We start from the raw sequence: 43951 nt of genomic DNA on the forward strand, positions 1-43951 counted from the left end.
CCCGCCGCGGCCGGCGGCGGCTGGCTCTGGCCCGCGGATGCGCCCCTGGCCGGCCAGCTGCGCGCCCAGCTGCCGCGCATAGGCGTGTGGTCGGTGCTGGCGCCCCCGGGCTGGCGGCTGCGCGGCTCGCTGGGTGCCGACGTCGCCATCAGCGGCACACGCGCCGCGCCGCAACTGGCCGGCGACCTGCTGGCCGACGACCTGGCGCTGCGCTCGGTGGTCGACGGCATTGAGTTCGGCAACGGCCGGCTGCGCGCCAAACTCGACGGCACCCGCATGCGCATCAACGAGTTCACGCTGCAAGGCGCGGGCGACAAGGGCACGGGCGGCATCCTCACGGCGCAAGGCGAAGCCGGCTGGGTCGACGGCAAACCGCAGGTGCAGCTCAGCGCGAAGATCGAACGCCTGCGCGCCAGCATACGCACAGACCGGCAGATCACCGTCTCCGGCGACATACAGGCCGGCCTCAAGGGCACGCAAAGCGAGCTCACCGGCAAGCTGCTGGTCGACCAGGCCCGCATCATCCTGCCCGACGAAGGCACGCCCCAGCTCGGCGACGACGTGGTGGTGCGCAGCACACGCGGCACGGCGGCCGGCCAGAAGGCGCCCGCGCAGACCAGCGCCGACACCACCGACCGCGACGCAAGACCCGTCAAGCTGGCCGTGGAACTCGATCTGGGACGCGACTTCCGCATCCAGGGCAAGGGCATAGACACCCGCGTGCGTGGCACCCTGGCCCTGAGCGGCGACACCCTGCGCGAGCCCCGGCTTAACGGCACCATCAACACCGCGGGCGGCCAGTACCGCGCCTACGGCCAGCGCCTGGACGTGGAACAAGGCATGCTGCGCTTCACCGGCGCCATCGACAACCCCACGCTCGACATCCTGGCGATACGCCCCAACCTCACGCAGCGCGTGGGCGTTCAGATCACCGGCACCGCCCTGCTGCCGCGCGTGCGCCTGTATGCCCAGCCCGAGCTGCCCGACGCCGAAAAACTCTCCTGGCTGGTGGTGGGGCGCTCCTCCGCCTCGGGCGGCGCCGAAGCCGCCATGCTGCAGCAGGCCGCGCTGGCCCTGCTGGGCAGCAAAGGCGGAGGCGGCATGTCGGGCGGCCTGGCCGCCTCGCTGGGCCTCGATGAGCTGTCTTACCGCGGCGCCTCCAGCAACACCGACGGCAGCACCACCGAAAGCGCCCTCACCCTGGGCAAGCGCTTTTCGCGCAATTTTTACGCGGCTTACGAGCGCACCATCTCGGGCGCACTGGGCACGCTCTATGTGTTCTACGACCTGTCGCAACGCTTCACGGTGCGCGCCCAGGCCGGCCAGCAAAGCGCGGTGGATTTGATCTTCACCGTGCCGTATGACTGATAAGGACTGGGGCCGATTCCGGCCGCGCAAAAAGGGCCCCCGCCACCGAATACAATCACGGCTTCTCCCCGAGAAGTGCCGCCATAGTTCAATGGATAGAACGAGTGCCTCCTAAGCGCTAGATACAGGTTCGATTCCTGTTGGTGGTACCAAGGCCTTGCATCAGGTCGATGCTTTTAAAACGTCCTAGCCCCGTCCGCCAGCAGGTCCCGCGCTACCCGCGTTGCCCGGACAGCCGGGGCTACCCCAGATTGCGATCACGCCGCTCTTTCCTTGCAAAGCTGATGGGCGTTGTGATGCTCCGCAACTGCCGGCCGTACCGTTGGTCACAGGGCTGGTACCAGGATTGGCCTTGAACATCACCACCACTTTGGCGGTTGCGCCACCCGGCCCAGCCGCACCTGCAGCGCCTCCTGCTCCACCATTGGCCGCTCCGCATCTCTTGTTCAGGACGTTTTTTCTGGGGCCACCACCCTGCTGACCCTTACCCCCGTTGCCTCCATCCCCGCCAGGCCCACCATCGGTCCTTATCCACAGTGAGCCTTCATTGTCGATGGAGTCAATGTCGTGGATGTTCAGGCTCACGCCTTGCTTGCCAGGAGTTCCGCCAGCGCCAGCCGCGCCAGCCGCACCCACCGCGCAATAGCTGGCCTGCCTGGGAGGCGGGGCGCCGTCCGCTGCCCGCCCAGGCTTCGCTTGAGGCGCCGAGAGGTCAATGGTGGCGTTTTCTTCGATCCTGATTGTCTTCACGCTCCAATCAATCGCCGTCACGCCTTCACCAGCTTTCAGGGTCACGTTTTTTGGCAAGTAGAGCGTGTCGATAATCAAGCCTGACGCTTGATCCATTGGGATGACGTAGACCAATTGGCCTGCCGCCAAAGGAGGAAACTGTCCAACCGGCACCTGGGCTGTCGCGTCAAACACAAGTCCGACAATGAAAGTGATTTGCACAATCACCTTAATGAGAAATCGCATGGAGTTTCCTTTTTTTTGTGAAGAATGAGGCTGCATAGCAAACAGATGACTTCTGTTGCAACGCAGCTTGTGGACTACCTGATCGAACCTGAAGGCAGCCACCTTTACGATGCCACCGACCGCTCATTTATTTTTCCCCTGCTCTTCACGAACAGAGTTGTCGACGCAGTTAATGCGAGCAATAAATTGCGGTGTCAGCGTGGTGGCAGGATCGTTGATCCGCGATTTGACGATCGCCAATGCTTCAATGATTTTTTGAATCGAGCCTTCCGAAAGATCGGTAGTAAACGGCATGGACAGTGTGGTGTCCTTGGCATCCATCCCAATCACGTCAACCGAGATCGATCCGGATGTTCGTCCCGCTTTCGCGCTCGCGGCCAGGGCAAACAAGCTCCCTCCAATCGAGGCTTCCGTGGTGACCACATCAATCACCAGACGCATCCCGGCACCAATGCGTCCGTAGGCGATGATTTTTTTGCTGCTGTCGACAATATCCTCCGAGCGGTATTTCATGAAGTCGATGGCGATGTGCTCCCTGTGGCTGCTGGCACCAAATATGCCTGCAACACCCCCCGACTGATTGCCTTTCAACAGGCCAATTTGGGTTGAGATGTTTGGCAGGAGCTTGTTGATTTTTTCCGGAGTGTCGGGCCAACCCTTCAGCGTGCTGACGACCTCTCCGTCTTTGATGGAAAACTCGGTGTAATTTGCCGCTGCGAACGTCGGTAGCGGGATGTATTCGAGATTTCCATTGCACAGGAATGGAGACCCGGCGGCGCCCAGTCTTTCGGGCAGGACAACGGACTGGGTTGTTGCGCTGCCCGCTATGGCGTTTGCAATGACACGGGCTTGTTGTGCGACGCCCGTCTGAGCCATTGCAGGCCCCCCCAGCGCTGCAGTGACAAGAAGCATTGGAAATAAAAAAGCCTTCATGTGAGTTCCTCCTTTGTTTTAATCATTTGTGCCGGGAAACACATGACCATGCGTCGTCTTCGTGCTCCCTGGCTTGACGGTACACCTTGTTCGCAGGGCATGCCTCCTTCAATTAAAGGAGATACCGGAGATAAAACCTGTTGGCCCCTGAGCAGCGCTTCCTGGGGTTCTGACGGCGGCCCGAGCTCATCGCCAGGCCGGCCAACGCAGCAAGCACTCGCGTAATATGGAAAGGGCAAACCTCCCTGGCCCCCCAAAAGAACCGCCATGAACCCACTGTCCCAACCCGGCGTACTGGCCACACTGCTCGCGGCAACGCTGTTCGGCGCGGGCACCCCGCTGGCCAAGCTCTTGCTGGCGCAGGCCAGTCCCTGGCTGCTGGCGGCTTTGCTTTACCTGGGTTCGGGCATCGGGCTGTTTCTGCTGCGGCGGCTGCGCCGCTCACCGCCTGTACATATGCCTCGCGGGGAGTGGAAGTGGCTGGCCGGTGCCGTGGTCGCGGGCGGCATGCTGGGCCCGGTCTTGCTGATGCTGGGGCTTTCAGGCATGCCGGCGTCGGGCGCTTCCCTGTTGCTGAACGCGGAAGGAGTGCTGACGTCCTTGATTGCCTGGTTTGTTTTCCGTGAAAACTTTGACCGCCGCATTGCGCTGGGCATGCTGGCCATTGTGGCGGGCGGTGTGATTCTTTCCTGGCCCGGTGAGGCGCGGTTCGGCGAATTCTGGCCCGCGCTGGCCGTGGTCGGCGCCTGCCTGGCCTGGGGTGTGGACAACAACCTGACCCGCAAGGTGTCCTTGTCCGATGCTTCGTTCATCGCCATGGTCAAGGGCCTGGTGGCCGGGGCCACCAACCTGGTGCTGGCGCTGTCGCTGGGCGCCGCGTGGCCCGCGCTACCCGTGGTGCTGGCGGCAGCGCTGCTGGGTTTTGCGAGCTATGGCGCCAGCCTGGCGCTGTTTGTCCTGGGCTTGCGCCACCTCGGGACGGCGCGCACAGGCGCGTATTTTTCGATTGCGCCGTTTGTGGGCGCGGCCCTGGCGATTGCCGTCCTCGGCGAGCCCGTCACGCTGTCCTTGCTGATCGCGGCGACGCTGATGGCCTGGGGCGTCTGGCTGCACCTGACCGAAAGCCACCAGCATTCACACACCCACGAGCCGCTGGAGCACAGCCATGAACATGCGCACGGCCTGGGTGACGAGCACCACGACCATGCGCACGACACGCCGGTGGCGCCCGGCACGCGCCACACGCATGCGCACAGGCACCTGCCCATCTCCCACAGCCATGCGCACTTCCCCGATGCCCATCACCGGCATTCGCATTAAGGGTTTTGAATTGGAAATCCGGTCCGGATGCCAACAACTGTCTTCAGGTTTCAGCGCACAGCCTCCATTGCCTGATCACCGCCACAGCACCGGGGATTCGGCGACGGCTTTGTGAGCCTGTTGCTGCCGGCCTATTTGCTCAAGCCTGGGACGGCGTCATTCCAGGAAATGGACGTGCCCACGCGCAGTTCCTATGCAAACAAAGCCCATAAGCCCCACGCGGCGCAGATCCAGACGGCGACCACAAATGCAGCGCCCCACAAGCTGCGCGGCCTGGCACCTTCATCGGCCAGCCATGCGTCGCCTTGCCGCCGGCAATCGGCGATGACCTCCGCGGGCGTCACGGATATGGCCAGCCAGACCAGGCCCGGCAGCAAGAGCAGGTCGTCGAGGTAGCCCAGCACCGGGATGAAGTCCGGGATGAGGTCGATGGGGCTCAGTGCGTAAGCCACGACAAACATGCCAAGCGCCTTGGCATACCAGGGCGTCCGGGGATGTTTGCAGGCAAACCAGAGCGTGACCCCGTCACGCTTGAGCTTGCGGGCCCAGCCTCGCAAGGATTCCACAAATCTCACACGCACTCTCCCCAAAAAAGCCTGGCCGATGCGGCCATACCGGGGAGAAAACTTGCCTGGCTCCTTGGCGATCCATGGCAAGGCCTGTCCCGAGGCCGAGACCATAGTATGCAGGGTGGGCGATGGCCGGGGCGCCATCATGCCAAGGCACCTTTCCTGCGCAGCACGCGGCCCGCATCCAGGCTGGCGCTGAGGCCATCGCGGCAGGCGAGGCGGCCATTGACAAACACAGCATCGATTCCCGAACTGACTTCGGTGGGGTACTCGTAGCTGGCGTTGGCGGTGACGCGGTGTTCATCAAAGATGACAATGTCCGCGTGATTGCCGGGCGCCAGGATTCCCCGGCCGGCGAGGCCGAAGCGCCTTGCGCTGAGGCCCGTCATTTTGTGGATGGCGGCTTCAAGCGAAAACAGCTTTCTCTCGCGCACGTAGTGCCCCAGCACGCGGGGAAAAGTCCCCCACAAGCGGGGATGCGGGCGCACGTCGTGCGCCAGGCCGTCCGAGCCGACCATGGCCATTGGATGGCTGAGGATGCGGCCGACGTCGTCCTCGCTCATCGCGAAGTAGATGGCCCCGGCCGGTTGCAATGCCCGCGCCACTTCTTCTTCGGTCTGGTTTCTTTCGCGCGCAAGGTCTTTCAGGGAGCGGCCCGCAACACCGGGCTCGGGCTGGGACCAGGTCACCAGCACATCGCTTGACTGTTTCACACGGGACGGCAGCAGCATGGTGGACGACGCGTTGTAGGGATAGCAGTCAAAGCAGACCGCTTGCCCCAGCGCCGCCTGCTCCAGCATCGCCAGGGTCTGCACGGAGCGGCCGTGGTTGGCCGTGCCCACCAGCTTGTGGTGGGAAATAACGGTGTCCACGCCCAGTTCCCGGCCTATGTGCAGGGCCTCGCGCAAGGCCTCGTCGATGGCGTCGCCTTCGTCGCGGATGTGCATGGTTACGATGCCGCCGGCTGCCTTGAGCTGCGCGCCCACGGCGACCACCTCTTCCGCCGTGGCCGCTTTCGCGGGCGGATAGTACAGCCCGGTCGACAGGCCGATGGCGCCCGCGGCCAGCGCCGAGGCCAGTTCCGCCGCCATGCCCGCCGACTCGGCCGGGGTGGCGGGCCTTCCAAGATCGGCCATGTACTTGACCCGCAGCGTGGAATGGCCCACGAGGCAGGCGACGTTGACGGCCAGCGGGGACCGGTCCAGCGCCTCCAGGTAGGCGGCAAAACTCGGGTAGATCCAGCCGTCCGTTCCCAAAATATCCAGCGGTGGCGGTGGGTGGCGGGTCTCCAGGGGGGCCAGGCTGACGCCGCAGTTGCCCGACACCACCGTCGTCACGCCCTGCGACAACTTGGGGTGAGCGCCCGTTGTGGGCGAGAGCAGCAAACGGTCATCGTGGGTGTGCACGTCGATAAACCCCGGTGCGACAATCCGTCCGTGCGCACCGACCCGTTCGCTCGCCTGCGCGGCCGACAGGTCGCCGATGGCGAGAATTTTTCCCTGGGACACGCCGAGGTCGGCACGCACGCGGGCGGCACCCGTCCCGTCAATCAGTTCGCCGCCTTCAATGATGCAATCGAACATACGCGTTCAATCCACCTGGACGCCGGCGCGCTTGACGACCTCCGTCCACATCCGCGTCTCCCGCAGGGCGCGATCAAACAGGCGGTCGGGCGAACCTATGGTGGTCTCGAAGGAAATGGCGGCGTAGCGCTCATTGACCGCGGCGCTGCCCAGCACCTTGTTGATCTCCCCGTTGAGCCGCATCACGACGTCGCGCGGCGTGCCGGCCGGCGCGACAATGCCGCCCCAGGCCGTCGTTTCATAACCCTTGACGAACTCCCCGATGGCCGGCACCTCGGGAAACAGCGGGCTGCGCGCCCGGCCGGAAACGCCCAGCGCCTTGATGCGGCCGTTCTTGATGTGCGGCGCGATGGACGACAGGTTGTCGAACATCAGGTCGACCTGGCCGCCCATCAGGTCCTGGATGGCCTGCGGGCTGCCGCGGTAAGGCACGTGGGTCATGAAGGTGCCGGTCATGCTCTTGAACAGTTCACCGCCGAGGTGGCCGGTGGTGCCGTTGCCGGGAGACGCCATGCTGAGTTTGCCGGGCCTGGACCTGGCCAGCGCGATCAACTCGGCCACGTTCTTCACGCCCAGGTCGTTCCTGACGACGAGCGCGTTTTGAACATACCCGAGCAGCGCCACGGGAACCAGCTGTTTTTCCGGGTCGTAGGGCAGCTTGGAGAAAAGCGATTTGTTGATCGCCAGCGTGCCCACATTGCCGTATCCCAGCGTGTACCCGTCCGGCGCCGCGCGCACGATTTCCTGCATGCCGATGTTGCCGCTTGCACCGGGCTTGTTGTCGATGACAAAAGGCTGTCCCAGGGCCTTCATCAGCTCGCTGGTCAGGATGCGGCAGATGTTGTCGGGGGAGCCGCCAGCGGCGGATGGAACGATGAGGCGGATGGGCCGGTCGGGCCAGGCGGCGCGCGCCAGCAGGGGTGATGAGGCCATCGCCGCCGCCCCCAGTTTGAGGAACGTTCGCCGCGTTGTCTGGTAGTTGGTCATGGAGGTCACCTTGAGGTTCAGCAATGAGGAAACTGAATGATGCGTGGACAAACCTTTAGCTACAAACGACAATTTCTGCGTCTTCCATGCTTTTTTCTCATGCACCATGATGCTGCGCACCCCCTCCACCATGTCTCTGGTATGCCTTGAAGCCAGCGCGCGCCTGCGGTCTTTCACCGCGGCCGCACAAGAGCTGCACCTGACGCAAGGCGCGGTCAGCCGCCAGATCATGGCGCTTGAAAGCCGCCTTGACCTCAAGCTGTTCGTGCGGCGCCGGGATGCGCTTGTCCTCACGGAGGCCGGCCGTTACTACCTGGACGAGGTCGGCCCCCTTCTCCAGCGCCTGGAGCGCGCGACGGCCAATGTGATGGCGCTCAAGGGGCGCGGAGGTTCGCTGGCGGTGTCGGTCGGTGCGTCGCTGGGCAGCTATTGGTTGATTCCGCGCCTGCCGGACTTCACGCGCGCGCACAGCGAGATCACCCTGAATTTCGCCACTCGCGTGGGGTCGGTTGATTTCAAGAGCATGCCGGTGGATGCTTCACTCGAATTCGGCGACGGAAAGCGTGCCGGCCTGCACAACGACTTTGTCCTGCCCCTGGCGATGGCGCCTTACGCCGCACCGGCATGGATTGCCAAAAACGGAAAATCGCTGACGTCCCGCACACCGATGTCCGCGCTGGTGCACCACACCACCGTGCTGGATGCATGGCGCAAATGGTTCGACCATGCCGGCATCCAGATCGGCACCGGCCAGGAGGGGCCGCGCTACGAGTTGATGTCCATGGCCCTGAATGCCGCGATCGCAGGGCTGGGCGCGGTGCTGCTGCCCGATTTCATGGCCAGCGATGCGCTGGCGAGCGGCCGTTTGCGCCGGCTGTCGAAGAAGCAATGGGTCTCCCCCCGGGGCTACTATCTGGTGTACCCCGAGGAGTCAGCCAGGCTGGAGGCCCTCACAGTGTTCCGCGCATGGCTGCTCGCGCAGGCAAGGGCGGGCAGCAGCCATATTGAGCTGTAGCGCAGGAATGATCCTGCCGGCGTACCAGGAGGCTGCCCCCTGGGCTCGCCGCCCCACCCTCAATACGCCGCCAGCACGTTCAAGAACCAGCCACGGCTGCGGTAAGACAGGTCGGTCAGGTCGTCCGAGTACTTGGTGAAGTTGTAGCCCACACCCACTTTGACGCCCTTGCCGAGATGCCGGTAAACACCCAGCAGCGCGCCGGCTTTGGCGTCTTGCGCTTCGGTGGCGCGCAGGTTGCGCAGCTCCAGGAGCGCGTCCCACTCCTTGACCAGGTGCAGGTCGGCGCGCAGGATCAAGAGGTCGGCGCGGCTGGAGAACCATTCGCCGCCGGCCACCGGTGATTTGAGCTCGCCGATGCGGAAGGCGTACTTGGCGCCGACGGAGAGCCAGGGCTTCACATCGTAAATCGTGTCGACCGAGAAGACCTGGCTGCGCTGCGCGTAGTCGGCCGCCTGGCCCGAAGGCGTGAGCTGGCCGGCGGTGGGCACGTTGTTCAAATTGGTGTACTTGAACAAGGTGTTCCAGCGGTCGCTGTCGACGGGGCGGTAGGCGCTGCCGAGCACAAACTCGTGGTAGTTGCCGTCAACGAAAGCGCCCTGGCTGTTGCTGGAGCGCGAGACGTTGAGCTTGCCCAGCAAGCGCCATGCGGGGTCGACCTGCAGGCCGACGGTGTTGCGCATCAGCCAGGTGGTGCGTTCGCCGGAGATATTGCCTTTGTCGTGGCGCCATTCGATGTTGCCGCCGTACTTGAGGCCGTCTTTCTTGTAGCCGACCGAGCCGCCCAGTGCGCGGCGCTTGAGGTCGCCGGCCAGCGGGTCGGACACCGTGCCGAACTCGACCTTGGCGCCGAAGTTCCAGCGGTCGTTGGGCGACCAGTCGGTGCCGAAGGCCTGGGTCAGGCTTTGCGGGCCCGCGCCGTTGACCGAGCGGCCTTCGCCGAAGACGCGCAACTGGTCGGAGACGCGTGTACTGGCACCCGAGACCAGCGTGCCCTGACGGCCGCGCCAGGCGACGTCGGGGCTTTCGGTTTCCACGGTGTAGGCGAGGTAGGCATTGCTGCGGTCCGAAATGCGGTAGTCGGCGCCCAGCTTGCCGCCCACACCCATGCTGCCGCTGGAGGCTTCGCCGCTGAGCTTGACGCGTTCGCTGACTTGCAGCGCACCGCCCAGGCCGACACGGTTGTTGGGATCGCGCGTGTCGTCGCGCTCCAGCGTGCCCTGCACATAGCCATAGGCTTCCCAGTTTTCTTTCTCGCCGGGCTTGCCGCCTTCGCGGTCGGGTCGGTAGTCGGCGCGCAGCTGCGCATCGGTGCGCGAGCCGGTTTGCGAGAGCAAGGCGCTGGCATTCGGCGTGACCTTGGAGCGGTCGTCGGCGCGCACGCCGGCCGCGACTTCCCATTCGCTGCTCAGCGCCTGCCGCACGGCGAGCTCGGCGTTCTGGCTGTCCTGCAAATCGCCCTCGCGCCGGTCGGCCTTGAGCAGGATGCGCGTGCCCGGCATTACCTCCACGTCGGCGGAAGCACCGGCCTGCTTGACGGCCTCGCCGCCTATGCCGATCTGGCCGGGGGCGGAGTAGCCGCGGTCGCGGTTCTGCGCATAGGCGGTGACCTTGCCCTTCATGCTGTCGGTCACTTCGGCCAGGTCGACCGAAGCTTCGAGACGCTCGGCGCCGGCCGACTGGATGGCGCCGCTGCTCAGGGTGTTGAAGCCGAAGCCGCCGTCAATCGAGGTCTGTGCGCCGTTGCCCGGGCCTTTGGAGCGGGCCGCCTCGAACTTGAGCCAGGTGCCGGGCTTGTAGCGCAGTGTGCCGTCCATGCCTTTGAGCGTCTGGCTGGAGCCGGTTTCGCCCTGGTGGTAGGTGCTGGCGCCCAGCTGGAAGTGGTCGTTGATCCACTGGCTGGCGCGCAGGCCGGTCGAGAGGTTGCTGATGGCGGTGACGCCGGGCGCAAATTCGTACGTCGTGACCAGGTAGGTGGGCTGGCCGCCGACCGCCGAGGTCATGATCAGGCCGGCGCCGCCGCCGCTGGCGGACAGCGGCGACTGCAGCAGGATGCGGCCCTGCAGGTAGTTGATCTCGTAGTCCTGCGTGGGCGCGAGCTCGCGGCGCTCTATCACCATGCCGGAATCCTTGTCGCGCACTTCGATCCAGACGCGCTCCGAGCCCTGGGTGATGTCCAGGTGACGCAGGTAATAGATGGAGCCGCCGGTGCCGCGGAACTCCTCGCGCGAGGCCAAGGTGCCGGGGTCGGCCGCGAAGGCGTCGATCTGCGTCTGTTTCTCGCCGTAGGCCGTGGCCTCTTCGGAGCGGTAGCGCAGCTGCGCGCCGTACAGGCCGCGCGAATACTGCATGAGCTCGGTGCCGCTCCAGGAGGTCTGGAAGTTGCCCCACATGACGTGCGAATCGCCTTTTTGCAGCTTGACAAAAAATTTGCCCTGCGTGGGCGCGTCGTCCACCGTGGTGCTGTCGTCGCCGTAGACCGGGTAATACAGGTTGGGGTCTATGCTGCGCAGCAAATACTTGGGGTCCTTGCTCGAGAAGTTCGAGAACAGGTCCTCGATGGGGCCTTCGCGCGTGTCGGCCGAGGCCGTCAGCAGCCACTCGCCCTTGATCTTGCCCTTGAGGTAAAACGCGGCGCGGCCGTCGACGTAGACCTTGTCTTCGTAGTGGCTCAGGTCGCCGGTCACCAGCTTGGCGGGGCCGGAGACATTGTTCTTGCCGACCGTCAAATCGCCGAGCGCCAGGTAAAACCAGTCGTCGGACGCGATGTTGAGGTTGCGGCGGAAGGTGCTGGCGCGGCCGTCGGCCTCCTTGAGCGTCACTTCCACCGACTGCGGGCCCGCCGGCATGATCTGCTTCATCGCGAACTTGCCCTGCGCGTCTATGGGCAGCTCCAGGCCCAGGGCTTCTATGCGCTGGCCGGGTTTGAGCTTGCTGCCGTTGACGGTGATCGTGCCGCCGCTGACCGGGATGTTGCGCAAGGCCAGGCTGTTCTCACCGTAACCCGTGAGGCGCTCGCGTTCGAGCTTGTCCTGGTCTTCGTTGGCCGGCATGGCGCGCGCGAGCAGGTTCAGCTGCTTGAGGCTGGTCTCGTCAAAGCGGCCCTGTGCGTCATAGACACGCAGCAGGTAAAACACCTGGTCGCCCGCGGTGTTGGCGGGTACGTTCCAGCGGCTGGCGCCCGACCATCCGATCGGCAGGATCTCGAACGGTTGCTCCTGGGTTTTCTGGCCGGGGCGGAACAGCCGCAGCTCGGCCTTTTTGATCCAGGGGATGTAGTTGGACCAGGCGCGGAATTCCACGGCTTCGCCCTTGACCGCCGTGCCCGGTGTGGCCCAGGCGTTCATCAGCGGTACGGCGGCCAGGCTGTCGTAGCGCACCTGGATGTCGGCTCGCTCGAGCGCGACGTCGGCGCAGCGCTGGCCGTCGGCCTCGTTGGGGATCTCGGCCGTGTTGATGGGCTCGCCGTCTATGGTGATGCGGAAGGGAACGTTGGACTGGCCGACGGCCTGCGGTGTGCAGGGAGCCAGCGGAGCGGGCATGGCCACAGGCGCCGCTGCCGGCACCGCGGGCTGGAACCACACACGCAGCTCCACGCGGCGGTTGCGGCTCATGCCTTCGGGGGTCGCGTTCGAGGCCAGCGGTTTGTTCTCGCCCTCGCCCTGTATCGAATAGCTGATGGAGGGATTGTTCAGCAGCTGCTTCAAGTAGGCGGCCACGGCCAGCGCGCGCGCTTCGGACAAGCCCTGGTTGTCCTTGAAGATGCGTTTGGTATCCGGGGCCAGGCGCTGGTTGTCGGTGTGGCCAACCACGGCAATGCGCATGCCGGCCGAAGCCGCTCCCTTGCTGCGGATTTCGGTAGCCAGCGATTCAATCGCGGCTTTGGCGGACGGTGTCAGTTCGGCCTTGCCCGAGACAAACAGGCTCAGGCCGCCGGCTTCTTCGAGTGCCTTGTCGACAGAGGCCGGCGCCTTGGGCGTCTGGGCCGCGCGGGCCTTCATGCCGGCCGCTTCCTCGCGTGTCACGCCCGAGGGCATGGGGTAAGCGATGGCGGGCTGCACTTCCGCGGGCGGCGGCACGCTGAACAGGTCTATGCGGCCGTTGTCGATTCGTTTGCCGCTGACTTCGGTCGCGGCCCAGGTCGATGCGCCCGCGCAGAGCAGGCCGGCGGCGACGGCTATCGCATGTGTACGGAACTTCATTTCGCCGTCTCCAGCTCGGTTTCAATCATCAGGGGGTGCAGCGGCGCGCTTTCGGCGTCATCGCTGTCTTTGTTCCCCTTGCTCCTCTTTCGCCTGGCCTCCCACAAGGCCTGTATTCGCTCGCTGATGGCGGCCACGCGTTTTTCGGCGAGGCCGGCCGCCTCGCCGCCGCGGCGGTAGGCGATGCGCAGCACGGAAGGCCGCGCGGCGAGTTGCTCGGGAAGTTTTTCCAGGGTGGCGAGGTAGGCGGGCTGCAGCTCGGTGCCGTCGCCCTTGCCGGTGAAGGCCGCGCCCGACAGTTCAAGGCGGACCACGCGGTGCACGGTGGCGCCGAAGTTGAGCTTGACCATCTTGCCGCGCGTCACGCGCACGTCACGCGGGTTCTCGGTGGTCAGGCGGTAACCGGAAGGCAGGGTGCGCTCATCCACTTTCATCACGAAGTTGGAGCCGCGGTCGGCGTTGGGAATCGCCGCGCAGGCGACGTGGAAACGCCCGTCGTGGTCGCTGGTGACCAGCAGGCCGCGCGCCGTGGCGATGCGCACGTTGGCGATGCCGGGCTCGTCCTGATCCTGGTAACCGTTGGCGTTCTTGTCGTCGAAGACCTTGCCGATGATGTCGGAGCAGTCGAAGGTCGGGTCCGGCACCACGCGCACGGCGGCCGTGGCGGTGTTGGAGACCTGCGCATTGACCAGGGCGTTACGGGCCGCGACCTGGTTGATGTAAGTGCCTTCGGACACGCCGGTACCGACCACCAGCAGCATGCGCCAGGTCTTGCGTTCACCGCCGGCGAACGACAGGTTGGGCCAGGTCAGGTTGCGGCCGCTGATGGTGGGCTCCAGCGCCACGCCGTTGAGCGAGGCCGAGCCGGTGCGGTAACGGAAGCCCGCGGGAATCAGGTCCACCACGCTGATGTTGCCGAGCACGGCATTGAGCGTGTTGGTGGCGGTGATGGTGTAGGGCACCAGGTCGCCGCGCACCACGTTGACCAGCGGCGTGCTCTTGGTCATCACGATGGCGCCGCCCAGAATCGGATCCAGCGGGATGTGGTTGTTCAGCACGTTGGCCGAGCCGGGAATCGCGGCAAAGGTAAACGTGAAGAAATACTGCGTGGTGGCCGCGCCGCCCGCCAGGGCCAGCGTGTTGTTGGGGCAGGCCGCGGGGTTGTGCAGCGGCACGCCGGTGCCGGGCGCGAAGTTGCTGTTCTGCACCAGCGCAGGGTCCGGGCTGGGCGGTGCCAGGCCGACACCCAGGGTGGCCGTGCAGGCCGGGATCATGGCCGAGGGGCCCGGCAGGTAACCGGCCGGCGAGGTCACGGTGAGCGTATACAGCGTGCCGCCCACGGGTGCGCCACCCAGCAGCAGGAACTGGTAGGCGCCGTCCGCGCCCGTGGTCTGCGTGAGGCTGCCGCCAATCACGTCGGCCGCCGTGAGGCCGGGTGCGGACAGGGTCACGACGGCGCCGGGCACGGGTTGCCGCGTGACGGCATCGTAGACCACACCGCTGGGGTCCAGCGGCAGGCTTTGCGCCAGCGTGGTGGTGCCGGCGGCCAGGGTCAGGCCCTGCAGCGTACCGTCGGTGTTGTTGGCGCCGGCGGGATTCGAGTTCACATTGACCGTGCCGTTGGTGTACGGCAGGCCGATTTCATTCGGGACCGGGCGGCCGTAGATGCGCCCGCTGGTCGGTTCGCGGAAACGGATCTGGTAGCCAGAGCCGGGCGCCACGCTCGGGAAGGCGTAGGCGCCGCTGGCGTCGGAGGTGGTGGTGCCGACGACCACGCCGCCCAGCGTCAGTTCCACGATCCAGCCGGGCACCAGCGGCTCGCCGGGGTCCTTGATGCGGTCGTGGTTGAGGTCGCGCCACACCGTGCCGCGCACCGCGGCCACGTCGGAAATCACCGTGGGGTCGGTGGCGGTGTTGTTGCCCGTAAAGCCGGCAGGCTCATTGCCGCCGGAGACCACGGCCGTGTTCACCAGCACCTGGCCGGCCAGGCCCGCGGCCACCGCCACGCGCACCGTGAAGACGGGCGCCGTGCCACCCGCGGCGATCACGCTGTTGGTGGTGCAGGTGACCGTGGTGACGGCGCTGCTGCAGGACCAGGTGGCGCCGCCGGCGACGGCGGCCACCGTCATGCCCGCGGGCAGGGTGTCGACCACCGTGATGGTGCCGGTGGTCGCGACTGTGCCCACGTTGGAGACGGTGATGGTGTAGAAGCCCGTGCTGGAGCCCTGCGCAAAGCTGATCGGCGAATGGGTCTTGGCGATCGCGAGGTCAGGCGCGGCGCCGGGGATCTCGGCGAAATTGTTGTCGGCCGACACGGCGTTCGCCGTTGCCAGCGGAATTGCCGAGATGGACGAGACCGGGTTGGCCGGCAGGGTCGCGACGCCGCCGGTGCTGCCCGCGATGGTCTGGCCGTTGGTCGTGCCGGTCGCTTGCGGCAGCGGCTGCGTGACGGTGTAGTTGCCTTGCGCCAGGCCGGTGAAGCTGTAGCGCCCGTCGGCCGTCGTGGTGGTGGTCCTGGAGACGGCCAGGCCGTTGATGTCGGTGCCGGTCAGGTTGATGGTCTGACCGCCTATGCCGTGGTCGCTGCCGTTGACCGCGCCGTTGTTGTCGTAGTCCAGGAAGACGCGGCCGGAAATCGTTCCGCCGTTGGCCACTTCGGCGAAGTTGTTGCCGCTGGAGGTGGTGTTGGGCGGCAGCACGATGCTGCTGATGCGGCTGGGCGTGACGGCAGGCAGGGTGGCCGTACCGGGCGTGCCGCCGTTGGGCACGGCACCGGCGGTGGTGATGCCGTTGGAGGTGCCTGTGGGCTGTGTGGGTTCCACCACGGTATAGGAGCCGGGCAACAGGTTGCCGAAGCTGTAGCCGCCGGTGGCGTCGGTCACCGTGGTGGCCAGCAAGGCATTTGTGCCGGGGTCGCGCAGCTCAATGGTCACGCCGGCCAGCGGGTCGTCCGCGCCGTCCTGCACACCGTTGTTGTTGAGGTCCTTGAAGACCTTGCCGCTGATGGTCGAAGGCACGACTTCCGCGAAGTTGTTGTCGGCCGAACCCGAGATCTCGCCGCCCGCGCCGTTGCCGTTGAGCGTGATGTTGGTGACCTGGCTGCTGGTCGTGGTCGGGTTGGAGGCGGCGCCGGCCGTGCCGGTGCTGCCGTTGATGCCGCTGATGGCGCCGGCCGTGGTGATGCCGTTGGTGGTGCCCGTGGGCTGGGTGGGCTGGCACACCGAGTAGCTGCCCGCGGCCAGGGAGGAGAACAGGTAGTTGCCGAGCGCGTCGGTGGTGCCGGTGCTCAGCAGCGCGCCGCTGCAGTTGGCACCGCTGCGCAGTTCAATGTTCACACCGGCGATGGGCGTGTCGGTGCCGTTCTGGAAAGTGCCGTTGGGTGTGGGGTTGTTGTCCTTGAAGACCTTGCCCGAGATATAGCCCAGGGTGCTGATGGTCAGCGTCGCGTTGGCGGGCGCCTGGTTGTTGCCCAGGTTGGTCTGCAGCGCGCCGGCCGGGATGTTGTTGGTGTGCACGCCGGCGGTGAGGCCGGTCACGTTCACGTCAATCGTGCAACCGCCCGCGGGAATGGTGCCGCCGCTGTTCAGGCGCACGCTCGTCGCGTTGGCCGCAGCCACCACGGTACCGCCGCAGGTGGTCGCCATGGCGGGTGTGGCGGTCAGCTGGATCTGGCCGGGCGCGGTGGGCAGCACGTCGTCAAAGTTCGCGCTCAGCGTCATCGCGCTGCTGTTGCTATTGCCAAGGACGATGCTCAGGCGCGAGACACCACCCGGCGGGATCACGGCCGGCGTGAACTGCTTGCCGACGGTGGGCGGGGTGGAGACGATCAGTTGCGCGCTGGTGGGCTCCTCGTTGCTCACGCCTTCATTGGTGGTGATGCTGGCGGTGGGAACCGTGTTGGTGTAGACGCCCGAGATGTTGCTCAGCACATTGACCGTAACGGTGCAGGAGCCGGCGGCCGCGAGCGTCGCGCCGGTCAGGCGCACGCTGGTCGCCGAGGCGGCTGCAACGACGGTGCCGCCGGCGCAGGTGGTGGCCGCCGCCGGCGTGGGCGCGACCACCAGGCCCGAAGGCAAGGCATCGTTCAGCACCAGGCCGGTCAGGGCCGTGTTGTTCGGGTTGTCAAAACGCAGGGTCAGCACGGCCGGCGCACCGGGCGCCTTGCTGTCGGCGCCGGTGGTGAAGCCGACCGGGTTGCCCGCGTCCAGGGTGCGGGCGCTGAAGGCCTTGTGCACGACGACCGGCGACTTGGCGCGCAGCGTGTCGCTGGTGGGCTGCGTGTTCGACAGCGGGTTGCCGCCGGCGCTGGCGGTCAGCGCGTTGGCGGGAATGGTGTTGACGTAATCGCCCTGGGCTGCGACCAGCACGTCGATTTCAGCCTGGCAGCTCGCCGGCGTGTTGCCGGCAGCGGCGGGGATGGTGCCGCCGGACACCTGCACGCTGTTGGCGGTCGAGGACACGGTCGCGCCCTGGCAGGTCGTCGTCGGGTTGGCGCCGCTGGGCACGGTCACGCCGGCCGGCAGGGTGTCGGTCACAGCCAGCGCGCTGACGGGCTGCGACAGCGGGTTGTAGAACGTGATGCGCAGGCGCGAACGCTCGCCGGGCTTGACCACGTTGGGCGTGAACTGCTTGACCAGGCCGATGTTGGTGCTAATCGCCAGGCTGGTGGTCGCCGGGTTGTTGTTGCTGAGATTCTGGTCGGTCAGGACGGCGCCGGCCGGAATGGTGTTGGTGTTGCCGCCCGTCACAGTGGAAGTCACGTTGACGCTGAGCTGGCAGCTGGCGTTGGCCGCGAGCGCGGCGCCGGCCAGGCTGACCTGGCGCGTGTTCGCCACCGCGGTCACCACGCCGCCTGGGCAGGTTGTGCTGGGCGCGGGGTTGGGCGTGAGCACCCAGCCGTTGTTGGTGCCGCCTGCCGTGCCGCCCACGGTGAAGTAGTCGGTGAAGCGCAGGTTGGTGACAGCCTGCGTGCCATTGGCGATATTGATGGTCAGGCGGCTGACCTCGCCCGGGAAGGTCAGCGAGCTGATGGAGGTGGCCTTGCTGATCGCGATGCCGGTGGGCGGGGTGAACAGCAAGGTGGCGCTGACCGGGGCGACGTTGCGCACACCGCCGTCAGCCAGGATGGAATCGGGCGGGAGGGTGTTGACCCAGTTGGCCGCGCCGGTGGCGACCACGTCGAACAGCAGGGCGCAATTGCCGCTGCCCGCAATGCTGGCGCCCGTGAGGGTAATGCTGCTGGCACCGGCGGCGCCGGTGATGGAGGTCGCTCCCGCGCAGGTGGTCTGCCCGTTGGGCGGGCTGGCCAGCACCATGCCCGCCGGCAGCGGGTCGGTCACGCTGACATTCGTCAGGGCCAGTGCGCTGGTATTGAGCAGTTGCACCGTGACGGTGGACTTGCCGCCCGAGGACACGCTGGCCGGGTTGAAGCTCTTGGTGGCGCCCAGCGCCGAGGTGTAGGTCAGCGTCGCCGTGTTGGTGGTCACGGGGGTGAGCGTTTGGGTCGTGCCGTTGCCGAAGGTCTGCGTGCCGCCCACGGTGGCCGTGTTCGGGTAGACGCCGGCCGGGCCGACCACGTCGACCTGCAGCACGCAACTGCCGTCGGCGCCCAGGCCGTTGCCGGCGCGCGCGGGCACGGTGCCGCCGTTCAGGCCCACGGATGTAGCGCCGGCGACCGCGGTGATGACCGGGCTGCCGCAGGTGCTGGCCGCGTTCGCCGGGTTGGCGATACGCAGTTGCCCGCCGCCGCTGTTGGCCAGCTGCAGCGTGTCGGAAATCGACACGTTGGTCAGCGGGTTCGCCGACTTGTTCGTCAGCGTGATGGTCATGCGGACGATGGTGCCTTCGGCAAAGGTGCTGACGCCGGGAGACGATTGCGCAAAGGCCTTGCTGGCTGCCATCACGGCGGCGTTGGTCGTCACGCCGGTCGAGTTGGAAGCGCCGCCGTTGCAGGTCGCGCCGGCGTTGTAGCAGACGCCGCCCGCCGCAATGGTGTTGGCCGAGGAAGCGACCGCCGTGCTGGAGGCCATGGCCCACATCGTGATGACGCAGGCGCCGGGCACGCTGGGGCTGGCGCGGGCCGGCAGGGTGTCGACCGTGAACACCGCCGTGCTGCTGCCGACGGCGCTTGCGGAATTGACGTTGCCGCAGGCCGCGGTCACGGTCGGCGTGTAGTTGATGCCGCCGATGGTGCCGGTCAGAAAGGTCTGGCCGTTGGTGAAGTTGTCGGTCACCGTGAAGTTGTTGATCGCGCCGGCGCCGTAGTTCTGCACCGTGACCTGGTACTGGATGGGGTTGCCGGGTGCGACCGGGCTGGCGGGCAGCGCCGACTTGAGCACGCGCAGGTCGTCGGCCACCAGGATGGTGGCCGAGGCGCTCTGGCTTTTGATGGCCGCGTTGCCGACATCGACCGCGCCTTGCGGGATGTTGTTGGTGTAGGTCACCGGCACGCCCGAGGCCTGCACAAAACCGTCGTAGTTGACGGTGACCGTGCAGCTGCCGTTGGCGGGAATGGTGCCGCCGGTGAGCCTCACGCCCTTGTTGCTGTTGATGGCGGCGGCCGCGCCGCCGGCGCAGCTGGTGGATGCCGAGGTGACGTTCAGGCCGGTCGCCGGGTTCACGCCGCCCAGGCCGTCGATGGGGCTGTCGTCGAAGGTCGTGACGGTAAGCGGCGTGTTGCCGCTGTTGGTCAGCGTGATGGTCAGGCTGCCGGAGGAGCCGCTGGACAGCGAGCTGCCGGAGAAGGCCTTGGCCACGCTGAGCGGCGACCTGACGGTGACGTTGGCCTGCGCGTTGGCCTGCGCGGGAATGCCCAGCGAATTGCTGAAGTCGCTGCTGCGGTTGATCAGGTTGCTCTGGGCGTTGGTGGTGTACTGGCCGTTGGTCTGCGACGCTTCCACCGCGACCACAAAGCTGCAGCTGCCGTTGGCGGGAATGTCACCCGTGCCGGTCACGCTGGTGGCGCCGGCCACCGGGGCCGGGTTGAAGGCGGGCGCGGGCCCGCTGGTGCAGCTGGCGCTGGCGCCGGGCACGGCCGCGACGCTGATGATGGCGCTGCCGCCCAGCTGCGGGAAGTTGTCGGTGATGCTGAAGCCTTCGATGGCCACCGGGTTCGGGTTGGTCAGCGTGATGGTGAGCGAGGTGGTCGCGCCGCCCAGCACCAGGGTGGCGCTACCGAAGGCCTTGGAGATTTGCGGCTGCTGCAGCGCCCGGATGTTGAAGGTCTGCGAGACGTCGCCGCTGTTGCTGCCGGCGCTGCTGGTCACCGCGCCGTTGAGGATCTGGTAGGCGTAGGAGGTCGCGTTGCCGGTGGAGCTGCCGGCGGTGACCGGGATGTCGATCACGCACTGGCCGTCGATGCCGCCGGCGGCGGCCGGAATGCTGCCGCCCGTCAGGTCCAGCGCCTGCGACCCAAGCGCTGCCGTGAACGCACCGCCGCAACCGTTGGTGACCGCGCCGGCCACTTTCAGGCCGTTGGGCAACACGCCCGGCAGGCTGTTGCTGAAGGCCACGTTGGTCGCAGCCACCGGGTCGCTGTTCGACAGCGCGATGCGCAAAGTCGCCATTTCACCCGGATAAATACCCTGTGCCGGGATGATGGCCGTCACCGAGGCGGTCAGGGCAAAAGCGGCCGCCGGCATGAGCCCCAGACCGAGCAGAACGGACGCCGCGCGGACCCGGAAAACCGGGTTCGGCAGCTTGCATACAAGTTTCGCGCAGCGTCGGAAATGTTCGAGCATAGTTGTGACAAGAGGTAAAAGGTACTAGCGCGGCGGATGATAGGTTGGCTGTTGGAAACAAAGGGTAAATCCTTGTTTACACTTACTAATTACCAACACTCGGGGTGGGCAGGCAGTCGTCAGACCACTAAACTTGGTTCGCCAAAGACACCAAAATCTGTAACCGTAAGTAACAAAGTCCGTTAGACCCGGTCCCCTGAACCCGTATGCCCCACACTTCCGCCCCCCGAATTGCCTACCTGGAGGACGAGCCCGAAACCGCTGAAGCCGTGTGTGGATGGATCAAGGAAGCCGGCCTGGCGGTGGAGCTGTTCAACCGCGGCGCCGACTGCGCGCGGGCTGTGGAGAGGGGGCAGTACGCGGCCTGCCTGCTGGACTGGCTGGTGCCGGACATGTCGGGGCCCGAAGTGCTGGCGCGGCTGCGGCTGCAGCTCAAGGAGGCCTGTCCGCCGGTGATTTTTCTGACGGCGCGCGACAGCGAGGACGACGTGGTGCAGATGCTGTCGGCCGGTGCGGTCGACTACCTGGTCAAACCGGTGTCCCGGCCCATTCTTTTGGCGCGGCTCAATGTGGTGCTGCACCGCTCAGGCCTCAAGCAGGAAACCCGGCGCAACGCCTGGGGGCAGCTCGAGGTGGATTTCGCCACCCGGCAATTTTTTGTGGAAGGCCGGCGTGTGGAGCTGACCGAGCTGGAAACCGATTTCGCGCTCTACCTGCTGCAAAACGTGGGGCGGTTGCTGACGCGCGCCCACCTGCTGTCGACGGTCTGGGGGCATAACACCGACGTGGAGTCGCGCAAGGTGGACGTGCAGGCCAGCGCCCTGCGCAGAAAACTCAAGCTGTCTCCCGAATCGGGCTGGCGCCTGGTCTCGGTCTATGGCCAGGGCTACCGGCTTGAGTGGCTGCATGACTGAGCACTCACATCTTTCCTGCAAATCCGGCCTGGGCCGGCAGCCCGCCAGGCCGGGCACTTCCGGAAAATTCCCCATGCACAAACACATCGCCGCGGGGTTGCTTTCACTGGGCATGGCCACGCTTGCGCCGGCCCAGACCTCGCCCGCCGCCGGCCTGCCCGACAAGGCGTCCGGCGTGCCGGCCTGGCTTTACAGCGTGCGCCCCGGGGACACGCTGATCAGCCTGGGCCAGCGCCACCTCGTGGACCCGCAGCGCTGGGACGTGGTGCAAAAGCTCAACCGGATTGCCGACCCGCACCGTATCCCGCCGGGCACGGTGCTGCGCATCCCGGCCTCCATGCTGCGCAGCAGCCCCGGCCAGGCCACGCTGAAAACCGTGCACGGCAGCGTGCGCTGGCGCGAGGCCGAAGGGAACTGGAAAACCGCCGCCACAGGCCAGGCGCTGCCCGTGGGCGCCGAGCTGCAGACCGAGGCCCTGGCCAGCGCCACGCTGGAGCTGGCCAACGGCACGCAGCTGCGCGTGCACCCGGGCTCCACGCTGGTGCTGGACACCCTGAGCCTCTATGCCAACGGCCTGATGGCCGACACGCGGGTGCGCCTGCTGCAGGGCCAGACGGAAATCACCGACAACCCGGGGCGGCGCACGCAGCAAAACCTGCGCGTGCTGACGCCCAGCGCCCAGGCCGTGGTGCGCGGCACGGTGTTCCGTGTCGGGGTGGAAGCCGGCCAGACGCGCGAAGAAACCCTGGAAGGCTCGGTCGGCGTGGATGCCACCGGAAAAACCGTGGTCGTGGGGCCGGGCTTCGGCACGCTGGCGCGCGCCGGCGAGGCGCCCATGCCGCCGCGCGCCCTGCCCGCCGCGCCCAATGTGTCGGCCCTGCCGGCCCGCCTGGAGCAATTGCCGCTGCGCTTTTCACTGCCGCCCACGCGCGGCGAACAGGGCGGCGTACTGTGGGGCCAGGTGTCGCAGGACAGCAGCTTTGACGCCATCCTGGCGGAAAGGACCTCGCAGTCCGGCGTGCTGAGTTTTGCCGACCTGCCCAACGGCCGCTACATCCTGCGCGTGCGCGCCCTGGACGCGCTGGGCCTGCAGGGCCTGGATGCGCGCCATACCTTCACCGTGGCGGCGCGCCCCTTCGCGCCCGCGCTGCAGGCGCCGGGCCGATCGGCCACGGTGCGCTCGCCGCGCCCCACCCTGCGCTGGACCCGTGCCGTCGATGCGGCGCGCTACCGCGTGCAGGCCTCCACGTCGGAGAACTTCGCGCAAGTGCTGCTGGACCAGCCGGTGGCGCAGACCGAGTGGCTGCCCGCGGACGACCTGCCCGAGGGCAAGCTGCACTGGCGCGTGGCCAGCATCACAGCCCAGGGCGAGCAGGGGCCGTGGTCCGCCGCGGCGCCCTTCACGTACAAGCCCGCGCCCGGCCAGCCCGACCTGGGCCAGGCCGCGCTGCGCTACGAGGCCGACGCGCTGCTGCTGGAGTTGCCCGCGCCGCCGCAGGACCATCACTACCGGGTCTCGGTGTCGGCCACGGCCGGCATGGCGCCCGAGGACCAGCAACAGGATTCCTCCGACGGCAAGGTCCGCCTGCCCCGTCCCTCGGGCGGTGCGCATTACCTCGGCGTGCGCCTGGTCGACAACCAGGACGGCACCGCGGGCCCGCCCATGCTGCAGAAGATAGACGTGCCCTCGCGCCATCCCTACATGTGGATGCTGGGCCTGCCCCTGCTGCTGCTCTAGGCCGCCATGCAAGACAAGCGCCCGCCCCGCAGCGCGCACAGCCTGCGTGAATTCCTGGGCATGGGCCTGCTGCTGGCCGCGCTGGCCGTGGGCGTGAGCGCCAGCGGCTGGCTCGCGCGCCTGGACTATTTTCTGTTCGACCTGTCGCAGCGCCTGGGCGCGCAGCCCGCGCCGACCGGCGTGGTCATGGTGGCCATCGACCAGGCCAGCCTGCAGGAACTGGGCCGCTGGCCCTGGCCGCGCCGCGTGCACGCCGACTTGCTGCAGCAGATATGCCGGGCCTCGCCCAAAGCCGTGGCGGTGGACATCGCCTTCAACGAAATCGGCGACGACCCCGCCGGCAACCAGGCTCTCGCCAAGGCCCTGCGCGCCTGCGGCAATGTGTCGCTGCCCGTCGTGATGGAAAGCGCCCGCCAGGGCGGCCAGTTGCTGGAGTCGCCGCCCATTCCGCTGCTGGCGCGCTCGGCGGCCGGCCTGGGGCGCGTGAGCGTGCGCCTGGACGAGGACGGCGTGGCGCGCGGCGTCGACCTCTGGGAAGGCGTGGGCACCGCAAGCTGGCCCTTGCTGGCGCAGACCGCGCTGCAGATCGGCGGCTGGCAGCCCCCGGACGGCGCGGCCCAGCCGCAGCCCGGGGACACGGCCCGGCTTGTCAGCGACGAGGCTCCCACGCTGGTGCGGCGCGAACCCCGGCTGCTGCGCTTTGCCGGGCCGCCCGGCACCATCCCCAGCGTCTCGGCGGCCGAACTCATGCGCCCCGGCGCGCCCGCCCAGGCGCTGCGCGGCAAGATTGTTTTTGTGGGCGCCACGGCGGCCGGCATGGGCGACATCCTGTCCACGCCGGTCACCACCCACGGCGCCGCCATGCCGGGCGTGGAAGTGCTGGCCAACGTGCTGCTGAACCTGCGCGACGAGCGCTTTATCGTGCCGCTGGGCAGGGCCTGGACGCTGGCGCTGGGCGCCGTGCTGGCGCTGGTGCCGCTGCTGTGGGGGACGCGCTTCATGCCGCTGCCGGGCCTGCTGGCCAACGCCGCCTGGCTGGCCGTGCTCGCCGGGCTGGCCCTGGCCCTGCCCCTGGTTTCCGGCGTCTGGTTCGCGCCCTCGGGCGCCCTGGTCGCCGCGATCGCGGCCTACCCCTTGTGGAGCTGGCGCCGCCTTGAAGTCGCCAGACGCTACCTGGACTGGCAGCTCCAGCAACTGACGGGCGCGCCTGCGGGCAGCCCGTTTTACCGGCTCAGGTTCGAGCAGCGCATCGACTACGTGAAACAGGCGCAGCAGCGCTTTCACGACCTGCACAAGGAACGCGAGGAGACTTTGGCCTTCCTGTCGCACGACATCCGCGTGCCCCTGGCCGCGGCTGTGCAGCAGCTGGGCGGCGGAACGCTGGACGAGACGAACCAGCACCGGTTGTTCCAGCAGCTGCGCCGCGCGCACAAGCTCGCGCAGTCGTTTTTATCGCTGGCCCGCGTGCAAAGCCTGGAACAGAAAGACCTGCGCGAGATCGACCTCGGCAGCGTCGCGCACCAGGCCACCGATGCGGTCTATGAAGCGGCCCAGGGCAAATCCGTGCGCCTGGCGCGGCACATCCCCGACGAGCCGGTGTGGATACGCGGCGACTTCCACCTGCTGGAGCGCGCGCTGGACAACCTGCTGCACAACGCCCTGCGCTTCTCCCCGGCGGGCGGCACCGTCACCTTGACGCTGACCCTGCAGGGCGGAAAAGCCGAACTGTCGGTGGCCGACCAGGGGCCCGGCGTCAGCGCGGAAATGCTGCCCCATCTGTTCGAACGCTTCAGCACGCAGAAAGCCACGCAGCGGCCCGCCCACGGCACCGGCCTGGGCCTGTACTTTGTGCACAACGTGGCGGAACGCCACGGCGGCCAGGCGGGTTATGAGGCGCTGGTGCCTAACGGCGCGCGCTTGTGGATACGGCTTCCGCTGTTGTAGCGGTTTGCGGGCTTTCCGGGCTCAGGCCCGCCGCCCCAGCCGCACCGTGGTGACGCCCGGCCGCAGTTGCCGCAGCGAGGGCATGACCAGCACGCAGTCGTCATAAGGCGTGACAAGATTGCGGCCCGCATCGGTGGCGATCACCGTGCCGGCCTTGGCGATGACTTCGCCGCCGGTGTAGCTGCCGCTGAAACGAAAATCCATGGACGCGGCGACCACGCGGTCCGTCACGACCACGGGCGCGGGCGGCTCCCGGTCGGGCAGCAGCCAGCCCATGGGCACCTCGCTGCGCGCCAGCGCGCCGGCCTGAACCAGAAAGCGCATCAGCGTGTCGCGCGCGGCGCTCACGGCGCGCGGATCCCAGTGCTGGCCGGCTTCGAGCAGCAGCGCGATGCGCCCGCCCTGCGCATCCGAGAATTCTCCGTAGTCGCGCATGCGTACGCCGTCGGCATGGCCGCCGTCGACAACCACCTGTGACGCGGTGCGCAAGCCCTGGGCAAAGGCGATGTTGCGCGCCAGGGTGCCGGTGACCAGCAGGGGCGTGCAAGGCTCGTGCATGGAATGCAGATCCAGCAAGTGCGTGGCACGGTCCACAAAGGGCCTGAGCTGGCGTGCGCGGTCCAGCTCGGCGCTGCGGCGCGAACCGTCCAGCACGTCGGAGGCCCAGACGCGGTTGAAGTCTTCATCGATGAAACGTGAAGCATCGGGCCGCGCGGCCTCGAAGCGTTCAAACGCGGCGACATTGCAGAACGCCAGCGTGACCCGGCCGCGCGCCGGCCGCCAGCCGGCGGCCAGCAGCTCGGCCAGCGCAATGGCGCCCGAATATTCATTGCCGTGCACCAGGGCCGTCACCAGGATCTCGGGGCCGGGCGCCGCGCCGCTTCGCTCATGCACATGGTCGACACCGGTGTTCGAAGCCGACCAGCGCGCCAGGTTCGGCGCCAGGGTATGGACTGGATGATGACCGGGCATTTCAATACTTCCAGAAAATCTTCTGCAGCTCCCGGGTGTCCCTTGTTTTCGTCAAGGCCAGGGCCATCAGGATCCGGGCCTTCTGGGGATTCTGGTCGTCGACAACGAGCCAGTCGTTGGCGTCATCCTTCACCGAGTTGTTTCGGATGACCACGCCGCTGCCGGTGCGGGTCGCCCGAACCACAAACACCCCTTTGCCGCGAATCTCGTTAAGCGGTCCGACCATGTATTCGGGAACACTTCCCCCACCGACACCCGCATGAATGATTCCCTTGGCTCCGGACGCAACGAGTGCGTCGTATGCCGCACGGTTCATGCTCTGGTAGCCATACGCAATGTCCACCTGCGGCAGGGTCTGAATCTTGTCAATGTCGAATTCACTCTGCACGGTATGCAGGCGAATCGGTGCGCGATAAAACCTGGCCTGGCCTTCGATGACAAGACCGAGCGGTCCGTAGGGAGACTTGAAGGTGTCGACACGGGTGGCATTGGTTTTGGTGACATCGCGAGCGCTGTGGATCTCGTCATTCATGACCACCAAGGTTCCCTTCCCTGCCGCCTCTTTACTTGCGGCAACCGCCACTGCGTTGTAAAGGTTAAGCGGCCCATCGGCACTCAGCGCCGTGCCGGGCCGCATGGATCCGAGCATCACGACCGGCTTGGTGCTTTTGACGGTGAGATTGAGAAAGTAGGAGGTCTCTTCCAGGGTATCGGTGCCGTGGGTAATCACGATGCCGTCGACCTCGTCTGACTTGAGGAGTTCAGTCACCCTGCGGGCAAGCTGGAGAACACGGTCGTTGGTGACGTTGTGCGAGCCGACCTGGAAAATCTGCTCCCCCTTGACGTTGGCAACGGCCTGGATCTCCGGCACTGCGGCCATGATCTTGTCGACTGCGACCACAGCCGCCTGATAGACGCCAATGTTGGCGCTCGATGCGCCGGCGCCGGCAATCGTGCCGCCGGTGGCGATAAGCACCACATTGGGTTTCCTCGCTTCCTGGGCCAGCGCCGAAACCGAAAAGGCAAGCGGCAACAGCAGGCCGCAGGCGAGCCTGCGCAGCAGGGATATAAGAGATATAGACATGGGACTTCCTTCCTCGTAGGACTGAAAAGATGATTAAGCGCGCAACAGATGCGCATCAGGGCGGGGCCGGATTTTCCCGGCACCGGTCCCGCTCATGAACTGGTACCGGTCGCCACCGCCTTGTTGACCACCGCGCGCACGCGCTGGGTTTCGGCACGCACAAAGGCCGTGAGCGCCTGGGGCGTGCCGCCTTCATTGGAGATGCCGGCCTTCTGCAGTTTTTGCCAGACGGCTTCCTCGCGCAGGATCTCGTTGAGTTCGCGGTTGAGCCGCGTGACCATGGGCGCGGGCAGCTTGGCGGGGCCGAAGAGGCCGAACCAGACGTTCATGTCATAGCCCTTGAGTTTGGGGTTCTCGGCCAGCGCGGGAATTTGCGGCGCGGCGCGCGAGCGCGTGGGCGTGGTGACGCCCAGCGGAACCATCTTGCCGGACTCGATATGCGGCAGCGCGGAAGACAGCACCGAGACGCTGAACTCGATGTTGCCGCCCAGCAGGTCCTGCAACTGCTGGCCCGCACCGCGGTAGGGCACATGGCGAAAACTGGTGCCGGCCAGCAGGTTGATGAGTTCGCCCGACACGTGCAGCGGCGTGCCTATGCCCGAGGACGCAAAACTCAGCTGGTTGCGTTCGCGTTTGGACTTGGCGATGGCTTCTTCCATGGTCTTGACGCCGGTCTGGGTATTGGTCACAAACACCATCGGCGTGATGCCTATCAGCCCCACCGGCGCCAGGTCGGTTTCGCCGTTGTACTTGATGGCGGCGTTGTAAAGCCTGGCAATGGACACCTCGCTGCCCGAGCCCAGCAGCAGCGTGTAGCCGTCCGGGTTGGCGCTCACGACTTTCTGCGCGCCTATGGTGCCGCCGGCGCCACCCACGTTCTCGATGACGACGGGCGTGCCCAGGCGCTTGGACAGCGGCTCGGCGATGATGCGCGCGACCAGGTCCACGCTGCCGCCGGCGGGGTAGCCCACCACCAGCGAAATCGGCTTGGCCGTGGGCCAGGCCTGGGCCTGGGCGGTGGAAAGCGCTGAAAAGGCGAGCAGCGCCAGCAAAGCTGTCGCGGCCCCGCGCAGGGCGCGGGCCAGGGGAAATTGAAGGACGGGGGAATGTGTGGGCATGACGGTCTCCTTGTGGGTGGAGGCAGTCTAGGAACCGGCGCCCGGCAAGCGCATGCGCATCACGCATGGGCGCATGCGTATGTGTGTTCAGGCGCTTGAGGCCGTCCAGATTTTTTGCACCCGCTCATTGCGCGGGCTGCGGTTGCGGTAAAGCCGTATCTCGAAGCGCACGGCAATCCCCTGCGGGTCGGCCGCCACCAGCCGGCCGCAGCGCAGGTCCTCGCCCACCAGGCCGCGCGGCAGCCAGGCCAGGCCCACGCCCTGCAGGGCCTGCTCATGCAGGGATTCGGCGAAGTCGGACTCGGTCACCGTGTGCAGGAAAAGCTCGCGCGCGTCGCGGCTCAGGCCGTCCTGCAGGATCTGGCTCAGCGCCAGCGTGGGCGCATAGCCGAGCACGCGCGCCGGCTCGCGCGCGCTGCCGGGCAGGGCATGCAGCGCCCGGCCGTCGGGGCGCGGCGCGCTCACGGCCACGAGTTCGTCGGTGCCCAGGGTCTGCCCCTCGAAGGCCTGGCCGTCCAGCAGCATGGGCAGGCGCGGGTGCGTGAAGGACAGCAGGAAGTCGGCCGCGCCCTGCTCCAGCGCGGTGGCGCCTTCGTGGATGGAGCCCGTGAGTATGCGCAGGCGGAACTCCCCGGCGCCGCGCTTGACGCGCGCCAGCCAGGCGGGCACGGCGGTGCGCGACAAGGTGCGGCCGGTGGCCAGCGTGACCCAGTCCAGGCCGCCCTGCGCGTGCTGTATACGGGCGCGCACATCATTGAGGCCCATCACGGCGCGGCGCGCCACGGGCAGCAGCTCTTCCCCGGCGGCGGTGAGCGCCAGCGGCACGACGGCACGGTTGACCAGGTCGGCGCCGGCCCAGAGCTCCAGCGCGCGCACGCGGCGCGAGAACTGCGGCTGCGTCACATGGCGCAACTCGGCCGCGCGCGAAAAGCTGCGCTCGCGTGCCAGGGCAATGAAGTCTTCCAGCCATTTGTGGTCCACGGCAGCACCTTGTTGGGGAGATGGGGCGATGGTATCGCCTGCCGGGACACCCCTGCGATAGATTGGCCGTAGCCTGGTCGAATTCGCGTTCTATACGGCCAATTGATACGGCTAGGCGGGGGCCGGCTCAGCCCGCCCACAACGCCCGCATGGCGCGCGCAAAGGCTTGCGCGCGCTCGGGCGAAGGCGCGGCGATGCGTTCGCCCGCCACAAACACCTCGCCAAATGCCGCGCCCGGGCTGGAAAACACCAGCGCATCCAACAGGTGGCCGGCCGGCACGCCCAGCAGCGCGGGGGATTCCAGGTCCAGCGTGACAAAGTCGGCGCGCTGGCCGGGCGCCAGGCCGGCTTGCCTCTGGCCGGTGGCCGGAAAGCCACCCGCCAGTGCGGCTTCAAACAGGCCGGCGGCACTGCTTTCGCTGCCCAGGACGCGCGCGGCGATGTTGCGCTGGCGCAGCGTGAAACGCTGGGAATATTCAAGCAGGCGCAGCTCTTCGGGCCAGTTGCGCGTGACGTGGCTGTCGGAGCCTATGGACCACTTGCCGCCCGCAGCCGCATAGGCTGGCAGGTCGAACACACCGTCGCCCAGGTTGGCCTCGGTCGCGGGGCAGATCACGATGGCCGCACCTGCGCCCTGCACGCCTTGCAGTTCGGCCGGCGTGGCATGGGTGGCATGCACCAGGTTCCAGCGGGCGTCGACCTCGGCGTTATTCAGCAACCATTCAATCGGGCGCTGGCCGGTGTGGGCGATGCAGTCCTCGACCTCCTGAGTCTGCTCGGCGATGTGAATGTGGACCGGCAGGCCGGCCTGCTTGGCCGCGGCCGCGAGTTCCTTCAAGGCCGCCGGCCCGGCGGCGCGTAGTGAGTGCACAGCCACGCCAACATTGATGCGTGCATCGCCTTGTGTTTGCCGCCGCACTTGCTCGACCACGCGCACCACGCTCTCGGGCGTGGACGAAAAGCGGCGCTGGTCCTCGCGCAGGCCCGCGGCCTTGAAGCCGGAACGCATGTACAGCGTGGGCAGCAGGGTCAGGCCTATGCCGGCGCGCCGCGCCGCGCGCACCAGGGCCAGCGACATCTCGGCCGGGTCGGCATAGGCCGCGCCGCTCACGTCGTTGTGCAGGTAGTGGAAGTCGCAAACCTCGGTGTAGCCGCCGGCCAGCAGTTCGGCATACAGCTGGCTCGCGATCGCCTCGAGCTGCTCGGGCGTGATGCGGTTGGCCGCGCTGTACATACGGTCGCGCCAGCTCCAGAAATCGTCGGAGGCATGGGCGCCCGCGCTTCGGCGCTCGGTCAGCCCCGCCATGGCGCGCTGGAAGGCATGGCTGTGCGCGTTGACCAGGCCGGGCAGCACCGGGCCGGGCAGCCGCGTCGCGCCTTGCTGTTGCTGAGCGGTGGTGCCGGGCTGCACGCTGTGCCAGCTGCCGTTGGCAGCTACCTCAAGCAGGACGTCTTGAGCCCATGCGCCCTGCACCCAGGCCTGGGGTGCGAAAAATGTCTTCATGCCGCTGCTCATGGCGCGTCAGGCGTAAAGATGGTTCGCGGCCTGCAGCACGCCGGCCACCATGTTTTTGAGCAGGGGCTGCACATGCCAGGCCAGGGCCTCGTCATAGGCGTAGGGCGGCACTTCCTGCATGTAAAGGCTTTGGCACATCTCCAGCTGCACGGCATGCACGTCCTCGGCGGGCCGGCCGTAGTGGCGCGTGATGTAGCCGCCCTTGAAACGTCCGTTAACGGCAAGGCTGATATGGGGTGCGGCATCGCAGGCCTGCACCACCGCGGCGGCGATGGCCTCATGCGCACTCGCGCCGCCGGCCGTGCCGATGTTGAGGTCGGGCAGCTTGCCCTCGAACAGCCAGGGAATGTGCGAACGTATGCTGTGCGCGTCCCACAGCAGGGCGAAGCCGTGCTTCGCCTTCAGCCGCGCGAGTTCGGCGGCCAGGGCTGAATGGTAGGGCTGCCAGCAGGCCTCGCGCCGCCGCGCGCGCTCTTCGGGTCCGGGCTCACGGCCGGCCTTGTACAAAGGTTCGCCGCTGAAAAAGCGCGTGGGGCACAGTTCGGTGTTGGACGCCCCGGGGTACATGGGCGCATCGTCGGGCGGGCGGTTCAAATCGATCACATAACGCGAGTAGCGCGGCCGCAGGACGCTGGCGCCCAGCAGAGGCAAGAAGTTGTAGAGCCGGTGCAGGTGCCAGTCGGTGTCTTCGACCTGCAGCGCTTGGGCGGTATAGCCGTCCTGCAGGTCAGCGGGGATTTCCGTGCCTATGTGCGGCATGCTGACCAGCAGCGGCACAGTGCCGCGCTGAAGGCTGAAAACTTCGCTGTCGTCGCTGAAGTCACTCATGGGATTCCCTGAAAAAGTGGGGCGCGAAAGCCCGGAAGATGTCGGCGCGATCAGTTGCGGGACAACACGGCCTGGAGGAAGTCACGCGTGCGGGCCTGCGTGGGCTTGGTAAAAATGATATCGGGCGGCCCGGCTTCGATCAAGGCGCCGCCGTCCATCACCACCACCACGTCGGCGACCTCGCGCGCGAAATCCATTTCATGGGTCACGACCATCATGGTCATGCCCTCGCTGGCCAGCAGCTTCATGACCTGCAGCACCTCGCCGACCAGCTCGGGGTCCAGCGCGGAGGTGGGCTCGTCAAACAGCATCAGCTGGGGCTGCATGGCCAGCGCGCGGGCAATGGCCACCCGCTGCTTCTGGCCGCCCGAAAGGCTGGCCGGCATGGCGTGGGCCTTTTGCACCAACCCCACCTTATCGAGCAGGGCCAGGGCCTCGGCTTCGGTTTGCTGCCTGGACAAGCCGCGCACCTTGCGCGGGCCGACGGTGATGTTGTCGATGACCGACAGGTGCGGAAACAGGTTGAAGGACTGGAACACCATGCCGACGTCTTCGCGCAAATGGTTCAGCGCCTGGTCGTCCAGCATGCGGCCGGCGTCGGCCAATACGCGCCCGCAGATCTCGACGTGGCCGCTGTCGGGTGTCTCCAGCCCGTTGCAGCAGCGCAAAAACGTGCTCTTGCCGGAGCCGCTGGGGCCTATGACCACCACCACCTGCGAGGGCTGGACATCAAAATCAATGCCGTGCAGCACCACATGTTCGCCGAAGGACTTGCGCAGTCCCCGGATGTTGACGATGGGCTTGTTGATGCCTGGGGTTGGCGTATTCATTGCACCATGCCCCCCGCACGAAGCCGCTGCTCGATGCGGCGCAGTGCCAGCGTCGTCAAGCCGGTCAACACAAAATACATGACGGCAATCACGAGATAGACCTCCAGTGAACGGTAGGAAACGCTGATGATTTTCTGCCCCTCATGCATCAGCTCATGAATGGTCAGCAGCGACACCAGCGCGGAGTTCTTGATCAGCGCAATGAACTCATTGCCCAGCGGCGGGATCATGCGCACCAGCGCCTGCGGCAGGATGATGTTGCGCATGGCCGTGCCGTAGGACATGCCGATGGACCGCGCGGCCTCCATCTGGCCCTTGTCGATGGACTGGATGGCGCCGCGCACGATCTCCGACACATAGGCGCCGGAATAAATGCCCAGGCCGATCACGCCGCACACAAACGCCGGCAGCATGATGCCGAACTGCGGCAAACCGAAAAACAGGATGAAGAGCTGCACCAGCAGCGGCGTGCCGCGTATGGCCGCCACATAGCTGGTGCACAGCGCGTAGACCACGCGCCGGGCCGGATTGAGGCGCCCTATCCCCACCAGTAAACCCATGATGCAGCCGAGCACCAGGGCCACCGCGGTGATTTCCACGGTCACCAGCGCACCCGAAAGAAGGTTGCTCCAACCCGCGAAAGCCGGGGAGAAATCGAGTTCCATCCGATGCGCTCCCGGTCTTATTTAGCGGCTGCAGTGGTCGTATTGCTGAACCACTTCTTCACGATCTGGGCATAGGTGCCGTCGGCCTTGAGCTTGGCCAGGGCGCCGTTGACGGCCTTGGTCAGCTCGGGCGTGTCCTTGCGCAGCGCCATACCGTACTCTTCGGTGGTGAGCTGCTGCTCCAGCACGCGCTGGCCGCCGCGGGTGCGCACGTACTGGAAGGCGGCCGGCTTGCCGGTCACGGCCGCGTCGGCGCGGCCTATGTCAACCAGGTTGAACATTTCCTGGTTCTTCTCGACTTCCACCAGTTGCACCTGCGGGTAGTTGGACGCCAGGTAGCTGACCGACTTGGTGCCCACCTGCACGGTCACCTTCTTGCCGTTCAGGTCGGCCAGCGTCTTGATGGCGGTATTGCCCTCTTTCACCATGGCCACCAGGCCGCCCGCATAGTAGGCGTCGGTGAAGTCCACGACCTTTTTGCGCTCGTCGGTGATGTAGATGGCCGACACCGCCATGTCGAAGCGCTTGGACACCAACCCGGGAATCAGGCCCTTGAAATCGATATCGACCCATTCGACGCGTTTGTTCAAGGTCTTGGCGACGGCTTCCACCAGCTCGATGTCAAAGCCCGTGCGTTTGCCGCCTTCGACGAACTCCATGGGCGGGAAGGTGGCGTCGGTCCCGACGCGAAGCACGTCTTGCGCGTGCACGCTGAAAGTAGCCAGGCCAAGGACGGCAAGGCAGGAAGCAAGGAATTGGCGGCGGAAGTTCATGGGGTTTTCTCCAGGGGTTAAATCAATTCGACGGTTCAAGGACTCGGCGGCCGGACTGTCAGCTGCTCAAGCTTCGGGAAATGCGGGCGGCGGTCACCACCGCCATCTGGATCAGGGGCGGGTGTTTGCCCTCGATGCGCACGCTGGGCGCCATCAGGGTCAGGGCGCCGACGGCTTGTTGCCCCATGGCGAGAAGCGGCGCGCTCACGCCCCAGACACCGGCGTCCACCTCGCCGTCACTGACGGCAAAACCGGCCTTGCGGATCCCGGCCAGTTCGGCCAGCAATTCAGGGCTTTGGCGATCAGGGCCGAGCGCGGCGCTCAATGCCGCGGCCGGCATGTGGGCCATCAGGCATTTCGCCGAAGCGCCTTTTTCCAGGGGCACACTGCGGCCTTTTTCAAAAGAGCAGCGCAGGGATTGGCGGCTCTCGACCATGTCGATGCAAATGGCCTGGCCGTTGACCGCGACGACCAGGCCGACACTTTCCTGTGACTGCTGTGCCAGCATCAGCATCTCCTGGCGCGCCTGCTGCGCCAGGTGCGAGGCCAGGTCGTAACCCAGGGCCAGTTGCAGGCTCAGGGGGCCGGGCGCATAACGGCCGTCTGTTTCAAGCACAAAGCCCCAGCGCTTGAGCGAATTGAGCTGGCGGTAAAGCGTGCTTTGGCTCAAGCCCGTCCTGCCCAGCAGTTCCACCGCCGTCAGGGGGCGTCCCTGCTGTGCCAATGTGGCCAGCACCACCAGCGCACGGTCGACGGCGGAAACAGCGGGGGCATCGGGCAACATCGCGTCAGTATCCGGTTCTTGCCTGCACGCGCAAAGCACTATTTCTCATTGGCTGGGAATGGTTGTTTCTTTTTTGGCGTCCGGCGGGCACGCGCCGTGCCGCGGTCGCCAGCTCAGACGCGGCAGCTCAGGAGCCCGCGCAGGCCTGCCCACACGCCGGCGCGGTGCACCGGCGAGCTGCAACATTCATACCAAACGGCCTTTAAAGACGGTCTGCAGGCGCGGGTTCGCGCCCAGGGCATAACTGAGCTCGGCCGGCCGCTGCACACCCCACAGCACAAAGTCGGCCCGCATGCCGGCCGCCAGCTGGCCCCGGTCGCGCAGGCCCAAGGCCGCCGCCGCATGGCGCGTGACACCGGCCAGCGCCTCTTCGGGCGTGAGGCGAAACAACGTGCAAGCCATGTTGAGCATCAGCAGCAAGGAGGTGCAGGGCGAGCTGCCCGGGTTGCAGTCGGTGGAGATCGCGATCGGCACGCGCTGCTCGCGCAGCAGGGCCACGGGCGGCAATTTGGTCTCACGCAAAAAGTAAAACGCGCCGGGCAGCAACACTGCCACCGTCCCGGCCGCCGCCATGGCCCGCGCGCCTTCGGGCGAGAGCCATTCAAGGTGGTCGCAGCTGAGCGCGCCGTAACGCGCGGCCAGTTGCGCGCCGCCGCTGTCGCTGAGCTGTTCGGCATGCAGCTTGACCGGAATGTTCAGGGCCTTGGCCGCGGTGAAAACGCGCTCGGTCTGCGCGGTGCTGAAGGCGATGCGTTCGCAAAAGGCATCGACCGCATCGACCAGGCCTTCGGCGTGCAGCAGCGGCAGCATCTCCAGCACGGCAGCGACATAGGCATCGGTGCGGCCGGCGAATTCGGCGGGCACGGCATGCGCGCCCAGGAAGGTGGTGCGTATGTCGACCGCATGGGCCTGCCCCAGCGCGTGCGCGACCGTGAGCGTCTTGCGCTCATGCTCGAGCGCCAGGCCGTAGCCGGACTTGATCTCCAGCGTGGTCACGCCTTCGGCCAGCAGTTGTTGGAGCCTGGGCGCGCTTTGCGCCTGCAACTGCTGCGCGCTGGCGGCGCGCGTGGCCTTGACGGTGGAGGCGATGCCGCCGCCGGCGCGGGCGATCTCTTCATAACTCACCCCGTTGAGGCGCAATTCAAATTCATAGGCGCGGTCGCCGCCGTAGACCAGGTGAGTGTGGCAATCGATCAAACCCGGCGTGATGAGCGCCCCGCCCGCGTCATGTTGCGTGGTGCAGCGCGCCAGCAAATCGGCCGGCAGGTCGGCGCGCGGGCCTGTCCAGGCGATGGACTCGCCCTCTACCACCAGCGCGGCGTCTTCGATCAATCCATAGGGCTGGGATGCCCCGGCCTGCAGCGTAGCGGCATTGCAGTGTGTCCAGAGTTGCAGGCTCATGCGGGAATCTCCATCCAGAGGGCTTGCTGCGCGGCGACGCGCACCGCGGCACTGCCCGCCACCGTGCGCCAGGCCAGGCTGGCGGGAGCCAGTTGCAGCGTTTCTTCATCGAACAGCACGGTGGCGGCGGACTGGTGCGCATAGACGGCGACGGTGGTGCCGGCATGCAGGGTTTCCGAAAACTTTCCCTGGACGCGCAGCATGCGTGAAGGCTTGGGACCCCTGCGCACCATAAGGTTGAAATCGCGTGTCTTGCCGTCTATCAATTCACAGCCCGTGGCGGCACCGCCGTCAAAGAACAGCGGGGCGTCAGCGGCGGTCATGCGATGCGGTATACCCGCCACGTCGAGCTGCACGCCGGCGCCTTCGAGCACCGCGAACCAGCGCTCTATGCCTTCGAATTTCGAGAAAGGGCCGCTTGTGTCCACGTCGGCCACCGACATGCGCCAGGCCCAGTCGCCGGCGTCGGGCCACATGGCGAGTTCGCGCGTGACGCCGCCGCCGTTGCGCCAGGGCGTGGCGGGGATGTCGGCCAGCTGCACGATGTTCCAGCCGTGACGGCTCAGGGACGTCATGCCTGAAACTTCCCGGCAAAGCTGTAGCGCGAACCCGGGTAGACCAGGCGCGCCACACTGGCGATGTTGGCGCCGCTCACGGTGCGCCGCATCATGGCCAGGCAGGCCTCCGCGGGCTTGATGTCCAGGTGCTTGGCTTCCAGCGCAGACGGCAGGCAGGCCTCGATGGAATAGCTGGCTTCGGTAAGCGGTGCCTGCTCCAGCAGATGGTGCGTGGGCGTGGTCTGGGTGAAGTCGGTCTTTAAATAGTCAGGCGCCGCCGCCGGATTGACATAGCGGTCTTCATACTGGATGGGCACGCCGTTCTCGAGATGAATCAGTATGGTGTGGAACACCCGACCGCCCGGCCGCAGGCCCAGGGTACGCGCCAGGTCGGCACTGGCTTTTTCGGATTCGGCCAGCAGCACGCGCGAGGTGTGCACATGGCCGCGCTCCACCACTTCCTCGTGGATGTCACGAATGGTAAGCGTGGAGGAAATGCGGTGCAGCTCCGCGACAAAAGTGCCGGAGCCCTGGATGCGCGTGACCAGGCCCTCGCCCATAAGCTCGCGCAGCGCGCGGTTTACCGTCATGCGGCTCACGCCGAACTGTTCCATCAGCACGGCTTCACTGGGCACCGGGTCACCGGGCTTCCAGGTGCCGGCGCTGATGCGTTTTTTGATAAATGCCTTGACTTGGCCGTAGGCGGGCAGGGGTGTGGTGGCCATGGTTCAGTGCAATGTTCGCGGATGTAAGAAAAAAACATTGTCACGCAAAAAGCCGCCGGACAGGCCTTGCGCGCACAAACCGTAGCTTACGCCAGTTGACACAAGTTGTATAGACAACTACGATTTATGCCAATCGCCTATCCCGCCATTTTTTGAACACGTCCGAAGTTTTCTGTTTTTATTTCCGGAGCAGCCCCATGTCCGACCTTTCCCAAACCCCGTTTCTCGACAGCAAGGCCCGCCCCGTGCGGGCGCCCCGCGGCAGCACGCTGAGCTGCGCCAACTGGCAGATCGAGGCGGCCTACCGCATGATCCAGAACAACCTGGACCCGGAAGTCGCCGAAAACCCCGATGAGCTGGTGGTTTACGGCGGCATCGGCAAGGCGGCGCGCAACTGGCCGGCCTTTGACGCCATCCTCGACTCCCTGCGCAAGCTCAAGGCCGACGAAACCCTGCTGGTGCAGTCGGGCAAGCCGGTGGGCGTGTTCCGCACCCACCCGGGCGCGCCGCGCGTGCTCATCGCCAACTCCAACCTGGTGCCCAAGTGGGCGACCTGGGAACATTTCAACGAGCTGGACCGCGCCGGCCTGATGATGTACGGCCAGATGACGGCCGGCAGCTGGATCTACATAGGCACCCAGGGCATCGTGCAGGGCACCTATGAAACCTTTGTGGAAGCCGGCCGCCAGCATTACAACGGCGAGCTCGCGGGCCGCTGGGTGCTGACCGCCGGCCTGGGCGGCATGGGCGGCGCGCAGCCGCTGGCCGCCACCTTTGCCGGCGCCTGCTCGCTCAACATCGAATGCCAGCAGTCCAGCATAGACTTCCGCCTGCGCACCCGCTACGTCGACAAGCAGGCCAAGGATCTTGACGAGGCGCTGGAGATGATCAAGCACCACACCGCGCGCAAGGAGGCGGTGTCCATCGCCCTGTGCGGCAATGCGGCCGAGATCGTGCCCGAACTGGCCAAACGCGCCAAGGCCGGCGGCATGCGCCCGGACATCGTGACCGACCAGACCTCGGCCCACGACCTCATCAACGGCTACCTGCCGGCCGGCTGGACGGTCGCGCAATGGAAGGCCGCGCAAAAAGACCCGGCGCAGCACGCCGCGCTGACAAAAGCGGCCGGCGAATCCTGCGTGGTCCACGTCAAGGCCATGCTGGCCTTCCACGAGATGGGCATCCCCACGGTCGACTACGGCAACAACCTGCGCCAGGTCGCCAAGGACTTCGGCGTGGACAAGGCCTTCGACTACCCCGGCTTTGTGCCGGCCTACATACGCCCGCTGTTCTGCCGCGGCGTGGGCCCCTTCCGCTGGGTGGCGCTTTCAGGCGACCCGGAAGACATCAAAAAGACCGACGCGAAGATGAAAGAGCTCTTCCCGGGCAACAAACACCTGCACCGCTGGCTGGACATGGCCGAGGAGCGCATCGCCTTCCAGGGCCTGCCGGCGCGCATCTGCTGGATAGGCCTGGGCGAGCGCCACATCGCGGGCCTGGCCTTTAACGAGATGGTCAAAAGCGGTGAGCTCAAGGGCCCCATCGTGATCGGCCGCGACCACCTGGACAGCGGCTCCGTCGCCTCGCCCAACCGCGAGACCGAAGCCATGAAGGACGGCAGCGATGCGGTGAGCGACTGGCCGCTGCTCAACGCCCTGCTCAACACCGCCAGCGGCGCGACCTGGGTCAGCCTGCACCATGGCGGCGGCGTCGGCATGGGCTACTCGCAGCATTCGGGTGTGGTCATCGTCTGCGACGGCACGGCCGAGGCCTCTGAAAAACTGGGTCGCGTGCTGTTCAACGACCCGGCCACCGGCGTGATGCGCCATGCCGATGCGGGCTACGACATTGCCAAACAGAGCGCCAAAGACAACGGGCTGAACCTGCCCATGATAGGAAGCTGAACAGATATGTCCGACAGCAGCGCCGAGATCCATCTCACCTACCTGAACCATCCCGACGTCCAGGCCCTGGCCCTGACCGATGCCGAGATCATTGCCGCCGTCGAGCAGGCCCTGCACGCGCAGGGCAACAAGCAGACGACCATAGAGCCGCGCATGCACCTGGTGCCGGAAAAAGACTACCCCGGCCACTTCAATGTGCTGCGCGGCTACATACGCCCGCTGGGCCTGGCCGGCGTGAAGGTGGTGGGCGATTTTTACAAGAACTACGAACAGGGCCTGCCTTCGGAACTGGCCGTGCTCAACCTGTTCGACCCCAAGAACGGCTCGCCGATCGCCATCATCGACGCCTCCGACATCACCGACATGCGCACCGGCGCCATCACCGCGCTGGGCGCCAAGCACCTGGCGCGCAAGAACTCGAAAATCCTGGGCCACATAGGCGCGCGCGGCACCTCCTACTGGAACGTGCGCCTGCTCGATTCGATTTACAACTTCGACGAGATTCGCGTGCATTCGCGCCGGCCGGAAAGCCGCAATGCCTTTGCCGCCAGACTCGAAAAAGACCTGGGCAAAAAAATCACGGTGACCGAGGACTGGGAGTCCTGCGTGCGCGGCGCCGACATCGTGGTCGAGGCCTCGCGCCTGGAAAAACCCACGCCCATGCTCAAGACCGAGTGGATCAAAAAAGGCGCGTGCGTGATTCCCTACGGCACCATGAGCGCGGTCGAACTCTCGCTGACCGACATCATGGACAAGATGGTGATGGACGACTGGGGCCAGGCCAAGGCCGGGCCGCTGGGCGCGCTGCGCGCCCATGTGGACGCCGGCAAGCTGTCGGAGGCCACGCTGCACGCCGAACTCGGCCAGATCGTCGCGGGCCTCAAGCCCGGGCGTGAAAGCGATGAGGAAACCAACCTGTTCTGGCACCGGGGCCTCTCGCTGTCGGACATCGCGCTGGGCGCCTTCATGCTGGAAAAAGCCAAGCGCATGGGCCTGGGGCAAAAGCTGCGCTTTCGCTGAAGGCCGGCATGGTGCACGCCGTGAATCCCCCGCAAGCCCCACAGGCCACGCAAACACAGATCGCCAACGCCCGCATGTACTCGGCCACGCCGGCGGTCAAGGCCGACTGGAAGGCCTTGCTGGCCTGGGTGCTGGCGCGTGCCGGGCTGCCGTGGGAGCTGGTCGACTACGACGCGCCAGCGCCGCTCTCGGTGTTGTGGGCGCGCAATGACCTGGGCCTGGCCATGATGTGCGGCCTGCCGTTTGCGCAGCGCGGCGAGCGGCCCACGCTGGTGGCCGCGCCGGTTCCCTCGCCGGCGCGCTATGGCGGCAAGCCGGTGTACTTCACCGACATCGTGGTGCGCGCCGATGCGCCCTACCGCACGCTCGAAGACACTTTCGGCGGCGTGATCGGCTACACCCTGGCCGATTCCATGTCGGGCGGCGTGGCACTGCGCCATCACCTGGCGCCTTATCACCAGGCAAACGGTTCGCGCCTGTACCGCAAGGCCGTGGGCGAACTCATCAATGCGCGCGGCGTGATCACGGCGCTGGCCGAAGGCCGCATAGACGCCGGCCCGCTGGACAGCTATTACCACGACCTGCTAAAGGCGCACGACCCGGATTTTGCGGCGCAGGTGCGCACCATTGCCAGCACGGCGGCGCTGCCGATTCCACCGCTGGTGGCCACCGCAGCCCTGCCCGAAGAGACGCTGGCCAAAGTGCGCGCGGCGCTGCGGGCCACGGCCAAGGCGACGGAACTGGCACCGCTGATGCAGCGCCTGCTGCTCGCGGGTTTTGCTTTCCCCGATCCCGCGGACTACCTGCCGCTGGCGGCCATGGACGGCGGGCCCGCGCCCGCACTGGACGACATCTGATGAAACCGCTGTTCACGCGATCTGCATTTCTGGCCTTGCTGCTTGCCGCCGTCTCCTTCGGCGCCACCGCGCAGACCTATCCCTCCAAACCACTGCACGTCATCGCGCCCTTCCCGCCCGGCGGTCCCGTCGACGTGCTGGGCCGTGTGCTGGCGCAAGGCCTGTCGGAAGCCATGGGCCAGCCGGCAGTCGTTGACAACAAAGTCGGCGCGGCCGGCAACATCGGCATCGACCAGGCGGCCAAGGCCGCGCCCGATGGCTACACCCTGGCCATAGTCCCTCTGGGCAATATCGCGGTCAACCCGGCGCTCTACCCCAACCTGCCCTACAAGGCTTCCGACCTCGCGCCCGTCACCATGCTGGCCACGGTGGAGAACGTGCTGGTGGTGAACGCGGCCGTGCCGGCGCGCTCCGTCAAGGAACTGCTCGCGCTGGCCGCACAAAAGCCCGACAGCGTGAGTTTTGCCTCGCCGGGCGCCGGCAGCCAGGCGCACCTGGCCGGAGAGTTGCTGGCCTTGAACAGCAGCGTGCAGTTGCTGCACGTTCCCTACAAAGGCATAGGCCCGGCGCTCAATGATTTGCTGGGTGGACAGGTCACGATAATGTTCGCGCAGATGTCGTCGGTGCTGCCCCACATCAAGAGCGGCAAGCTGCGCGCGCTGGGCGTGGCGAGCTTGAAGCGTTCGCCCGTGATGCCCGAGACAGCGACGATTGCCGAACAGGGCCTGCCGCGCTTTGAGGCCGTGTCCTGGTACGCGCTCATGGTGCCGGCCGGCACGCCGCGCGCCGTCATCGACAAGCTCAACCTGGAGACCGGCAAGCTTTTCGCGCGCCCCGAGCTCAGGGAAAAGCTGACCGCGCTGGGCATGGATGCCGCGACCGGCAAGCCCGCCGACCTGGCCGCCGCCATCCAGGCCGACACCCTGCGCTGGACCGAGGTGATACGGCAGAAAAACATAAAGCCCGAGTAAACGCCGCCCCCTCTTTTTTTCTTTTTACGTTGGCAACACCATGACCCTCACCATCCAACCCGGCCGGCTGACCCTGGCGCAGCTGCGCGACATTCACACCACTGCGCAAACGCTGGCGATAGACCCCTCCGCCACGGCCGGCATTCGCGCCAGCGCCGCGCTGGTGCAAAAGGCCGCGCAGGGCGGGGATGCCGTCTACGGCGTCAACACCGGCTTCGGCAAGCTGGCCAACCAGCGCATCGCGCAGGTCGACCTTGAAACCCTGCAGTTGAACCTGCTGCGCTCGCATGCCGTGGGCGTGGGCGAGCCCATGCCCGAGCGTGTGGTGCGCCTGGTGCTGCTGCTCAAGGCCGCGAGCCTGGCGCGCGGCTACTCGGGCGTGCGCGAAATCGTCATCGACATGCTGATGGCGCTTTACAACAAGGGCCTGACACCCGTGATTCCCTGCCAGGGCTCGGTGGGCGCCTCAGGCGACCTCGCGCCGCTGGCCCATCTGTGCCTGCCGCTGATCGGCGAAGGCGAGGTGTTTTACCAGGGCAAGCGCATGGCCGCGGCAGACGCGCTGAAACAGGCGTCGCTCACGCCGGTCAAGCTGTCGGCCAAGGAAGGCCTGGCGCTGATCAACGGCACGCAGGTGTCGACCGCGCTGGCGCTGGACGCGCTGCTGGCCACCGACCGGCTGTTTGAAGCCGCCGTGATCTCGGGCGCCGTCACGCTGGACGCCGCGCGCGGCAGCGACGGCCCGTTTGACCCGCGCATCCACGCGGTGCGCGGCCAGCCGGGGCAGATCGCCTGCGCCGCCGCCTACCGCGCCATCATGGTGGGCAGCGAGATACGCCGCTCGCACCTCGAAGGCGACGACCGCGTGCAGGACCCCTATTGCCTGCGCTGCCAGCCGCAGGTCATGGGTGCCTGCCTGGACCAGATGCGCTACGCCACCGAGGTGCTGATGCGCGAAGCCAATGCCGTGACCGACAACCCGCTGGTGTTTGCCGAGGACGAGACCCTTTTGTCCGGTGGCAACTTCCATGCGGAACCGGTTGCCTTGGCCTGCGATGCACTGGCCGTGGCGATTGCCGAGATCGGCGCCATCACCGAGCGCCGCATCGCCATGCTGGTCGACACCGCGGCATCGCGCCTGCCGGCCTTTCTCACGCCCGAGCCCGGCCTGAATTCCGGCTTCATGATCGTGCACGTCACCGCTGCCGCGCTGGCCTCGGAAAACAAGTCGCTGGCGCACCCGGCCAGCGTGGACAGCCTGCCCACCTCGGCCAACCAGGAAGACCATGTGAGCATGGCCACTTTCGCGGCGCGCCGGCTGCAGCCCATGCTGCGCAATACCGAATACATCGTCGCCATAGAACTGCTGACCGCAGCGCAGGGCATTGAGTTTTTGCGCCCGCTCAAAAGCTCGGCAGTGCTCGAGGGCGTGCTGCAACTGGTGCGCCAGGTCTCGCCGGCCATGATGCATGACCGCAGCCTGGCGCCTGACATCGAAAGCGTGCACCAATTGGTGGCGGGCGGGCGCATAGGCTTGGCCGGAGAAGCGCAAATCACCGAGTTAACCGCCTTGCGGCTGGCATGAAGCCTGCATACATTAGAACCTGTTTACGGCCTAAACGGGGCCGCGCAAGCCCCTTCTCGGGATGGGATGCAAGGCGCGGTGCGACGCCCATAG

Annotated in this window: 31 protein-coding genes and 1 tRNA gene; 12 read left to right on the forward strand and 20 right to left on the reverse strand. The window is 66.6% G+C overall.

Going from position 1 to position 43951, the window contains the following annotated elements; genetic code table 11:
* Together PMI15_RS21250 and PMI15_RS21255 are read left to right on the forward strand one after the other, a co-directional pair.
* The coding region (locus PMI15_RS21250) for a translocation/assembly module TamB domain-containing protein (protein ID WP_007874016.1) at positions 1–1368 on the forward strand (1368 nt) is incomplete at its 5' end.
* Between the two features lie 77 nt (positions 1369–1445).
* A tRNA-Arg gene (locus PMI15_RS21255) sits at positions 1446–1520 on the forward strand.
* A gap of 34 nt (positions 1521–1554) precedes the next feature.
* Here the strand turns inward: PMI15_RS21255 and PMI15_RS24965 are convergent.
* Both PMI15_RS24965 and PMI15_RS21260 read right to left on the reverse strand, forming a co-directional pair.
* Positions 1555–2343, reverse strand: a complete 789-nt coding sequence (locus PMI15_RS24965) for a hypothetical protein (RefSeq protein WP_007874026.1) — start codon at positions 2341–2343, stop codon at positions 1555–1557.
* Positions 2344–2466: 123 nt separating this feature from the next.
* The gene (locus tag PMI15_RS21260; RefSeq protein ID WP_007874028.1) at positions 2467–3276 is read right to left on the reverse strand and encodes a hypothetical protein; all 810 of its coding nucleotides are present in this window, start codon (positions 3274–3276) and stop codon (positions 2467–2469) included.
* Between the two features lie 267 nt (positions 3277–3543).
* On the opposite strand from PMI15_RS21260, the gene PMI15_RS21265 reads away from it, so the two are divergent.
* Positions 3544–4596: a DMT family transporter gene (locus tag PMI15_RS21265; protein WP_007874030.1), complete on the forward strand. Its 1053-nt coding sequence runs from the start codon at positions 3544–3546 to the stop codon at positions 4594–4596.
* Between the two features lie 191 nt (positions 4597–4787).
* Here PMI15_RS21265 and PMI15_RS21270 read toward each other — a convergent pair whose 3' ends face one another.
* The 3 genes from PMI15_RS21270 to PMI15_RS21280 form a co-directional block, all read right to left on the reverse strand.
* Positions 4788–5171: a YkvA family protein gene (locus tag PMI15_RS21270; protein WP_036840538.1), complete on the reverse strand. Its 384-nt coding sequence runs from the start codon at positions 5169–5171 to the stop codon at positions 4788–4790.
* A gap of 137 nt (positions 5172–5308) precedes the next feature.
* A complete protein-coding gene (locus PMI15_RS21275; RefSeq protein WP_007874037.1) occupies positions 5309–6748 on the reverse strand; it encodes an amidohydrolase family protein in 1440 nt (479 codons plus the stop codon).
* A 6-nt stretch (positions 6749–6754) separates the two neighbouring features.
* Positions 6755–7735, reverse strand: a complete 981-nt coding sequence (locus PMI15_RS21280) for a tripartite tricarboxylate transporter substrate binding protein (RefSeq protein ID WP_007874039.1) — start codon at positions 7733–7735, stop codon at positions 6755–6757.
* Positions 7736–7865: 130 nt separating this feature from the next.
* On the opposite strand from PMI15_RS21280, the gene PMI15_RS21285 reads away from it, so the two are divergent.
* Entirely contained in the window at positions 7866–8750 is an 885-nt protein-coding gene (locus PMI15_RS21285) for a LysR substrate-binding domain-containing protein (protein WP_157214708.1), read from the forward strand.
* Between the two features lie 59 nt (positions 8751–8809).
* Here the strand turns inward: PMI15_RS21285 and PMI15_RS21290 are convergent, their stop codons facing one another.
* Together PMI15_RS21290 and PMI15_RS21295 are read right to left on the reverse strand one after the other, a co-directional pair.
* Positions 8810–12952 (reverse strand): OmpA family protein, encoded by a 4143-nt coding sequence (locus PMI15_RS21290; protein ID WP_007874045.1) that lies wholly within the window; start codon positions 12950–12952, stop codon positions 8810–8812.
* Positions 12949–20592 (reverse strand): SdrD B-like domain-containing protein, encoded by a 7644-nt coding sequence (locus tag PMI15_RS21295; RefSeq protein WP_007874046.1) that lies wholly within the window; start codon positions 20590–20592, stop codon positions 12949–12951. Before PMI15_RS21295 ends, PMI15_RS21290 begins: the two co-directional genes overlap by 4 nt.
* Before the next feature lie 305 nt (positions 20593–20897).
* On the opposite strand from PMI15_RS21295, the gene PMI15_RS21300 reads away from it, so the two are divergent.
* From PMI15_RS21300 to PMI15_RS21310, 3 genes are read left to right on the forward strand one after another with little or no spacing between them, the layout of a single operon-like run.
* Positions 20898–21605, forward strand: coding sequence for a response regulator transcription factor (locus PMI15_RS21300; RefSeq protein ID WP_007874047.1), 708 nt, complete (start codon positions 20898–20900; stop codon positions 21603–21605).
* Positions 21598–23343 (forward strand): FecR domain-containing protein, encoded by a 1746-nt coding sequence (locus tag PMI15_RS21305; protein WP_007874048.1) that lies wholly within the window; start codon positions 21598–21600, stop codon positions 23341–23343. The genes PMI15_RS21300 and PMI15_RS21305 overlap by 8 nt, the downstream gene beginning before the upstream one ends.
* Before the next feature lie 6 nt (positions 23344–23349).
* On the forward strand, positions 23350–25287 hold the full coding sequence (locus PMI15_RS21310; protein WP_007874051.1) for a CHASE2 domain-containing protein: 1938 nt from the start codon (positions 23350–23352) through the stop codon (positions 25285–25287).
* Between the two features lie 21 nt (positions 25288–25308).
* Here the strand turns inward: PMI15_RS21310 and PMI15_RS21315 are convergent, their stop codons facing one another.
* The 13 genes from PMI15_RS21315 to hutC form a co-directional block, all read right to left on the reverse strand.
* Positions 25309–26259 carry a succinylglutamate desuccinylase/aspartoacylase family protein gene (locus tag PMI15_RS21315; RefSeq protein WP_007874052.1) on the reverse strand — a complete coding sequence of 317 codons (951 nt, stop codon included), beginning with the start codon at positions 26257–26259 and terminating at the stop codon, positions 25309–25311.
* Between the two features lies 1 nt (position 26260).
* Complete coding sequence (locus PMI15_RS21320; protein ID WP_007874054.1) at positions 26261–27343, reverse strand: asparaginase; 1083 nt, start codon at positions 27341–27343, stop codon at positions 26261–26263.
* A gap of 92 nt (positions 27344–27435) precedes the next feature.
* The gene (locus tag PMI15_RS21325; protein WP_007874056.1) at positions 27436–28461 is read right to left on the reverse strand and encodes a tripartite tricarboxylate transporter substrate binding protein; all 1026 of its coding nucleotides are present in this window, start codon (positions 28459–28461) and stop codon (positions 27436–27438) included.
* 87 nt (positions 28462–28548) lie between these two features.
* A complete protein-coding gene (locus PMI15_RS21330) occupies positions 28549–29442 on the reverse strand; it encodes a LysR family transcriptional regulator (RefSeq protein ID WP_007874061.1) in 894 nt (297 codons plus the stop codon).
* A 127-nt stretch (positions 29443–29569) separates the two neighbouring features.
* Positions 29570–30946, reverse strand: a complete 1377-nt coding sequence (locus tag PMI15_RS21335; protein WP_007874062.1) for a formimidoylglutamate deiminase — start codon at positions 30944–30946, stop codon at positions 29570–29572.
* A gap of 18 nt (positions 30947–30964) precedes the next feature.
* Complete coding sequence (gene hutG / locus PMI15_RS21340) at positions 30965–31786, reverse strand: N-formylglutamate deformylase (RefSeq protein ID WP_007874063.1); 822 nt, start codon at positions 31784–31786, stop codon at positions 30965–30967.
* 50 nt (positions 31787–31836) lie between these two features.
* The gene (locus tag PMI15_RS21345; protein ID WP_007874064.1) at positions 31837–32616 is read right to left on the reverse strand and encodes an amino acid ABC transporter ATP-binding protein; all 780 of its coding nucleotides are present in this window, start codon (positions 32614–32616) and stop codon (positions 31837–31839) included.
* A complete protein-coding gene (locus PMI15_RS21350) occupies positions 32613–33281 on the reverse strand; it encodes an amino acid ABC transporter permease (RefSeq protein ID WP_007874065.1) in 669 nt (222 codons plus the stop codon). The genes PMI15_RS21345 and PMI15_RS21350 overlap by 4 nt, the downstream gene beginning before the upstream one ends.
* Positions 33282–33298: 17 nt before the next feature.
* Positions 33299–34054 carry a transporter substrate-binding domain-containing protein gene (locus PMI15_RS21355; protein WP_007874066.1) on the reverse strand — a complete coding sequence of 252 codons (756 nt, stop codon included), beginning with the start codon at positions 34052–34054 and terminating at the stop codon, positions 33299–33301.
* 58 nt (positions 34055–34112) lie between these two features.
* Positions 34113–34838 (reverse strand): IclR family transcriptional regulator, encoded by a 726-nt coding sequence (locus tag PMI15_RS21360; RefSeq protein WP_007874068.1) that lies wholly within the window; start codon positions 34836–34838, stop codon positions 34113–34115.
* Between the two features lie 186 nt (positions 34839–35024).
* Entirely contained in the window at positions 35025–36239 is a 1215-nt protein-coding gene (hutI, locus tag PMI15_RS21365) for an imidazolonepropionase (RefSeq protein WP_007874069.1), read from the reverse strand.
* Positions 36236–36814: a HutD family protein gene (locus PMI15_RS21370; protein WP_007874070.1), complete on the reverse strand. Its 579-nt coding sequence runs from the start codon at positions 36812–36814 to the stop codon at positions 36236–36238. Before PMI15_RS21370 ends, hutI begins: the two co-directional genes overlap by 4 nt.
* Positions 36811–37521 (reverse strand): histidine utilization repressor, encoded by a 711-nt coding sequence (hutC, locus tag PMI15_RS21375; RefSeq protein ID WP_007874073.1) that lies wholly within the window; start codon positions 37519–37521, stop codon positions 36811–36813. Before hutC ends, PMI15_RS21370 begins: the two co-directional genes overlap by 4 nt.
* A 197-nt stretch (positions 37522–37718) precedes the next feature.
* Between hutC and hutU the strand changes: the two genes are divergently transcribed.
* From hutU to hutH, 5 genes are read left to right on the forward strand one after another with little or no spacing between them, the layout of a single operon-like run.
* Complete coding sequence (hutU, locus tag PMI15_RS21380) at positions 37719–39425, forward strand: urocanate hydratase (protein WP_007874075.1); 1707 nt, start codon at positions 37719–37721, stop codon at positions 39423–39425.
* A 6-nt stretch (positions 39426–39431) separates the two neighbouring features.
* Entirely contained in the window at positions 39432–40445 is a 1014-nt protein-coding gene (locus PMI15_RS21385; RefSeq protein WP_007874078.1) for an ornithine cyclodeaminase family protein, read from the forward strand.
* 8 nt (positions 40446–40453) lie between these two features.
* On the forward strand, positions 40454–41302 hold the full coding sequence (locus PMI15_RS21390) for a phosphate/phosphite/phosphonate ABC transporter substrate-binding protein (protein ID WP_007874080.1): 849 nt from the start codon (positions 40454–40456) through the stop codon (positions 41300–41302).
* On the forward strand, positions 41302–42273 hold the full coding sequence (locus tag PMI15_RS21395) for a tripartite tricarboxylate transporter substrate binding protein (protein ID WP_007874090.1): 972 nt from the start codon (positions 41302–41304) through the stop codon (positions 42271–42273). The genes PMI15_RS21390 and PMI15_RS21395 overlap by 1 nt, the downstream gene beginning before the upstream one ends.
* 40 nt (positions 42274–42313) lie before the next feature.
* The gene (gene hutH, locus PMI15_RS21400; protein WP_007874095.1) at positions 42314–43858 is read left to right on the forward strand and encodes a histidine ammonia-lyase; all 1545 of its coding nucleotides are present in this window, start codon (positions 42314–42316) and stop codon (positions 43856–43858) included.
* Positions 43859–43951 lie beyond the last annotated feature (93 nt).

The sequence above is a fragment of the Polaromonas sp. CF318 genome (assembly GCF_000282655.1).
Lineage (GTDB): Bacteria > Pseudomonadota > Gammaproteobacteria > Burkholderiales > Burkholderiaceae_C > Polaromonas.

Excerpts from the sequence above, each read along its gene's own strand:
- hutI (WP_007874069.1), bottom strand. The coding sequence starts at position 36,239 with ATGAGCCTGCAACTCTGGACACACTGCAATGCCGCTACGCTGCAGGCC.
- PMI15_RS21290 (WP_007874045.1), bottom strand. The coding sequence starts at position 12,952 with ATGAAGTTCCGTACACATGCGATAGCCGTCGCCGCCGGCCTGCTCTGC.
- PMI15_RS21285 (WP_157214708.1), top strand. The coding sequence starts at position 7,866 with ATGTCTCTGGTATGCCTTGAAGCCAGCGCGCGCCTGCGGTCTTTCACC.
- hutC (WP_007874073.1), bottom strand. The coding sequence starts at position 37,521 with ATGGCCACCACACCCCTGCCCGCCTACGGCCAAGTCAAGGCATTTATC.
- hutU (WP_007874075.1), top strand. The coding sequence starts at position 37,719 with ATGTCCGACCTTTCCCAAACCCCGTTTCTCGACAGCAAGGCCCGCCCC.
- PMI15_RS21390 (WP_007874080.1), top strand. The coding sequence starts at position 40,454 with ATGGTGCACGCCGTGAATCCCCCGCAAGCCCCACAGGCCACGCAAACA.
- hutH (WP_007874095.1), top strand. The coding sequence starts at position 42,314 with ATGACCCTCACCATCCAACCCGGCCGGCTGACCCTGGCGCAGCTGCGC.
- PMI15_RS21265 (WP_007874030.1), top strand. The coding sequence starts at position 3,544 with ATGAACCCACTGTCCCAACCCGGCGTACTGGCCACACTGCTCGCGGCA.
- PMI15_RS21275 (WP_007874037.1), bottom strand. The coding sequence starts at position 6,748 with ATGTTCGATTGCATCATTGAAGGCGGCGAACTGATTGACGGGACGGGT.
- PMI15_RS21360 (WP_007874068.1), bottom strand. The coding sequence starts at position 34,838 with ATGTTGCCCGATGCCCCCGCTGTTTCCGCCGTCGACCGTGCGCTGGTG.
- PMI15_RS21350 (WP_007874065.1), bottom strand. The coding sequence starts at position 33,281 with ATGGAACTCGATTTCTCCCCGGCTTTCGCGGGTTGGAGCAACCTTCTT.
- PMI15_RS21355 (WP_007874066.1), bottom strand. The coding sequence starts at position 34,054 with ATGAACTTCCGCCGCCAATTCCTTGCTTCCTGCCTTGCCGTCCTTGGC.
- PMI15_RS21305 (WP_007874048.1), top strand. The coding sequence starts at position 21,598 with ATGACTGAGCACTCACATCTTTCCTGCAAATCCGGCCTGGGCCGGCAG.
- PMI15_RS21320 (WP_007874054.1), bottom strand. The coding sequence starts at position 27,343 with ATGTCTATATCTCTTATATCCCTGCTGCGCAGGCTCGCCTGCGGCCTG.
- PMI15_RS21315 (WP_007874052.1), bottom strand. The coding sequence starts at position 26,259 with ATGCCCGGTCATCATCCAGTCCATACCCTGGCGCCGAACCTGGCGCGC.
- PMI15_RS21325 (WP_007874056.1), bottom strand. The coding sequence starts at position 28,461 with ATGCCCACACATTCCCCCGTCCTTCAATTTCCCCTGGCCCGCGCCCTG.
- PMI15_RS21300 (WP_007874047.1), top strand. The coding sequence starts at position 20,898 with ATGCCCCACACTTCCGCCCCCCGAATTGCCTACCTGGAGGACGAGCCC.
- PMI15_RS21260 (WP_007874028.1), bottom strand. The coding sequence starts at position 3,276 with ATGAAGGCTTTTTTATTTCCAATGCTTCTTGTCACTGCAGCGCTGGGG.
- PMI15_RS21280 (WP_007874039.1), bottom strand. The coding sequence starts at position 7,735 with ATGACCAACTACCAGACAACGCGGCGAACGTTCCTCAAACTGGGGGCG.
- hutG (WP_007874063.1), bottom strand. The coding sequence starts at position 31,786 with ATGAGTGACTTCAGCGACGACAGCGAAGTTTTCAGCCTTCAGCGCGGC.
- PMI15_RS21310 (WP_007874051.1), top strand. The coding sequence starts at position 23,350 with ATGCAAGACAAGCGCCCGCCCCGCAGCGCGCACAGCCTGCGTGAATTC.
- PMI15_RS21295 (WP_007874046.1), bottom strand. The coding sequence starts at position 20,592 with ATGCCGGCGGCCGCTTTTGCCCTGACCGCCTCGGTGACGGCCATCATC.
- PMI15_RS24965 (WP_007874026.1), bottom strand. The coding sequence starts at position 2,343 with ATGCGATTTCTCATTAAGGTGATTGTGCAAATCACTTTCATTGTCGGA.
- PMI15_RS21395 (WP_007874090.1), top strand. The coding sequence starts at position 41,302 with ATGAAACCGCTGTTCACGCGATCTGCATTTCTGGCCTTGCTGCTTGCC.
- PMI15_RS21345 (WP_007874064.1), bottom strand. The coding sequence starts at position 32,616 with ATGAATACGCCAACCCCAGGCATCAACAAGCCCATCGTCAACATCCGG.
- PMI15_RS21335 (WP_007874062.1), bottom strand. The coding sequence starts at position 30,946 with ATGAAGACATTTTTCGCACCCCAGGCCTGGGTGCAGGGCGCATGGGCT.
- PMI15_RS21370 (WP_007874070.1), bottom strand. The coding sequence starts at position 36,814 with ATGACGTCCCTGAGCCGTCACGGCTGGAACATCGTGCAGCTGGCCGAC.
- PMI15_RS21385 (WP_007874078.1), top strand. The coding sequence starts at position 39,432 with ATGTCCGACAGCAGCGCCGAGATCCATCTCACCTACCTGAACCATCCC.